This window comes from Rhodococcus sp. WY5, from assembly GCF_018588185.1.
Taxonomy (GTDB): domain Bacteria; phylum Actinomycetota; class Actinomycetes; order Mycobacteriales; family Mycobacteriaceae; genus Rhodococcus_F; species Rhodococcus_F qingshengii.
In genome coordinates, this window is sequence record NZ_JAAMPR010000001.1 from 908,530 (window position 1) to 966,200 (window position 57,671).

Genomic DNA, 57,671 nt, shown 5'->3' on the forward strand with positions numbered 1-57,671 from the left:
AGTCGTCACTACCGCACGCGACAAGCGCGCCACCGGTGGCGAGCGCCAGGGCGCCGACCGCGATCGCGCGTGCACAAGTGTTTCGGTTACCCGAGAAAAGCGACATCAATGTCCGTCCTTGCCTTCAGTCGAAAGTCCATCAACAGGTTACGCAACGCACGCGGGCGGGCACCGATCCGTGATCGGGCCCGCCCGTCGTGCACCACTGTGAGTTAGTGAACTTCTGTCTTGTCACCGATCACCGTGATGTAGCCGAACTGGAAGTTCTGCTGGACACCACCGGGAATGTCGAACTTGTCACTGATCGGGAATCCGAGTCGTCCACCTTCGTATCCGACGCTCTTCCAACCGTCGAACAGCGGACCGTTCTCGACGGACCATGCACCGGTGCCGGGGCTCCAGTAGATGTTGCCGCCCTCGAACTCGGTGAAGCGTCCGTTGTCCTTGATCGGAACCTCGTTCGACTTCGGGAATCCGAGCCAGCCGTTTTCCCAGCCGAGTTCGCCGTACTTGCCCATGATCATTCCGAGAACCGCGTGAGTTCCGTTGGCGCTGCTGTACATTGCGCCGATCTCGAATCCCTGGACCTTGCCCGGCTTGCCGGGGGTCGCGATCTCGTCGGCAGTCGGGTAGCCGAGCGGGCCACCTTCCCAACCCTGTGCGGACCACTCGGCGAGGATGTCGCCGCTGACGGGGTGAGCGCCGGTCTGCGGGGTCCAGTAGATGGAGCCGTTCTGGAAGTGGTTGAAGCGTCCGCGTCCGTCGGGGGTACCGAGTTCGGGGGTACGCGGGAAGCCGAGCGGGCCGGCCGCTGCTCCGGTGTTCATGTACGCGCCGGCGATACGACCGGCGACGGGCTGGGCGCCCGTTCCACTGGTGAAGTAGATGCGACCGTTGCGGAAGTCCTGTGCCAGGCCACCCGCGACGCTGTACTCGGGGGTGATGCAGTCACCGATCCAGCCGTTGGCTGCGGCCGTCGCACCGATCTCACCCGAAGTGCCGCAAGCCGGCTTCTCGACCTCGACGCCGATGGCGTTGGCCAACTGCGGCCACAGCTGATGAAGCTCGAACTGCCAGTACGGCCACGAGTGGGTTCCGGACGGGCGGTAGTTGACCTGCGCGGGGATTCCGAGCTGGTTGAGCTTGGTCGCGAAGGTCTGCGAGGTCAGGCGAGCGAGGATCTCGAGGCCCATGCCTGCGTAGTTGGTGCTCACGCCGGGAATTCCCGACGGCTGGTCGTACGGGCCGGTCGTACCGCTACCACTCGAGACGTACAGGCTGACGCCCTTGAGCTTCTCGGCGAGCGCGTACGGATCGTGTGCAGCCCACTGCGGGTTGGACGGCGGTCCCCACATCGCGGCGGAGTTGTATCCACCGGCGTCGGTCATCGCGAACTGGATTGCCTGAGGCATGCCGAGCGAGGTGGTGGTGAGGATGCCGGAGAGCGAAGCGGCGAACTTGAAGAAGCCGGGGTTGCGCGCCGTGAGGAACATGGCGGACGTGCCGCCCATCGACAGACCGACGACACCGCGTGTCTGCGTGGTCCGCCAGTCCTTTTCGAGGATGGGGGGCAGTTCCTTGGTCAGGAACGTCTCCCACTGGTAGTTCTTGCCGTTGTCGGGCTGGAGCCAGTCGGAGTAGAAGCTGGACTGACCGCCGACCGGGAGGATGACGTTGACGTTCTTGTCCGCGTAGAAGGACTCGGCGTCGGTCTCGTAGGTCCAGGCGTTCTCGTTGTCGGTCGCGCGAAGACCGTCGAGCATCCAGACCGAGGGGAAGCTGGCCGACGGATTGACGTTCCAATCGCGGGCCAAGAGGATCTGCACCTGAATCGGGGTGCCCATCGCGGGAGAGTTCACCCACAGCGCGACGCGACGCTCGCTGAGCCAGTCGACCTTCGTGACCGCTGCTCCGGTGGGGTTCTGGGTGGCGGCCGGTGCGGCCTGAGCAGGTGCCGGCGCGGCTGCCGCGGTTCCGGCCGTCGTCAAGCCCGCGGCGATCGGCAGAACCAGCATCGCTGCCAGTGCGCCGACGACCTTTGTCCGGAAGGTTGCCCGGGACCGGCGACGGTCCTCCGTGGCAAGGCCTACTCGCATGAGCTCACTCTCTTTCCTTACGTTCGGTCCGCGCGTCGATCGTGTGGCCGCCTGAGCAGCCAGACCCCCGTTGAAACTATTTCTACACGCAAACGATCCCCGCTTGGGGTAGCCGCGCTGTTACTGGTGGTGCAATTGTTACTGACATCGGGCGCTTGTGCAGCACCTGAATACACAAGTGCCGTCCCGGTTCTCCTTCGAGGAGTCCGGAACGGCACTGGTGAAGTGACTAGGTCACGGGATCGCGCACGATCACCAAGCGTTCATGGTGTCGAGGATCTGGCCGCGAGCCTTCCACAGCTCTGCCGACCAGTACGGCCACGAGTGCGTGCCGTTGGACGGGAAGCTGTAGGTGGCCGGGATACCCAGCGAGTTCATGCGGATCTGGAATGCACGGGTGTTGACCAGGGCGAGAGCCTCGAGGCCCATGCCGTTAGCCGTGTTGTAGTAGTCGATCGGTGCGCGCGGGTGGTCGTATTCACCAGGCAGGCCGCTTGCCGACGAGATGTACATCGACAGGCCCTGCAGACGCGGTGCGAAGACGAACGGGTCGTTGCGCAGCCAGGACGGGCTCCACGGCGGTCCCCACATGGAGTCGACGTTGAAGCGACCGGCATCGAGCATTGCGACGCGGATTGCCTCGCGCATGCCCGGAGCCGAGATGTTCAGGTAGCCCGACAGCGAGCCGGCGAACTTGAACTGGTCACGGTGGTAAGCAGCCAGCGTCAGAGCAGCGCTGCCACCCATCGAGAGGCCGAGGACCGCGTTGTTGGTGGGCGAGACGCCGTAGTTCGCGAGGAAGTTGGGCAGTTCTTCGGTGAGGAAGGTTTCCCACTTGTACGTGATCTGCTGGCCGTTGAAGTTCGACGGTGCATACCAGTCGCTGTAGAAGCTGGACTCGCCGCCGACGGGCATCACGAGGGTGATGTTGTCGTTGCGGTACTGGTCCATCGCATTGGTCTCGAAGCTCCACGCGTTGGCGTCGTTACGCGCACGCAGGCCGTCGAGGAGGTAAAGGGCAGCGTTTCCGCCGCGAGCGGCCCACTGGACCTGGACCTTGATGTTGCCCATCGAGGAGGGCACCCACAGCTCGTCGTATCCGCCGGAGGGGGCGGTGTGGCTGGGAGCAGTGTGCGCAGGCGCAGCAGAGGCGACAGCACTACCGGCAACTCCTGCAGCAAGGGGGAGCACAAGTGCTGCGGCACCGATGGCCAACGCTCGGTGCTTGAGGCGCTGGGTCAGCCTCTTTCTGGCAAAACGCATGGATACTGCTCTCTCTCTTCGTCTGCGGAACCCACTCGGTGGAGTGGTTCCGGCGGATTCCGTCGGGGAACAGGCTTTTCTGCCAGCCCGAACGAGTTCGGGTCGGCAGCGGACCTCTTCCAAGTCACACTGCGCTCGCTGGACTTTATGTCACAGGTTCAGCTGTGACAAATAGGTGGACCGTTACGTCCCAATCCGCGAGCAACACCGTCATCACCCCTCGGGGGTGATTCAGGTTAGGTGAATCGTCTTCGAGTACATCGTGGCCAATCAATTCGGTGTTACTGAATCGAAATATTCAAACCCTCAACAGTCGGTGATGCTGATCACATCACCTGGGTGACTCCGGTGGAACGAGACCGCAGCGTTCCAATTCGTAGGCCGGAACCCGGTCGAATCGGTACTTCGCGAAGTCGAATGCCTGCTGGAAGTTCTGTTTGAATCTGGCCCAGGTCAGCTCGGAGCGGTACGACGTGAGTAGCTCCTGAGTTTCCGGGCAGGTGATGGCCAGCTTTGCGTCCGCAACCCAGTCTTCGTCGAGGAAGAACGGCAGCCACGGTCGAACGTCGATCATTCCCGTGTCCGCGACCACCCAGTCCGGATAGAGATTCTTGTCGTGCCCGATCCGGCCGTCCTCGAGTCGCTCGGTGTGAGCTGCCAGGGGATACGCCAGCCCCATCTGATCGAGCACCCGAACGTCGAGGCCGACGTTCATGCTCGTCATTCCGAGGTTGAGGAAGAAGACGACGTGCTCGGCCGGCTCTTCGATCGGTCCGGGTGGTGGGACGACGAACCAGGAGTCGTAGCTCGCGGACGGCAGCAGCAGCCCACCCTCCGGAGTCCGCGCGATGGTCTCGACCATGGCACGCATTCGCGGATAGTCGAGGTAGTCCTCGGCCAGGATCGGATGCTTGTGACCGGTGTTGAGTGCGTAGAACGCTCGCTCGTCGACGATTCCCGAGCGACCCACCACGGATCCTTCGGGCATACCCGTCGTGTTCGCGGCGAAGAAGGCCCAGATGATCGTGCCGATCCACAGCACCGCCGAGACTCCGAAGATCGCGGTGTCGCGATTACTTCCGAACGCTGCCCGCGCCGGCACCCGCAACGGAATGACCGCCACCGGGATGAGCAGGCAGAACAGCACCGGCAACAGGACGCGGCCGTGCATGAAGTCGCCGCCGACGCGCAGAGAGTAGATCCCGAGGATCAGCCCACTGCCGAGAATGAAGGTGACAATCGCCCGCGGCGTGCGCAGAAACTGCTGAAAGCGCTGCCACAGCGGGCGTGCGGGTTGATCTGCGGTAGCGGTAGGTGTGTCCGCTCGGCTTCGCCACACGAGCAGCAGCGCACCGATGAGCAGGAACAGCAACGGCAACCAGAGCAGGTACGGCCCGACCAGGTTCCACAGGTACGCAAAACCCTGCGCCCACTTCGCGCCACCGGCGTCCTTCGACACCGCGGTGTTCGGGTACGGCAAGGCGTAATAGCCCATTCGCCAGATCTGATAGCCCACCGGGACAAGTCCGGCGACGACGACGATCAGTGTGCGAATCTTCCAGGTCAGGCCTGCGGAGAGAACGATCATCATCAACGCGGCAGCACCGGGAATCGCCATCTCGGGTCGAACCAGTGGTCCGAGTCCGGCCACGAACGAGAGAGTCAGGATCGACGCCGTGGACGGCGTCGACGCCTGCGCCCACCGAACGAGCAGTACCCACAGGAGCGCGATCCAGAAGATCACCAAGCATGTCTCGAGCCCGGAAGTGGCGAAATCTCGCGCAGGCGGAACCGCGATGTAGACGAGAACACCCGCCGGTACCAGCAGGATCGTTCCGCCCGCCGACGGCCGAACGCCGCGGTACAGACGACCGGTGCCGAGCATCGCCAACACGACGGCAGCAGTCGAGAGTACGAGCGCGATCGTCAGAACAACGTATTCGAGACGGATCTGCGTGAGCCAACTGAACGCGTAGACGATGTACGTCCACGCGGTACTCGTGTTCGCCTCGACACGCTCACCCGCGTTGAAGACCGGGCCGTTCCCCGCGAGCAGGTTGCGGACGGTTCGCAAGACGATGAGTCCGTCGTCGGCGATCCAGCGACGCTCCCACGCACCCCAGAACATGAGGGCAGCAGCAAGCACCACCCCGCCGAGAAAAACTCCTCGACTGAGGGTGGTGCGATTCGCCGCAGTGTCGACGTGCGGGTCGGCCTCGGTGCGTGGCTCAGACGAGGTAGACAGCGACACCCACTACTCCGATCCACGCAATCGCGAGGAGTTGCAGCACCCGGTCACCGAGCGCGATCTCCTCAGGCTCTCCGGCTTCGCCGCCGTCGACGTCCACCGCGTATCGCAGCACCGCGATGGTGAACGGCACCATCGAGATGGCGTACCAGTTGGTGCCCTTGATGGCGTCCTGTTGGAACGCCCACAGTCCGTAGCAGAGGACCAGCGTCGTCGCTGCCATCGTCCACACGAAACGCAGGTACGTCATCGTGTAGCTCTCGAGGGACTTACGGATCTTGGCGCCGGTCTTCTCGGCCAACTGCAGTTCGGCGTAGCGCTTGCCTGCCGCCATGAAGAGTGAGCCGAACGCCATCATCAGCAGGAACCACTGCGAGAGATCGATCTCGGCGGCAACGCCACCGGCGATCGCTCGAAGCAGGAAGCCGGACGAGACGATGCAGATGTCGATGACGGCCTGATGCTTGAGACCGAAGCAGTAGGCGAGCTGGATGACGATGTACACGCCCATGACCACGGCGAGTTGCCAGTTGGCCAGGAAGGACAGCCCGATCGCACCGGCAAGCAGCACGACTGCCATGCCGTAGGCGATGTTGACGGGTAGAACTCCGGCCGCGATGGGACGGAATCGCTTCGTGGGGTGAGCACGGTCGGCTTCGACATCCATCGCGTCGTTGACGAGATAGATGCCTGATGCCGCCATACAGAACACGACGAACGCCAGCGCGACGGGCAACAGCACGTCGGCTTCGGTGGCGGTTCCGGCCGCGATGGGCGCTGCCAGCACAAGGACGTTCTTGACCCACTGACGTGGGCGAAGCGCCTTGACGATGCCGGCGGGCAGGGACTTCGGGGGTCCGCTGACCGTAGCCGGTTCCTCGCTCATTTATCTCCACATTTCTGTTCGGCTCTGGCTTCTTCGACCCGGCGAACTACCGCCGCGGATGCGGCTCCCAGTGCCGCTCCGGCGAGTACGTCGGTCGGGTAGTGAACTCCCAGGACCAGACGCGAGAGCATCATCGGGGGCACCAGCAACGCCGGTAAGGGTAGCCCGGTGAGCCGACCGATCAGCACAGCCGCCGCCGTCGTCGACGTCGCGTGTGATGACGGGAAGCTGAGCTTGCTCGGTGTCGAGACGTTGACCTGCACCGAAGGATCGGAAGGTCGCTTGCGCCTGACCACTCGTTTGATCACCACGGAGGCGGCGTGTGCACCGAATGCTCCGACGGCTGCTCCGGCCCATTCCCGTCGACGCGGCTTGTCCACAGCAGCTCCGACGGCAGCGATCGCGATCCACCCGAGGGAGTGCTCACCGAAGTGAGACATACCGCGGGCGACCTTGACGGCTCCCGGCAGCTGCCCGACGGTCGACTGAATCCCGGCCAGAATCTGTACTTCAGGAGATGCCGAAGACACGTTCCCACCTTTCCGTGCTGGTCAGTGAAGGAACGGCGTCCTGGTACTGCTTCTTGAGCTCGGGGAAACGGGCGGCGAGTTCGCGGCGCAACCGTGTTGCTTCCTTGAGCAGTTCGAGCGCGAGTTTCGGGTTTCGCTTGCGGTAGACGACGCCGCGACCGTCGGCCGTGGTGACGGTGACGCCGTCGACCTGCGAGAGCAGGAACCAACGGGCGTCGATGGTCGGAACGTTGAGCTGAGGGCGCTCGAGGTGTTCCGGCTTGGCCGGCTTCACGTTGTGCACTCCGGCCCTGAGGACCCGGGTGATCTTCGCGACGGTCGACAGCGGCAGGCTCACGTCTCCGACATCCGCACCGGAGGGCAGCGGCAACGCAGTCGACGACGGCAGTACGACCGCGTCGGAGAATTCCTTGCGCTGGGCGTGGACCTCACCGAGTGCCGTCGGCAGCATGTTCGCGACGTGCTCGGGTCCGGCGAGGAAGTCCGCGATGGCCTTGTTCTGGATCGCGACGGTGGAGTACTCGAGACACAGCAGGTGCTTGAGCGTTGCCTTCACCGTGTTGACCACGAGGCCACGGCCGTTGCCCGGCATGTGGAGCGCGGCCACCACCAGACGGTTACGGAGGTGGAAGTACGCCTGCCAGTCGATGGCGTCGTCCTTGTCGCTCCACGCCATGTGCCAGATCGCGGCACCCGGAAGTGTGACGGTCGGGTATCCGGCTTTCTTTGCGCGCAAACCGTATTCGCAGTCGTCCCACTTGATGAAAAGCGGTAGCGGCTGCTTGATTTCTTCGGCGACCTGGCGCGGGATCATGCACATCCACCAGCCGTTGAAGTCGACGTCGATGCGGCGGTGCAGGAGTTTCGATTCGCGCAGCGGCTTCTTCGAGAAATCGTGGTCGTATTCGACGTTCGGTGCCGCGGTCCACATGAAGATGCCGCGGTCGACCACTTCACCCATCACGTGGAGGTGGCTTCGTTCCTGCAGGTTGAGCATCTGCCCACCCACCAGCATCGGCGACTTCGCGAAACGCGAGAACGAAAGCGCACGCAGAATCGAGTCCGGTTCGATCTCGATGTCGTCGTCCATGAACAGGATGTGCTGGCACTGCGTCGTCTTGAGTGCCTCGTACATGATTCGGCTGTATCCGCCCGAGCCGCCGAGGTTGCCCTGATCGTGAATGGCGAGCCGATCACCGAGCGCTGCAGCAGCTTCGGCGAATCCGGGTTCGTCACGCACCTTGCGGGTGCCCTGATCCGGCATGATGACGGCCTTGATCACGTCCGACACCAGCGGATCCGAAGCCAGTGCAGCAAGCGCCTTGACCGCGTCGGTCGGACGGTTGAACGTCGGAATACCAACGGCGACAGTCGCTTCGCCGGGAGCCTCGACGGGCGCGTACCAGCCGCCGCTCTCGACGACCACTGCCGTATCGGTGGTGATGTCGAACCAGATCCAGCCACCGTCCTCGAACGGCGCCAGTTCCACCTCGAACTCGACCGCGGCATCGCCGTCGGCAAATTCCTTGCCTTCCACGTGAATTCGCGAGGAATCCGCCTTGGAACGGTAGATGTCGACGCGGCCGTGGCCGGACAGCTCGAGACGAAGGACCACCGATTTCAGGATGGACCATCGACGCCAGTAGCTGGCAGGGAACGCGTTGAAGTACGTGGCGAACGAGACCTCGGTCTCGGCGCCGAGCGCTACCGACGTGCGCGAGGTCGAGTGCGCCCGCCGACTGTTGGACCAGGACTCTTCCAAGTACAACGTGCGGACGTCGAGCGGCTCACCGGCGCGGGGCAGGATGATCCGCTGGAGCAGGGACTTGCCGAGGTAGGTCACCTCGTCGCCGCTGACGGCATCTTCGCCTTCGAGTAGATGACGTGCGTTCATTCGCTCTCCCCTGCCAATTCCGCACCCGTTTCGAGATGCGGGCGCAGGGTGTTCTCGAACATCGTCAACGCGCTGGCGATCGCCATGTGCATGTCCAGGTACTGGTAGGTACCGAGACGCCCGCCGAAGAGGACCTTGTTCTCCGCGGTCTCCTTCTTGGCGCGTGAGCGGTACGCGGAGAGCTTCTCACGATCCTCCGGAGTGTTGATCGGGTAGTACGGCTCGTCCTTCGCCTCCGCTGCACGTGAGAACTCACGCATGATGACGGTCTTGTCGGTCGGGTACTCGCGCTCCGGATGGAAGTGACGGAACTCGTGGATTCGGGTGAACGGCACGTCGGCGTCGTTGTAGTTCATGACCGGGGTGCCCTGGAAGTCTCCGGTGGGCAGAACCTCGGTCTCGAAATCGAGGGTGCGCCATCCCAGTGCACCTTCGGAGTAGTCGAAGTAGCGGTCGAGCGGGCCCGTGTAGATGACGGGTGCGTCGGGGCTGGCGGTGCGCAGTTCGTCGCGGACGTCGAAGTAATCGGTGTCGAGGCGGACCTCGATCTTCGGATCCTTCGCCATGTTCTCGAGCCACGCCGTGTAGCCGTCGACGGGCAGGCCCTCGTACGTGTCGTTGAAGTAGCGGTTGTCGAAGTTGTAGCGGACCGGCAGGCGGGCGATATTCGCCGCGGGCAGCTCGGTGGGGTCGGTCTGCCACTGCTTAGCCGTGTAGTCACGCACAAATGCTTCGTAGAGCGGGCGCCCGATCAGGGAGATCGCCTTCTCTTCGAGATTGGAGGCGTCCTTCGAATCGATCTCGCTGGACTGCTCGGCGATGAGGGCGCGTGCTTCTTCGGGAGTGAAGTACCGACCGAAGAACTGCGACACGAGACCGAGTCCCAGCGGGAACTGGTACGCCTGTCCCTTGTGCAGCGCGAAGACGCGGTGCTGGTAGTTCGTGAACTCCGTGAACTGGGTGACGTAGTCCCAGACCTTCTTGTTGGAGGTGTGGAACAGGTGGGCACCGTACTTGTGGACCTCGATGCCGGTCTCCGGCTCTGCCTCCGAGTATGCGTTTCCCCCCAGGTGGTGACGGCGATCCAGCACCAGCACGCGCTTACCCAGCTGGGTAGCGGCACGCTCGGCGATGGTCAGCCCGAAGAATCCCGAACCGACGACGATCAGGTCGTACTGGGCACGGGCGGTCTCTGAATTTGCAGCGGTCACGATGAACCAGGGTATCGGACCTGTTCGGAAGCCGAGGGTTGGATGCGTCACCAGGGACTATGGCCCTCGTTTCCTGATTCAGCATCACTGGCGGCTGCCACTCACAAACTGCTTGGCAAAACCAACGATTGTCTTGCCAATCATTGGTCACACTGCTTATATTTTGGGAACAGCAACCATCAAGTGCATTCGAGGGAGATCATCGTGATCCAGGAACTGTCGTATATCGGAGTCGCGTCACCCAGGGCTCAGGACTGGAGAAAGTACGGAACCGGACTTCTGGGCGCGAAACTGTCACCAGACGGGCCGGATGGCGCAATCCGGCTCGCAGTAGACGACGTCAACTATCGAATTGCCGTCCACCCCGGCAAGGTAGACGAATTCCTGTACGCCGGTTGGGCAATGGCCAATGAATCCGATCTTCACTCGTTCGCCGCGCACCTCGACCGGAGCGGCATCACGCTGCACGACGGCAATCCCGACCTGCTCGCCGAGCGGCAAGTCGCCGAACTCGTGTGGTTCACCGACCCATGGGGAACTCGACACGAGATTTCGTGGGGAAAGGCATCGACGCCACTGTCGTTCACACCGGGTCGTGTCATGCGCGGCGGATTCGTGACCGGAGATCAAGGCCTGGGCCACATCGTTTTACAGGTACCGAATATCGAGGAAGCCAACAAGTTTTACGTGGATGTGCTGGGTTTCCGACTATCGGACCGGATCACCAACGACCAATTCACCGTGCGCTTCTATCACGTCAACGGACGTCATCATTCACTTGCACTGGCCGAATATCCCGGCCACGTCGGATTCAACCACCTCATGCTCGAAGTCGAATGCATGGACGATCTCGGACGCCTGATCGATCTTCTCGACAGCCACGACACCGAGGTCATGCAAACGCTGGGGCGCCACACCAATGACCTGATGACGTCGATCTACATCGGCAGCCCGTCCGGTCTGCAGATCGAGTACGGGTTCGGTGGACTCACCGTTGACGATCTGAGTTGGGTGGCAAGAACTTACAACCAACCGAGTTACTGGGGCCACAAGCGTCCAGCCGAGACGAGCAAAAGAGTACCCGGAATCATCAGGCCTCTGACGGCCGCGCCGTCGGCCCCGTGAGCTTGGCGGATACGACCGTCAATGTCTCACGTTCCCGATCGGTCAACGACTCGAAGACCTCTTGCTCGACGCCGTCGAGGGCCGCATCACCCTCGATCAACTTCGCTACTCCGGAGTCCGTGATCGAAACGACCTGCCTACGCCGATCAGATTGATCACGTTCGCGCACAACGTATCCCGACTCCTGCAGACTGTCGAGATAGGCAACGATGTCACCGGGGTCGACCACCACTCGGGAAGCAAGCTCCTTTTGATGGCATGGGCCGAGTTCATCGAGTGTGCTGAGAATGGCGTGATGATTGGGCAGCAGTCCGACGCGAGACAAAGCCTCCGCGTACGACTGCCTCACGCGGAGTGCGGCTTTGACCAAGCCGTATCCGATCCGACTCGAAAGCGGCCTGCCGGAGAGCGATGGCGTCGATTCGGTCGCAGGCATTGGCCCATTCTATGCAGGCCTCGCAACATATATCGAAGGTGCCATCGGGCGATCGTCCTCGTTCAACCGAACCGTGATCGGTTTGTCGACCGGAAAGTGTGCGGGAAGTAGAAGCAGTCCCTCCGACGCGCAGCGTTCGAGAAGTTCGCGGCGGGTGACCCTGGCGATCTCGGGATCCGCGTCGCCGCCCTGACTGAGGTCCGGGTACAGAAACTGGATCGGATGGTGGATCACATCGCCGGAGATGACGGCGCCGCCGTCGGCAGTGCGAATCTCGATCACGATATGGCCCGGCGTGTGGCCGGGCGCGCTGCGAACGACGACGCGTGTGCCTTCGGACTCGACCAGGACGTGGCCGTCGTCGACCGCCTCCCACTTCGCCCCGTCCAGAACGGGACGGACGCTGTCCTCGAAGGTCTGCGCCAGATCCGAGACCACTCCTTCGTGTGGACCGTCGGCAGCGAGTTGTTCGAGCGCGGCCAGTTCGGTGCGATCGAAAATGTAGGTCGCGCGGGGGAAGGTAGGCCGCCAGGTTTCGGCGTCGAGGGCGGTGTTCCAGCCACAGTGGTCGGGGTGCAGATGTGTGCTGACCACCAGATCGACGTCGTCGACGGACACACCGGTGGCTGCGAAGCGTGCGAGGTAGTCGGTACCGAACATGTGATGCGGCAAGAGGTTCGGCCGGTGCTTGCTGTTGCCGTTACCGGTGTCGACGACGACGGCCTTGCCGCCGATCTCCACCAGGTAGGTGTGGATGGCAAGCACGAGGTCACCACTACCCTCGTCGAAGAACTCCGGTGCCAGCCGCGCCGACGCTTCACTGATCTCGGCCTCACTCGCCTGGGGAAAGAGCTCTCGCGGCGGAAACGGCCAGTGCGCCAGCTCTGTCAGTTGGGTGACGCGTGCCGACCCGACGTCGATGGTGAAGCTCATCAGTGTTTGCCTTCCGAACAGCTCGATACCGCTTGTGGGCACACACAAAGGCACCCACCGAAATGCTCGGTGGGTGCCTGGTCGGTGTCAATGGTTTTCGACGCCGGTGATCAAAGACTCTTCGCGATGATGCCCTTCATCACTTCGTTGGCGCCGGCGTAGATCTTCTGGACGCGGGAGTCCTCGTACATGCGCGCGATCGGGTATTCACGCATGTAGCCGTATCCGCCGTAGAGCTGCACGCACCGGTCGACGACGGCGCATTGCTGCTCGGTGAGCCAGTACTTGACCATCGCGGCGTCTGCGCCGTCCAGCTCGCCGTTGAGGTGATCCTCGATGCAGTTGTCGAGGAAGACACGGCAGGTGCGTGCGATCGTCTGGCACTCAGCCAGCTCGAAGGCGGTGTTCTGGAACTCGAAGAGGCTGTGCCCGAACGCTTGACGCGCCTTGGTGTATGCGACGGTCTCCTCGACTGCACGCTCGATGGTGCCGATGGCCTGCGCGCCGATGATGAGGCGTTCCTGCACCAGCTGCGCCATCAACTGACCGAAGCCGAGCCCCTCGGACTCACCGAGGAGGTTCGAGACGGGAACGCGAACGTCGGTGAAGGACAGCTCCGACGTATCGGCGCCGTGCTGACCGACCTTGTCGAGCACGCGGCCGACCGCAAAGCCTTCGCAGTCACGAAGATCCACAATCAGGAGCGAGACACCCTTGGCGCCCGCCTTGGGGTCGGTCTTGACGGCAAGCACGATCATGTCGGCGCTGCCACCATTGGTGATGAAGGTCTTCGACCCGTTCACGACGTAGTGGTCACCGTCACGGATCGCGGACGTGGTGATTGCCTTGAGGTCGGAACCTGTTCCTGGCTCGGTCATTCCGATGGCGCCGAGGATTTCGCCCGTCGCCATACCTGGCAGCCAGGCCTTCTTCTGCTCTTCGCTTCCGTACTCGAGCACGTAGTGGGCGACGATGCCACTGTGCACGGAGTTACCGAGCGCATAGTCACCGCAGTAGCCCTGCGCCTCGAAGACAGCGAGATCGTGCGCGAAAGTTCCACCGCCCCCGCCGTATTCCTCGGGAATCGAGCAGCACAGCAGGCCGAGCTTGCCGGCTTCGAGCCACACGGACCGGTCGACGCGATGCTGAGCGTCCCACTGCTCACGCTTGGCGATCAGTTCACGATCGAAGAAACCACGGGCCAGTTCGGCTACTGCGGTGATCTCGTCGTCGTGCCACGACGGCTTGCGCTTGGTCGCCATGATCAGACCCGCTTCAGCAGGGCAGCGAGTGCCTGACCGCCGCCGATGCACATGGTGACGATGCCGAATTCGAGGTCGCGGCGAACCATGTCGCGCGCGGCACGCAGGGTCAGGATGGCTCCGGTGGCGCCGACCGGGTGTCCGAGGGCGATCGCTCCGCCGTACGGGTTGGTCTTCTCCGGATCCAGGCCACTGTCACGGATGACGGCGATGGCCTGCGAAGCGAACGCCTCGTTGACCTCGGCGGTGCCGATGTCGGAAGGCTTCAATCCTGTTTGCGCAAAGAGCTTTTCGAGAGCGAGCACGGGAGCGTAGCCCATCAGGCCGGGCTCCATGGCTGCCGTCGTGACGGTTTCGAGCGTGACCAGTCCGGTGAGACCGCGCTTGGCTGCCTCGGTGCCCGTCGCGAGGACGAGTGCGCCGGCGCCGTCGTTGATGCCCGACGCGTTACCGGCGGTGACGGATCCGCCCTCTTCGAATGCGGGGCGCAGCTTGGCGAGGGTTTCGACGGTGGTTCCGGGCTTGGGATGCTCGTCCTCGGTGACGGTGACGGAGCGCCGACCACCGGTCTCTACGGGAGTGATTTCCTCGGCGAATGCCGCCTTCGCTGCGTCGGTAGCGGCGCGGCGCTGAGATTCGACGGCGAACTCGTCCTGCTGCTCGCGACTGACGCCGTACTTACGGGCGACGGCTTCGGCAGTGCGGCCCATGTGAGCCTTGCTGAACGGGTCGGTGAGCATCGCGACGGTGCCGTCGACGAGGCTGCGATCGCCGAGCTTGTAGCCCGAGCGGGCGGCGAAGTCGTAGAAGGGCATGCGAGACATGCTCTCGTCACCGCCGGCGAGCGTGATGGCAGCTGCGCCCCATCGCATCTGCATCGCCGCAGACCACACAGCCTGCAGGCCGCTTCCACAGAGGCGGTTGACGGTGTAGGCGGGGACGTTCTCGGGCAGTCCGGCGGCGATGCCGACGCGGCGTGCGTTGTAGGCGTCCGGGCCGACCTGGCCGATGCAGCCCATGACGACCTCGTCGATGTCTTCGGGCGCAACGCCGGCGCGGCTCAGCGCGGCCTTGGCTGCTGCGGCGCCCAGCTCGTGTGCGGGTACGTCCTTGAAGACGCCGCCGAAGCTACCGACGGGGGTCCTGGCCCCGTCGACGATGACGATCGGTTCGGGTGTGGTCATGATTGTCCCCATCTGCTGTGCTCACGTCGATTTCTCTGTCCGTGGCCGATACTAGGACATCGAAGTATCTCGCAGATGGGGACGTTGGTGTCAGGGTGTGGGAGCGCTCTCGGCGACGGGCACGACCTCGGCGTCGGCGTCGGCGTCGGTGTCTTTGTGGTTCCGGTAGCGGTAGAGCCCGATACCCACGAGGATCGCTGCAAGTCCCAGGGACACGATCATCTGGCTGCGCGTCGAGTCCAGGGTGAGCATGCCGATGCAGAGCGCGATGATGGCGGCGATCGTGGCGTAGGTCAGGTACGGGAAGAACCACATCTTGAGTTCCAGCTCCTGGCCCGAAGCTTCGAGCTTGCGGCGGGTGCGCAGCTGGGACACCGAGATGACCAGCCAGACGAACAGCGCGATCGCACCGGAGGAGTTGACCAGGAACAGGAAGACCTTGTCCGGGGAGAGGTAGTTCATGCCGACGGTCAGGAAGCCGACGATCGTCGAGACCAGGACAGCGCGCATCGGGACGCCGGTCTTCTCGATACGTGAGAGCGACTTGGGGGCGTCGCCGCGGCCGGCGAGGGAGAAGATCATGCGGCTCGCGGTGTAGAGACCCGAGTTGAGGCAGGACAGAACCGACGTGAGGACGACGACGTCCATGATGTTGCCCGCGGCCGGAATGCCGTAGGAGTCCATGACGGCGACGTACGGGCTGAGTGCAACCGACGCGCTGTCCCAGGGAAGCAGGGTGACGACCACCGCGATCGAGCCGATGTAGAAGATGAGAATTCGCCAGACGACGGATTTGACGGCTGCGCGAACAGCTTCGAGCGGGTTGGCCGATTCACCGGCGGCGATCGTGGCGATTTCGGCCCCGAAGAACGAGAACACGACCACAAGGACTGCGGCGAGCATCGCTCCTGTTCCGTTCGGCAGGAAGCCGCCGTGACCGGTCAGGTTTGTCATTCCGGGTGCTTCGACGCCGGGCATCCATCCGCAGATCGCCACGATGCCCATGCCGAGGAACGCGATGATGGCGACGACCTTGATGGAGGCGAACCAGAACTCGAACTCGCCGAACGACTTGACCGAGATGATGTTGGTCAGCGTCAGCACGATCATCAGAATCAATGCCCAGGTCCACTGGGGAACGCCGGGGACCCAGCGATTCATGATGAGGGCACCGGCGGTGGCCTCGATACCGAGCACGATGATCCAGAACCACGCGTACAGCCAGCCGATCGAGAAGCCCGCCCAGCGGCCGATGGCCTTGTCGGCGTACGAGGAGAACGAGCCGGTTTCCGGCGACGCTGCCGACATCTCACCGAGCATGCGCATCACGAGGATGACGACGACGCCGGCAAGCGCGTAGGAAATCAGGACACCGGGTCCCGTCTCCTGGATCGCCACACCGGAGCCGACGAACAGTCCGGCGCCGATGACGCCTGCGATCGCAATCATCGACAGATGCCGCTTCTTCAGCGTGTGCTGAAGTGCCGGCTGGTCTGTACTGGACATCAGTACTCCTTGTGGGCTGTTCGGAACGTGGATCTCGGTGGCGCTCTATCCGGAGCGCATTTTCGATAGCGCCAGTGTCGGACCTTCGGCAAGCTCGCGTCAGGCTCCACTTTGTACAAACGTGACCGCAGGCACTACAAAGTGGCAAGTTCGAGGTGTCAGACTGGACTCATGCCCATCACGCTCCGCCAGCTTTGTGCGACCGAACAGTTCGGCCTTCGCGTCCTGGCTGGGCACGACCAGCTCGATCGCACCCTGACCTGGGCACATGTCTCCGAACTTCCCGACCCGACGCCCTTCCTCGACGGCGGTGAACTACTACTCATCACCGGGGTGTCACTACCGACGACGGCCGCGGAAACGACCCGATTCGTACGGACCCTGGTGGCGGCCGGAATTGCCGGAATCGGTTTCGGAACCGGCCTCGGATACGAGCAGGCGCCACAGACTCTGGTGGATGCGGCCACCCGTTTCAGTGTGCCCCTTCTCGACGTCCCATTGCGAACACCTTTCATCGCCCTGACCAAAGCGGTGTCGAAGGCGCAATCCGACGACGACATGAAAGCGCTGCGCAGCAATTACCAGAGCCTGCGGCGACTGCTTCAAGCTGCGGTGACGGTCAACGGCACCCGGGCAGTCGTACGACGGGTGGCGGAATTGATCGGCGGATGGGCGGCTCTGCTGGACTCGGCCGGACATACCGTCGAGATCTCACACACCGCCGCGGCCGCCGGAATCGAGCGAACTGCCCCCGAGCGCGACGCCCGCCCGATGGAAGTCAGTTTCCTCACGAGTGAGAACGAGGACGTCATCTCCCATCCGCTGCTGACGTCGAGGGGAAAGCTGATGGGGTACCTCGTCGCCGGCTGCCCCGGCGCCGTCGGTTCACTGAATCAGGGCATCGTCATCGCAGCCGCGTCTCTGCTCACGTTGATGACGGCTCGAACCCGAGACGCACAGCTGACGATGAACCACCTTCGTACCGTTGCGATGCATCAGCTGTTCGAGGGACAGAATGCGCTCGCCCGCAACATCTCCGGGGAACTGTGGGGAGGATTTCCGGTCGAGCCTTTCCAGGTCTTCCACGTAGCGGGCCCGAGTGGCCTGCTCGAGAGCGTGTCCGTCTCACTGCTCGATGGTCTCAGCCGCGATCTGGCGTTCGGCATCACCGACGGTGCACTGATTGCCGTCGTCTCGGCTACCGACAGCGGGCGAATCCTCGCCCGTGTCAACGAAATCGACGTCACCGTCGGCGTGTCGGACATGCTGTGGTGGGACGATCTCTCGCGCGCCAGACGCCAAGCCGCGCAGGCAGCAGCCGAGGCCGGTGCCCGCAACCTGCCTTCGATGCGGTTCGCCGAACTCTCGGAGAGCGGATTGTCCGCATTTCTCGACCAGGATCGCTCGACGGCATTCGCGGCGGCACACTTGCGCCCGCTTCTGGAAGCGAAGGGCGGTAGCGATCTCTACCGGACCTTGGCCATGTGGTTGGCACACAACGGGGTGGGCGACGCCGCAGCCACAGCGCTGAATATTCATCGGCATACGTTGCGCAGCAGACTCGCTCGGATCGAGAGCCTTCTCCAGCTCGACCTCGGCTCCCCCACGGAACGTGCGGAGTTGTGGCTCGAGTACCGCCTGCTCGGCGACGCCCCGACCATCTGACCGACAACCAACGAACCCTGAACGACCTGAAGGGCCTCCGCCGGGTTACGGCAGAGACCCTTCAGAGTCGATACGTGCGAGTCGCTACCGACCGACCTTCCCCTAGCTTCCGCCCGTCGGTATCCACTCGCGGAGCACGTTGGCATCAACTACCTGCGCGCCCAAAACCTTTGTCCAGATGATGGTTCCGTTTTCGTAGACACGGAAAGTGCCTGCTTCGGAGGGCAACTGCATCTCCGGGCCGGCAGGAGCACCGAGAGAGCCGCTTTCACCGCCGAGCTCCCGATACTTCTTCTCGATCTGCGTCTCCGTAACCGTACCCGATGGATCGTCGGATGGCGAATTGGATTCCGGCACTGTCGATTCCGAATCCGGTGCCACTACCACACCCGCACCGTCACCGATGGTGAACCAGTCGGATTTCAGGCCGAGTTTCTGGCGGAACTGAATTCCGGTGGCGCCAACAGTTGCATCTGTTCCGACTACCTCGACTGCCGTCACTCGCCCGCCGTCGGTACCGAATCCGTTGCGCGAGAGAATCTTGAGCGATTGCAGCTCACCCACATCGAAGGCCTCCGCAATCTGCCCTGCGGTCAGATTCACTGTCCAGTCATGATTCGGAGAAAGGGCATCACCGAGATCCTCGACGGCCGGGAATTCACCGCCGGAGCTGTAACCTCCTGTGGACGAGGAGAATTCGGTGGCAACAATCTTGCCGTCACGCGACAGAACGGCGCCGGCGGTGGACCGGACGGCTTCGGTGGTGCGGGGATCTTCCTTGCCCGCTCCGCCGTAGACCTGGCAGTCCTGAGTGTCGCAGGTGTCGGCGTACGAGCTGCGATGCTCGGTCGCAGCGTACGAGCGTGCTGCCACGGCTTGCGCCCGTAGCGCTTCGGCCCCACCGGAATCGGCCCATTCGGCCTTCGCTTCGACCGGCACCACGCCGAGCAGGTAGTCCTCCATGTCGAGGAGATTGACTGTCCGAGCCGAGCCGTTGTCGAGCACTACGCCGAGGGCGCCTCGATAGGGCGCGTCGTTGTTGCACAGCTTCAGGAACTGGTCGGCGGGTCGATCAGGACCGAGGTCCACCGGGTCCACCCACGGATGGTCGGTGACCGCTTCCCAGACAACCCCGCCACCACACCCGCTGGTGACCACTACCTGCGCACCGCCCCCGGGCAGTGCAGTGAGATGGGCAGCCTCGCCGGGCGCGGTGCGCTGACCGTTGACCACGAGGCCGGCGTCGGAGTAGACGTCGAGCGTCGAGTTGTCCTGGGCCGTGAGCCGCACACTCATCTGGGCAGGCGGCATCGAGTCCAGGACGGTTCCCCCATAGTAGTGACTGAGGATTCGCTCGCCGGACCAGCCGTCGTTCTTGGCGTAGCCGTAAGCGCCCCACTGGCCCATTCCACGGCCATGTCCGTTGCCGTGCCCGGAGAGCGTGAACTGCGTGTCGGCAGCGACGGCGTGCAGGATCGACGGCTCGTCAGCGCGGATTTGCGTGAAACCTCCGATCGCGACGCCGAGCGCAAGAGCCGGAACGAGACCGAGGACCGAGATCCGCATCAGCGAGGTTCGCCTCCCGGGTCCGCCCACCAGAAAGCGACCTGCGCGACCGGACACAGGCTTCTTACCTGCAGTTCCGCTTCTTCCGCTTCTCGCCATCAATGCTCTCCTCATCGCTACCGGCCTCACGAGTCCGCGAAGTCGGTACTTCGCGCGCAGGCCAGTCCACAACGATTTAACTAAAGTCTCACCCTAAGGTTGAGCGTTATGGACTTTTGTGACTAGTGTGGCAAGAGTGTTTGGAGTTAGCAACACCAGTCACACGAGTCACATCAGCATCACGAGTTGCAGACGTACGCGTCCGAAAACTGGAGTTCAACCCCAGAACATGGCATCCGACCTGCTCGGATCCGGTTTTGAAGGATTCCGTTCACGGCCGTCATCGGCCCTGAAGTTCGCTCGCAAGTAACTACAACCGAGGAGTAATCCCTTGCCACACCGTCGACCGAAGCCCTCGCTCGTACTCGGGGCTGTAGCCGCAGTGGCTGTCGCAAGTCCTTTTGCGGTCTACGGCTTCACGAGCACTACGTCCGATGTACGTTCCGCGAACGAGACGACGTCAGTAGCAGTGCCGACCCAGATCGCAGAGGTGCTCCTCGCGTCGGTGCCCGACATCATCATTCCGGTCAAGGAGCTGACCGGTCTCGATCTCCCCGACATCAACCTGGGCGATCTCAGAAACCTCAAGCTCCCGACCGAAATCCCGCTACCTCCCGGGATCACGCTGCCGACCGAGCTGTTCCCGGCACCCGCTGCTCCCGGCGCCCCGACCGAAACCGCTCCGGTTCCTTCCGAGGAAGAGCCAGGTGCCGTGGTCAAGGAAGTCACCCGCGACACTCCGTTCAGCATGGTCGCGTTGACCTCGGACACCATCGCCTCGGCGCAGTCCAAGGTCCGCGCCCTGGCCGAAGACGGCACCTGGGGCCCGTGGTTCACCCCTGACGCCATCGACTCCGCCAGCTCGGATCAGGCCACCAACTCCGGTACCGCCACCGAACCGGTCTTCGTCGGCGCCACCAAGTCCATCCAGATCCTCACGCCGCAGGGTGCCGCTGCTCCCGCAGCCGAGGCTGTGCCGGCCCCGGCTCCGGAAGCTGCCCCCGCGCCCGCTCCGGAAGCTGCCCCCGCTGAAGCACCCGCAGCCACCGGCGAACTCGGGTACACACCCGCTTCGGTGTCCAAGCCGCTTCGCCAGGTGACGACGGCAGCAGATGCCGTCACCGCCGTGTTGATCGACCCGGGTGCCAGCGAGGCAGACAGCAATCTGCAGGCCGTCGCAGCGCCGCTCGGCGGCAGCGGACCGTCCGTCATCACCCGCGCTCAGTGGGGAGCAGACGAGTCACTTCGCTGCGACTCCCCCACCTACGACGACTTCATCGGTGGCGCGACCGTTCACCACACCGCAGGTAGCAACAACTACACGAAGGCCGAATCGGCCGGCATCGTCCGCTCGATCTACGCCTACCACGCACAGACGCTCGGCTGGTGCGACGTCGGATACAACGTCCTCGTCGACAAGTACGGTCAGACCTTCGAAGGCCGCGCAGGCGGACTCGACAAGGCAGTTCAGGGTGCACACGCGGGTGGATTCAACGAGAACACCACCGGTATCGCGATGATGGGCGACTACTCCACCGTCGAGCCTTCGCAGGCGACGCTCAACGCCGTCGGCAAGTTCCTCGGTTGGAAGCTCGGCATGGCCGGACTCGATCCCAAGGGCCGAACGACGATGTACTCCGAGGGCACCGAGTTCACGCCGTACCCGCAGGGCGCAGCAGTCGATCTGCCGATCATCTTCGCCCACCGCGACGTCGGAAACACCGCGTGCCCGGGTGATGCCGCATACGCACACATGAACGACATCCGGAACATCGCGGCCGCGAACATCGGGGGAACGTTGAACCCCTCGAACCCTTCCAATCCGTCGACGCCTGCGCCCAAGCCGACCACTCCGGTCGACACGGTCACCGGTGGCACCGGTTCGTCGATCCCGGATCTGGTCACCCAGATTCTGCAGATCACCGACAATTCACCGCTCGCGCAGAAGTGGATCGCCGAAGGTGGCGAGATCGGACGCCTCGGCCAGGCACTGTCCGGAATTCTGCAGGCGAAGCTCGGCAACCAGGGTGCGCTGTTCCAGAACGGCGCTGTCTACACCTCGCCGAACGGCGGAGTGTTCACCGTGCTCGGCGAGATCTTCAAGTCGTGGCAGAGTTTCGGTTCCGACGCGGGTGAACTGGGATTGCCGATCTCGGACGAGTACTCGATCCCGGACGGCCTGCGCAGTGACTTCGAGAACGGTTCGCTGATCTTCAACCAGATCACCGGCATGGTCACGAAGGTCCTCAAGACCTACAACGAGACCTTTGCCCAGGAAATGGCCAACAGCGCGCCTGTCGGCTGACACTCGAGCAGTACACGTCCTCGGGCGCTGGTGGGTTCTACGACCACCAGCGCTCGAGGACTTTTGCGACCCCGTGTGCCGAATTGGTGTCGGTGACCTCGTCGGCTGCGGCTTTGGCTTCGGGGTGAGCGTTGCCCATGGCGACGCCGAGTCGAGCCATCCCCAGCATCGGGATGTCGTTGGGCATGTCTCCGAAGGCCACCAGACCCGACAGGTCGAAGCCGAACCTCTCCGCGGCAGCAACCAGGCCCGACGCCTTCGTGATGCCCGGCGCCGAGAGTTCGATCAGTCCGTTCTCGGTGGAGTACGTCATGTCGGCGAGCGCACCGACGTGCGGGGCGAGCGTGTCGTACATCGCCGTGCTGGTCATGCCTGGACGGCGAATCAGGAGTTTGACGGCCGGCGCCGCAAGCACTTCGTCCTCGGACATCTCGGTGTTGTCCGGGTTGAGCCAGGCATGTTCGTAGTCCGGTGAGCTGACGAATTGTGGGGTGGCGGCGTCATGTGCGCTCTCCCCTACTCGTTCCGCGGCCAAACCTGCGCCCGGGAGTGCAACCAGTGCCAGCTCGGAGAGTTCGGTGAGTGCGTCGACCGACAAGGTCGCGGCGCTGAGGACGCGGTCGGCGTAGCTGTCGTAGACAACGGCACCGTTTGCGCAGACGGCGAGTGGCGCGTATCCCAAGCCCTCGACGACGGGCGAAATCCATCGCGGAGGACGCCCGGTTGCCAGCAGGAACGGCGTGCCGGATTCGACGACGGCATGCACGGCGGCGCGGGTGCGGGCACTGACCAACTCGTCGTGATCGATGAGGGTGCCGTCGACATCGGTCGCAACCAAGGTTGGGCGGTCAGGGCTGATACGACGGTCTGGGCTCACACCGCCATTGTGCCTGCCCGGTACGACGGTCTCGCTCAGCGCGCCCGCTTCGCGCGTTCCTGTGCGTCCATGGCCGCAGCTTCCTCCGGCGTCGGTGCGCCACCGCCGAGTCGACGAGGCACCCAGTACGCCCCGGGCTCGTGCACGAACCCGTCCTGAACGTGGCGCAGGATTGCATCCATCTCGATGCGCAGGATCTCGCTCAGCGCTTCGGCGGGCTCGACCGGATCGATCGGTGCACCCACCTCCACCGAGATCGGGAAATGATTGCGGCCCAGATTTTTCGGTCCGCCCTTGGTGACGATCCGCTGGGCGCCCCAGACGATCAGCGGAATTATCGGAACGCCGGCGTCGATGGCCATCCGAGCTGCTCCGGATTTCATTTCCTTGATCTCGAAGCTCCGGCTGATAGTCGCCTCCGGGTAGACGCCCACCAGTTCGCCCCGTTTCAGGGCGTCGACTCCGGCTCGATACGCCTGCGCTCCGGCAGAGCGATCGACTTCGATGACGCCGCATCCACGCATGAGGAAGCCGAGGACCTTGTTGTCCGCCAACTCGGCCTTTGCCATCACCCTGAGCTTGCGTTTCGCGGTACCGACCGCCAGGGCCGCCGGTATGAAATCGAGGTAGCTCGTGTGGTTGATCGCGATGACGGCACCGCCGGACACCGGGACGTGCTCCGTCCCGGTGCGGGTGACTTTCACGCCCTGGAAACCGCTCAGACCACGCGCGACTACCTCGACGGCGGTGTAAACGGGTTCGAAGGGCATGGGTCAGCCTTCGGACTTCCGCGCCTCGCGAGCCTTGGCTTTCGCCTCGGCCTCATCGGCATCCATCTTGTCGGCCTGCTCGAGCGTCGGCGCGCTGCCACCGAGGCGGGCCGGCACCCAGTACTCGCCGGCGGGATGGTCGTAGCTCTTCTGCAGATCGAGCAGCAACTCCTGCATCGTCGACCGCAGCTTCGCCGTCAGCTCACTCGCCGGCTCGAAAGGTGCAATCGGCTCGCCGACGGCAATGGAGATGGGAGTGTTGGTGCGGCCCAAACGCTTCGGATAACCCTTCGTCCACACGCGCTGAGCGCCCCAGATGACGACGGGAACGATCGGGACGCCCGCCTCGATCGCCATGCGGGCGGCGCCGGACTTGAATTCCTTGATCTCGAAGCTCCGACTGATCGTGGCTTCGGGGTACACGCCCACCAATTCGCCGCGCTTCAGGAAATCTACGGCCGCCTTGTAGGAGTCGGCGCCCGCGCCGCGGTCGACCGGGATGTGCTTGAGGGCCCGCATGATCGGTCCGGAGATCTTGTTGTCGAAGACCTCTTTCTTGGCCATGAACCGGATGTAGCGCTTCGGGGTCCGTGCCGGCAGTCCCGCATACGTGAAGTCCATGTACCCGGTGTGGTTGATCGCGATCACGGCGCCACCGGACGCCGGGATGTTCTGCTCTCCCTTGACGGAGAACTTCAGGCCCTCGAAAGCGAAGACGGTACGGGCGATGCCGATGACTGTTCTGTAAACGGGATCCACAGTTCGCTAGCGTAGACGGGAATCCGTGATCTGACCCGCAGCAGTTCTGGGGTGGATGTTGGTCAGAATGTCGCAAAAGGGGCGTACGAACGAATGAAGTCGGCAGGACGAGCGGCAGTGGGGGCAGTCGCACTCGCCATGACGTTGGCGATAACCGCATGTGAGGACGACGGACGGACGGGAATCCTGACGGACGAACCGTCTCCGCCGACGACTGAAACCACGACGACAACCACTCTCGCACCCACGACGACAATTGCGCCCGCTGCGCCGGTCGCGCCACCTCCGGTTGGTGACGTGCCCGGCAATCCGGCTGCTGCGCCGGCCTTGGCAGCTTGGGCAACGGACCTGGTGTCCTTGGACGTGGACGCGCTCACGAACGCATGCTGGACGATGCCGCCCACAACGATCGCCGACCGATACTCGGATGTTCCCGCCATCTTGACGGCCATCGCCGCACCAGGCGTCGACGGCCAGTACGCGGTCACCTGGAGCGGCGGCGGACTCTCCGTCGCCGCCAAGCGCTCGGAGATCGCTTCCGGCTATGCGTGCCCGTTCGTCTTCCCTGCGGGGCAATCAAACTTCTACACCGCGGCCGACGCTTCCCACGCCGTCGTCAGGTTTCTCTCACGCGCCACGGGACGGCCGGTCAATACCCGCGACGTCGAGACGTTCTATCCACTGATCTGCCCCGGCAACAGCCCGTGGGATCCGGACGGCACCGGCGCCACCGGCCAGCCGCCTCTCAAGCTCGATCCGAATCAGCTGGCCGGTATCAAGTCTTTCGACGCCGACGCTGCAACAGTCACTCCGGTTCGCGGCGACTACGTCCGTGTCACCCTGCCCGTCAGCGACGGAACCGGTAACTCGCGCTCGATGCAGTTCACCCTGTCGATCGGCCCCGAGGGATATTGCCTCGGGGCCGCGACCTGAACTGCTTCGGTCAGGAACCGAAGGGAAGGAAATCGCTCGAGCCAGCGCTGCCTGAACCGAGGCTGCCCGTGCCACCACCGGTTGCAGCCTTGACCTGAATTGCGTGGGCCGCCGAGGTGGAGCCTGTGAATCCGGCTGCGCCACTGTAGATTGCCGAAATCGAATGCGTGCCAGTTGTGGTGAAGGTGTGGTTCAGCGCCGCGATCCCGTTGACCACTGCCACAGCGTCACCGATCGGAGTATCCCCATCCATGAACTGCACCGTTCCACCGTTCTGCACCGAACTGACAGTCGCCGACAGGGTCACCGACTTGTTCACCACGGCATCACCAGGCACCGTCACCACAGTCTCCGTGGTGACATCCGAAGGCGCAGGGTCCGTTACATTCACCGTCCGCGCCTGGGCCGAGGATCCGACTACACCGGCTCCTCCCGAATAGACCGCAGTGATGCTGTGCGCACCCGCAGAGGTAAACGAATGCGTCAGGCCGGCAGCGCCGGCCGTAACCGCTTCAGGACCGCCGATCGCGACGCCACCGTCGTAGAACTGCACGGTTCCGACGCCGACAGCATCATCCGACGACGTTCGGACGGTTGCCCACAAGTCGGTCGCCACACCAGTTTTGGCGTCGGTCGGGATATTCAGTTCGACGACGGATTCCTGGTCGGCAACACTGACCTGAACTGACTTCGCACTCGCAACCGAGTTCTTGAATCCGGCACCAGCGGTGAAATCCGCGGTAATGCTCTGCGCGCCAGCGGCATCGAAGGAATGTGAGAGGGTCGCGGTACCACCGGACACTGTGACCGGGGAACCGATCGCCGCACCGTTCGACTTGAACTGCACCGAACCCACAGCGTTGTTCGGAGCAACCGTCGCCGTCAGATCAACCGCAGTACCCGTAACCGCCGTCGCCGGAACCGAGAGTGACGTCGTCGTCACCACATCCACCGGAGCCGGATCCGACACCGTCACCGCCTGAGCCGACGCCGAGGAACTCACGAAGCCTGCACCGGCAGTGAAGTCAGCCGTAACACTTTGTGCACCAGCAGTATCGAATGCATGGCTCAATGTCGCAACACCGCCAGTCACCGTCACCGGGGAACCGATCGCCGCACCGTTCGACTTGAACTGCACCGAACCCACAGCGTTGTTCGGAGCAACCGTCGCCGTCAGATCAACCGCAGTACCCGTAACCGCCGTCGCCGGAACCGAGAGTGACGTCGTCGTCACCACATCCACCGGAGCCGGATCCGACACCGTCACCGCCTGAGCCGACGCCGAGGAACTCACGAAGCCTGCACCGGCAGTGAAGTCAGCCGTAACACTTTGTGCACCAGCAGTATCGAATGCATGCGACAGCATCGCGACACCTGACGCAACTGCAACCGGTGAACCGATCGCAGTGCCGTTCGACTTGAACTGCACCGTACCGACAGCGTTGTTCGGAGCAACCGTCGCCGTCAGATCAACCGCAGTACCCGTAACCGCCGTCGCGGGAACCGAGAGTGACGTCGTGGTCACCACATCCACCGGAGCCGGATCCGACACCGTCACCGCCTGAGCCGACGCCGAGGAACTCACGAAGCCTGCACCGGCAGTGAAGTCAGCCGTAACACTTTGTGCACCAGCAGTATCGAATGCATGGCTCAATGTCGCAACACCGCCAGTCACCGTCACCGGGGAACCGATCGCCGCACCGTTCGACTTGAACTGCACCGAACCCACAGCGTTGTTCGGAGCAACCGTCGCCGTCAGATCAACCGCAGTACCCGTAACCGCCGTCGCCGGAACCGAGAGTGACGTCGTCGTCACCACATCCACCGGAGCCGGATCCGACACCGTCACCGTCTGAGCCGACGCCGAGGAACTCACGAAGCCTGCACCGGCAGTGAAGTCAGCCGTAACACTTTGTGCACCAGCAGTATCGAATGCATGCGACAGCATCGCGACACCTGACGCAACTGCAACCGGTGAACCGATCGCAGTGCCGTTCGACTTGAACTGCACCGTACCGACAGCGTTGTTCGGAGCAACCGTCGCGGTCAGATCTACGGCCGTACCCGTGACGGCAGTCGCCGGAATCGACAGCGACGTCGTCGTCACCACATCCACCGGAGCCGGATCCGACACCGTCACCGTCTGAGCCGACGCCGACGAACTCACAAACCCTGCACCGGCAGTGAAGTCAGCCGTAACACTTTGTGCACCAGCAGTATCGAATGCATGCGACAGCATCGCGACACCTGACGCAACTGCAACCGGTGAACCGATCGCAGTGCCGTTCGACTTGAACTGCACCGTACCGACAGCGTTGTTCGGAGCAACCGTCGCGGTCAGATCTACGGCCGTACCCGTGACGGCAGTCGCCGGAATCGACAGCGACGTCGTCGTCACCACATCCACCGGAGCCGGATCCGACACCGTCACCGTCTGAGCCGACGCCGACGAACTCACAAACCCTGCACCGGCAGTGAAGTCAGCCGTAACACTTTGTGCACCAGCAGTATCGAATGCATGCGACAGCATCGCGACACCTGACGCAACTGCAACCGGTGAACCGATCGCAGTGCCGTTCGACTTGAACTGCACCGTACCGACAGCGTTGTTCGGAGCAACCGTCGCGGTCAGATCTACGGCCGTACCCGTGACGGCCGTCGCCGGAACCGAGAGCGACGTCGTCGTCACCACATCCACCGGAGCCGGATCAGACACCGTCACCGTCTGAGCCGACGCCGACGAACTCACAAACCCTGCACCGGCAGTGAAGTCAGCCGTAACACTTTGTGCACCAGCAGTATCGAATGCATGCGACAGCGTCGCAACACCTGACGCAACTGCAACCGGTGAACCGATCGCAGTGCCGTTCGACTTGAACTGCACCGTACCGACAGCATTGTTCGGAGCCACCGTCGCCGTCAGATCAACAGCAGTACCCGCAACCGCCGTAGCCGGAACTTGAAGCGTTGTAGTCGTACTCAGCGCTGAGCTCGAGATCTCGATGGTCTGAGCTTGCGCGGTCGAACCACCAAAACCTGCAGTACCTGAGTAGACCGCAGTGATCGAGTGCGATCCCGTCGTGGTGAACGTGTGATCCAGGGTCGCCGCTCCGCCAGTCACCGCGATGGGTCCGCCGATGTCGATGCCACCGTCCTCGAACTGGACCGTTCCGCCGTTAGCTGCCGGTGAGATGTTTGCGGTCAGCGCGACCGAGGTCTGCTCGACGGCACTACTCGGGACTGTCAACGACGCAGTCGTCTGTACATCGGCAGCGGCCACGCTCACTGTGCGTGCTGGTGACGTGGATGTCAGAAACTCGAGAACACCGTCGTATACAGCGGTGATGGAGTGATCGCCTGCCGCGGTGAATGTATGTGGCAGTGTGGCAACGCCATTGACGACGGCCACCGGGGCGCCGATGTCAGTTCCGCCATCCTTGAACTGAACGGTGCCGCCTGTCGGTGCCGGGGAGACCTGCGCAACCAAATCGGTCGACTGACCGACCGTTGCAGCCGCGCCGGATGTCACTGTGGTCGAGGTCGCCGCCTGCGAGACGACGTTGACGGTGGCCAATGCCTGACCACCCGCATTCAACCCACCACCACTCGAATCGCGCGGAGAGCAGTTGTAGCGCTCCCAGTACCCCGGCCAAAGGGTCTCGTACTGCAAGAACGTGAACGCATTCTTCGGCGAATTGAACGCACCCGAATCACCATCTGTGGCACGCAACTTCGGCTGCACCGTACTACCCGCGGCACCGGCAACCACCGTCACGTCGATCGCGGGCAACCGGAAGGTCTTCCCTGCCCCTACCTCGATTCCACCGTCACTGTTCTTGCTCGTGCTCGGGCCGTTACCGCCCTTGTTGTTCGAGTCAGCAGTCTGATTGTTCCCCGAAATACGCAGATGCGTACCCGCGCCATCCGGCGAACCGCCGTCGTTGATCCGAATCACCGACGGAGTCACACCGGACAAATTCGACGAAGTACCTGCCACGACCTGAGCATCCACCAACGACACCCCTGCAGGTATATCGAAGTCGTACTTGAGCCGCGTCCACTTACCGACACTGCGGCCTGCATGCCCACCCGTCGGCACCGACATCACGTTCGGCTGAACCCGATAGGTGAACGTCGACCCCGCCACCACCTTCTCCGGTGCAGACACCGTCACACCCGTCGAATGAAACACATCCGCGATATCAACAGCCAGATGTTCATAACCATCGCAACCCAGCTTGAACCCGATCGAGTTCTCCACCGCGGAAGATGACGTCGGAGCTGCCGAAGCAACGCCACCTGCCACCAGCACGCCACCGACCAACGCCGCCACCACGACCGCGGAACTTCTTCTCACCAACACGAACTCTCCTCAGCTAGCAACAGACGTGGATCGGGAACCGCACGGAAGGAGGTCACTCGAACAGAGCGGAAATCGGAATGGAGCTGGACGCTCGTACAGTACCCGTCAAAAGTAGTACTTGTATCAGTTATTTCAGACAAATATTCACGAATTGCCAATAGTTCAGCTAACGACCAATCCGCGATTCCCGAAGAGCAATGCCCCCTTGCACCTATGGGCGCAAGGGGGCATCACATCATCGGAGAATCATGAACCGAACGGCAGCGACAGCGAACCGAGCGAACCGGAGCCACCACCCCCGTTACCGACGTTCACAACCGATGCAGTCGACGTGGAACCCGTGACGCCCTGGGCTCCGCTGTAGACCGCGGTGATCGAATGGTTGCCGGTCGTGGTGAAGGTGTGGCTCAGCACGGCCTGCCCACCGACAACATCAACGGCAGTTCCGATCGGAGTCGTTCCGTCGAAGAACTGGACGGTTCCCGACGTCGCGCCGGAAGAACTGACCACAGCCTTCAGCTGCACCGCCGTGCCGACCTTTGCCGAGGACGGAGCCGTCAACGACGTAGAGCTTTCGACATCCGACGGGGTCGGAACCGTGACATTGACGTCGACAGACTCCGCAGTGGACGACGTGAACACACCGGATCCACTGAATACAGCCGAGACTGCAAAGGTGCCTTCTGCTCCGAAGACGTGCGGGAGCTTGGCAACTCCGTCAACAACCGCGACCGGGCCGCCCAGATCGACTCCACCGATCTTGAACTGGACCGTTCCGCCGGAAGGCACCAGGGCGTCCGAGGGATCTTCGGACACTGTCGCGAAGAGATCAACAGGCAGTCCGACCTTGGCTTCACCCTGAACACTCAGCACCGTCTTTGTCGCCTTGTCGACCGGAGCCGGATCCGACACCGTCACCGTCTGAGCAGGCGCCGACGAACTCACGAAGCCAGCACCAGCGGTGAAGTCAGCCGTAACGCTTTGAGCGCCAGCAGCATCGAACGCGTGCGACAGAGTCGCAACACCGGACGTGACTGTCACCGGTGCACCGATTGCCGTGCCGTTCGACTTGAACTGCACCGTACCGACAGCATTCGAGGGAGCCACGGTAGCGGTCAGATCAACCGCCGTACCCGTGATCGCCGTCGCCGGAACCGAGAGCGACGTCGTCGTCACCACATCCACCGGAGCCGGATCAGAAACGGTCACCGTCTGAGCAGGCGCCGACGAACTCACGAAGCCAGCACCCGCGGTGAAGTCAGCCGTAACGCTTTGAGCGCCAGCAGCATCGAACGCGTGCGACAGAGTCGCAACACCGCCACTCACCGTGACCGGGGAACCGATTGCAGTGCCGTTCGACTTGAACTGCACCGTACCGACAGCAGTATTCGGAGCAACCGTCGCCGTCAGATCAACCGCCGTACCCGTGATTGCCGTCGCCGGAACCGAGAGCGACGTCGTCGTCTCCACATCCACGGGAGCCGGATCAGAAACGGTCACCGTCTGAGCAGGCGCCGACGAACTCACAAAGCCAGCACCAGCAGTGAAGTCAGCCGTAACACTCTGTGCACCAGCAGCATCGAACGCGTGCGACAGAGTCGCAACACCGCCACTCACCGTGACCGGGGAACCGATTGCAGTGCCGTTCGACTTGAACTGCACCGTACCGACAGCAGTATTCGGAGCAACCGTCGCCGTCAGATCAACCGCCGTACCTGTGACGGCAGTCGCCGGAACCGAGAGTGACGTCGTCGTCTCCACATCCACGGGAGCCGGATCAGAAACGGTCACCGTCTGAGCAGGCGCCGACGAACTCACAAAGCCAGCACCAGCAGTGAAGTCAGCCGTAACACTCTGTGCACCAGCAGCATCGAACGCGTGCGACAGAGTCGCAACACCGCCACTCACCGTGACCGGGGAACCGATTGCAGTGCCGTTCGACTTGAACTGCACCGTACCGACAGCAGTATTCGGAGCAACCGTCGCCGTCAGATCAACCGCCGTACCTGTGACGGCAGTCGCCGGAACCGAGAGTGACGTCGTCGTCTCCACATCCACGGGAGCCGGATCAGAAACGGTCACCGTCTGAGCAGGCGCCGACGAACTCACAAAGCCAGCACCAGCAGTGAAGTCAGCCGTAACACTCTGCGCACCAGCAACATCGAACGCGTGCGACAGAGTCGCAACACCGCCACTCACCGTCACCGGCGAACCGATCGCAGCGCCATTCGACTTGAACTGCACCGTACCGACAGCATTGTTCGGAGCAACCGTCGCCGTCAGATCAACCGCCGTACCTGTGACGGCAGTCGCCGGAACCGAGAGTGACGTCGTCGTCTCGACATCCACCGGAGCCGGATCAGAAACGGTCACCGTCTGAGCAGGCGCCGACGAACTCACAAACCCTGCACCAGCAGTGAAGTCAGCCGTAACACTCTGCGCACCAGCAACATCGAACGCGTGCGACAGAGTCGCAACACCACCAGTCACCGTCACCGGCGAACCGATCGCAGCGCCATTCGACTTGAACTGCACCGTACCGACAGCATTGTTCGGAGCAACCGTCGCCGTCAGATCAACCGCCGTACCTGTGATGGCAGTAGCCGGAACCGAGAGTGACGTCGTGGTCTCGACATCCACCGGAGCCGAAGCAATGCTGATCGTCGCGAGTGGACCTGCACCAGCGTTGAGAGGCGTGGTGTCCTTGTTCTCGCGAGGCGAGCACCGGGTCGGAGCCCACTGTGTACCAAGGAAACTCGCCTTTGCGAGCTGAGTGCTGAAGTTTTCGCTGGCACCGAGGTTGCCGGCCGCACCCGCGGTCCTCACCTTCGGCTGGATCACTCCCGTCGCACCAGCGACCATTGTTACGTCGACTGCGGGAAGTCGGAACCACGTGTCTCCGTTGCCGTTTGTCGAGCCATCGAGGTTCTTCTTGGACTTCGGTACTCGAATTCCACCCTCCGAGTTCGTGCTCGTCGTCGGACTGTTGCCGATCACCTGGTTGTTTCCTGACAACCGCAGGATCCCGCCGCTGCCGTCGACATTGCCAGAATCGTTGACTCTGAGAACATTCGGTGCGACATTGTCGAGTCCGATGGAGGTACCTGCGACGACGGTAGCGGAAACGTACGTCGCATTGCTCGGGATGGCATAGTCGATTTTCAGACGTGACAAGTTCGTAGTAGTCGCTCCGGAGTCCTTGTCCGGATATGACGTTCCGCTCGGCTGAATTCGGTAGGTGAAAGTCTCGCCGGGCTGGACAGAAGCCGGGGCGTCGACCGTGATGAGGTTGTCGGTGACCTTGTGGACGTCTCCGATAATCGATCCGGCAACGCACGCTGTTTTGAAACCGGTGGTCGAGATAGCAGCTGACGCGGGCGTGCCGACCAGCAGCATTCCGGCGACCATGGCGGTTCCGGTTATGGGCACGGCGAATCGCCGCAACTGAGAGATTTGGGGCATGGGCACTTCCTTCGGAAGGGCAAACATGAGCAGTGGATTCGGACAAAACGTGTGCGCGCCGTCACAACATAACGAAAAAACTAGTACGTGTACTACTTTTGGCAAGACACTTGTCCAATTCACCCCGGACTCACCCTCGTATCACCAGACGCGGGATGGAAAAGCAGGGTATGGAAACTCGATTGAACGCAAAACTATCGACAAAGCGGCCCATCGACAACGCTTTTGGTGGTCACCGCGCCAATCGGCGGGAAAAAGTTGATATTTCGTCAGTTCAGAAAAAGTTCCAAACCTACCAGTACGAAAGTACGAAAAGGGCCGCGACGGAGTCCGTCGCGGCCCTGATTGTGTTGGTTCAGCGTGTCAGCGAAGCACATCCGTGCCGACAAACGGCACCAATGCCTCGGGCACTCGCACCGAACCGTCGGCCTGCTGATGGTTCTCGAGAATCGACACGATCCAGCGCGTCGTAGCCAAGGTGCCGTTGAGAGTGGCGGCCGTCTGCGGCTTGCCGTTCTCGTCGCGGTACCGAACTCCGAGGCGGCGGGCCTGGAACGTCGTGCAGTTGGACGTCGATGTCAGCTCGCGGTAAGTGCCCTGCGTCGGGACCCATGCCTCGCAGTCGAACTTACGCGCAGCCGAAGAACCGAGGTCTCCGCCGGCGACGTCGATCACGCGGTACGGAACGTCGATGGCTGCCAACATGTCTCGCTCCCACCCTAGGAGACGCTGGTGTTCGGCGTCGGCGTCCTCGGGACGGCAGTACGTGAACATCTCGACCTTGTCGAACTGATGGACACGGATGATGCCGCGGGTGTCCTTGCCGTAGCTTCCGGCCTCGCGGCGGAAGCACGAGGACCAACCGGCGTAGCGCTTCGGGCCTTCGTTCAGTTCGAGGATCTCGCCCGAGTGGTAGCCGGCCATGGGTACCTCGGAAGTTCCGACGAGGTACAGGTCGTCATCCTGCAAGTGGTAGATCTCGTCCGAGTGAGCACCGAGGAAGCCGGTACCGGCCATGATTTCCGGGCGTACGAGCACCGGCGGAATCATCATCGTGAATCCGTTGGCGATCGCCTTCTGCGCAGCCAACTGCAGCAGTCCGAGCTGGAGCATGGCCCCGTAGCCGGTCATGAAGTAGAAGCGCGAACCCGAAACCTTGGCGCCGCGTTCCATGTCGATCAGGCCGAGCGACTCGCCCAGCTCGAGGTGATCCTTCGGCTCGAAGTCGAACTTCGGAATCTCACCGACGTGTTCGAGAACGATGTAGTCGTCCTCGCCGCCCGCCGGCGCACCTTCTTGTACGACGTTGGAAATCGCGCGGTGCGCGGCGTCGAGCGCGGCCTGCGCCTCGTGCTGCGCGGCCTCGGCTTCCTTGACCTTTGCCGCCAGTTCCTTGGAACCTTCGAGCAGTGCGGGACGCTCCTCCGGAGATGCCTGTCCGACCTTCTTGCCGAAGGCCTTCTGCTCTGCACGGAGGTTGTCTCCGGTCAGAACGGCAGCGCGTCGGGACGCGTCGGCTTCGAGCAGAGCGTCGACCAGTCCTGGATCTTCTCCACGGGTGCGCTGCGACTCGCGGACGATTTCGGGGTTCTCACGGAGAAACTTGAGGTCAATCACGACTTCGAACTTTACCCACTCACTGCAGCTCTCCGACGGTCACGTCCACGTCGGAGAGGGAGAGATCACGATTCGAGCAGACTCAGGTAGTCCTCGCGTCCGAACATCCGAGCCGCGTCGACCGCCGTCGGGTGTCCACCTTTCGGGTCGGCTCCCCCGCTCACCAGCGCTTTCACCACCGCATCCTCGCCCTTGAAGACCGCCCCGGCAAGGGGCGTCTGGTTCTTGTCGTTGGGTCGGTTGACGTCGGCACCGCGCTCGATCAGGGCAACGACGGCGTCAGCGTGACCGTGGTACGCCGCCAACATGACGAGCGTGTCGCCACTCTCGTTGGTCAGATTGACGGGAACTCCGGCATCGACGTACGACGCCAGCCCGGCTGCGTCACCGGTTCGCGCCATGTCGAAGAGCCGGCCCGCCAGCTCGACAGCCTCGGGATCGAGTGGGGTGTTTTCGCTCATGACTACAAAATACTCACAGACGCGATTGTGAGTTTTGTAGTGAAGGTTCGATATCGCCACGGCAACAGGCATGATGGAATCGATGTCCGAAGACAAGATCGAGAAGTCGCCAGATCCGGCCGATCCCCAGGGGACGCCGGCGAAGAAAACTGTCTCCGCGAGTCGCACCCGTCGGGTCCTGGCTGCTGTGGCGGTAGGTGCGGTGGTCGCCGCGATCGCAACGATCGCGATTTCCGGTGGATTGAACAAGGACGACTCGTCCTCGGTCAGTGTCAGTGGTGGCGGTCCCGCAGCGACGGGATCGACTCGCGACGACGCCTTCACCGCGGCTGCGGCCGGCGACTGCCTCAACTGGACGCCTGCGACCGAGTCGGGCGGAGACCGCACGGACATGTCGAAGGTTCAGTGCGGAACTGAACACCGCTTCGAGGTAGCCGGACCACTCGACCTCTCGGTGTTCCCCGGCGCCGAGTTCGGCCCCGGTTCCCGGTACCCGGGCGCCCTTCGGTTCGCCGAACTCCGCGACGAGCACTGCACACCCATCGTCATGTCCTACCTCGATTCGAAATTCGATCCCAAAGGCAAGTTCAGCGTCGGCTTGATGTTCCCGAGTGAATCGGGTTGGGCTTCGGGTGAACGCGCACTGCGTTGCGGGTTGCAGTTCTCGACCACAACCGGCGAGCTACAACCGTTCGTAGGCCGCGTGGCGGACCAGGACCAGTCGAACGTGTGGGACGTCGGCACGTGCATCGGCATCAACCAGAACCTCCCGACCGATCCGGTCGATTGCGCGAAACCGCATGCATACGAGGTTATTTCGGTGATAGACCTCGGCACTCAATTCCCGGGCGCAATGCCGTCGGTCGAAGATCAGGACCGCTATCTCGAGGGCGTCTGCACTCAGGCGTCCAACGAGTACCTTGGTTCCGCAGACGCGCTTCGCGACAAGACGCTGACACTGTTCTGGGACAACATTTCACTGGAAAGCTGGTTGGCCGGCAGCCGCCGAGTCAATTGTTCGATCGGCAAAGAGGTCGAAACCGGCGGGTTTGCCGCGATCACCGGAAGCGCCAAGGGCGACATCCTGATCAACGGCGCCGCTCCGGTCCCGCCACCCGCTGCACCGGAAGGTCGGTCGTTGCCGACGCCGTTGCCCGGCGCAGCTCCGCCGTCGTAAGCCATGACGGTAACTATGACGCCCGACCGGTTCGAGGAACTGGTCGGCGAGGCGCTCGATCTGATTCCGCCCGAACTTGCCAAGGCAATCGACAATGTCGTGGTGCTTGTCGAAGCACGTGACGAAGAAGAACCGGGGCTGCTCGGTTTGTATCAGGGCGTCGCTCTGACCGAGCGGGATTCTCATTACGGTGGGTACCTGCCGGACACGGTCACTATTTTCCGCGATTCGATACTCGACATCTGCGCATCCGAGGACGAGGTTGTTCACGAGGTTGCCGTGACCGTCATCCACGAGATCGCGCACTACTTCGGCATCGAAGAAGACAGATTGCACGAACTCGGCTGGGGCTGAGGGCAAAGTCGTCCGATTTCGGGGGGAACCAAAAGCGGGCGGTATGCATCAAAGTATGTGCGGGGGGATATCGACGGCTGTGCGCACGGCCTCCCGACCACTTATCCGCCCTGGTCAGGAAGGAGTTCGACACTATGCACGTCGACCCTCAAGCCCTAGTTGCCGCCGCACTGGAACTCGAGTCTGCGGCGACGCGATTGCGCGGAATCGTCTCTACTGCGCAGCCGACGCTACGCGTTCTCCCAGCCGGATCCGAGGAAGTGTCCGGTAGCGCGGCAAATTACTTCAACACCATCTCGGGCAGCCTTGCCTCGTCCACCGATCGGGCAATCGAGGAGCTCACCGCGGCTGCGGCAGCTCTGCGCAAGAATGCAGCTGCCTACGAGCTCGAAGACCAGCTCACCAAGTCCAGCCTGGCAGCCGCACCGATCTGATCGACAGAAATCGAACTCGGTAACTCGGCAACACAGTCACACTTCCTGGGGGGAAGAACAATGGTCGGCATCACCGGCGTCATCTGGTATCCACGGGGCGCAGCACCCAACTCCGCAGCACTGGTCGCCGGAGCCGGGCCGGTCCCTCTCGGCGTGGCGGCCGGAGCCTGGTCCACCGTGTCGTCCGGACTGACCGACACCGCTGCGTCCATCTCTCGCGTGATAGCGGATCTTCGCACCGGGTGGTCCGGTGAAGCAGCGGATGCCGCATTGAGCAAGTTCGCACCGTTTCAGGAATGGGCTGCTGCTGCCGCGTTGCTCGCGGGAGAAACCGCAGGTAAAGCCCAAGTACAGTCCGGTTCCTACACCTTCGCCACCCTGGCCATGCCGTCGCTGGCGGAGATCGCGGCAGTTCAAGCGGCAAAGGTCGCCGCGTACTCCATCGGCGGTGCCCTGGTCGGCGGTGCCGCCGCCGCCGAGGCTGCCGAAGAAGCTCTCAAAATTCGAGCGGCGGTGACAATGGAAACGTACGACGCCGCAACGGCCCATCTGGCCGTGCAGCAGAACTTCGACTCACCACCGTCCATCGCGGAACCCACAGCTGGGGCATCCGCTTCGGCCGAAAGCCCAGGCAGCGCCGCACGACAGTCCGTCGTGCAAGCGGCATCCACGCTCGCTGACGCAATCGCGGATCCCGTGCGCGCCGCCACCGCTGCTGTCGCATCCGTAGTTTCCAACCCGGTATTTGCCGCCGCTGCCTCACAGGCCGGTGCCATCTCCGGTGGAGTTGCCACCGCAGCCAGCGCCACCACCACCGCAGTCACAGGCGCCACCACTGCCGCATCAGCTCTCGCGACGGCAGGAGCAGGACTCACCGGACTGGGCGGCGCGGGACTCGGCGGCGCAAGACTCGGCGCTTCCACACCATCACTGTTCGGCACCCCGTCGGCAAGCCGGGCACCGGCACAGGTCAGCGCAGCTTCCGCGACTACAGGAGCCGGAGCAATCGCGGGCCCGTCGTCGAGCAGCAGCACCGGTCGGCACGCTCTTCCTGATCCCTCCACCGGCCAGAGCGCCACACGCCAGAACCCCGTGACCTCGCCGGTTCAGGGCACCGCGGATACCGTCAAGGTGGATCCGGCCCGAACCGCAGGCGGATCTGCGCCGATCGCCGGCGGCCGTCATGCGGCCCAATCTGAAGACGAGACCGAGCACGACACACCCGATTACCTGAAGCACTTCGAGCACTTCGCCGACGGCCGAACAGTCATCCCGTCCGTGATCGGTGGCGCACTCGAAACTGCAGAGCATTGATGGTGGATCTCGGCACCTCACCTGAGGGGTGGAATTTACCTGTCGTCGCCCTGTCACAGGACGAAATCGACTATGTACGTGAGCGACTCGGACTCGATGGGCTTCCCGTGGTTCTCGGTGGCGCGACGGTTCACGGCAGTGCGAGCGCTCACCGTACGGCGATGCAGTCCGCGGCAGATTCACTCTCCGAGCGCGATCTCCTCCCCGGCGGGGAGATCCATCACGACCTCAGTGCCCGCCTGCGCGTCCTGACCCACCCCAAGTGGGAGTTGGCGCTGCGTCGGCATGTCGGCGGAAGCATTTCACGCCTCTGCGTCGCGCAGGGCGAATTCCTTTGTGTCGAAGCAACTTCAACCGATTCTTCGTTCGCATTACGCAGTGTCACAACCGAACCAGCTGCACCCGTTGTCACCGCGCTCGGCAGCGCCGAAGCAATGCCGATTGCCGTGATCAACGCACCGACCGAGATGCTCAGCCTGGCATTCGGCGCCGGCCCGGATGCAGGCAGCGTAACCTCGGCCTTGATCAACGCCGGAATACCCGAAGACGACGCGCGCCAACTGGGTAGCGCAATCGTCTCATGCACCGCCTTCGCCGAATTGGTTGGAATACCACACAGTTTGGGAGCGACGACGCTCATGACCGGCGCAGTGACTGTGTACGACACCTTGGCCGGCCGGCTCGTGGGTTCGACTACTCGGGCTGCCGACGGCACCGAGTGGACGTCCATCAGTTCCGGAACACCCCATCGCCTCCGACAAGCCGTGAACGCTCTGGTAACGGAACTCGAGGAATCGGCGCCGGAGACTTCCGGGTAACCTCGGGGCGTCCCTTCAACGCCCGGAGCCTTACTTCAGCATGCAGTTCTCGCGTCAACCGTCGTCACCGGGCGAACAAAGCTCGGTCGCCACGATCGACCGGCCGAACGAAGAACGGGCAACAACACCGCACCGACAAGACCTGAACGGACTGCGTGGCCTCGCCATCGGTTTGGTGGTCGTATTCCACGTCTGGTTCGGACGGGTATCGGGCGGGGTGGACGTCTTCCTGGTTCTGTCCGGATACTTCTTCGTCGGCTCACTGGTTCGACGCGCCGAAGCCGGGGGTTCACTCAACCCGGTCCCGGCACTGCGGCGGGTGTTTCTGCGGCTGTTCCCCCTGATCGCGGTGGTCAGCATTTTGACCGCACTGGGGACCGCGTTGCTGCTGCCACGCACACGCTGGGCCGATCTGGGCGATCAACTGATCGCGGTGCTCGGGTTCTTCCAGAACTGGCAGCTCGCCAGCACCGCAAGCGACTACCTGGCCGCCGACGGCTCGGTCACTCCCCTGCAGCACCTGTGGTCGATGGCCGTACAAGGTCAGTTCTATCTCCTGGCCATCGCACTGGTCTCCGTGATCGCTTATGTCGCTTCACGCGTGAATCCCAACTATTTCCGCCCGTCACTCGCGGTCACCCTTCTGGTTCTGACCGCAGGATCTTTTCTCTACGCACTCGCCAAATCTTCACGTCACCAAGCCTGGGCGTACTACGACTCCGGTGCCAGGTTGTGGGAATTGGCACTCGGTGGTCTGCTGGCCGTTCTGATGACCAGCACACGCAGTCGGCAGATCGCATCCCTGCCGTTCTCGGTCAGAGCGACGATCGGCTGGGCGGGTCTTTCGTCGATCCTGTTGTGCGGCATAGTGCTCGACGGCGCCCAGCAGTTCCCCGGCCCGTGGGCGCTGGTGCCGGTGCTGGCCACTCTTGCGCTGATCCTGTCCGGAGTCGGCGACGACACGCCTTGGACGTCGAAGACGCTCGCCCATCCGGCACTGACGTGGCTCGGCTCGTTCGCATTCGCGCTGTACCTGATTCACTGGCCGATTCTGGTGTTTGCACTCGTCATCACCGGACGCCCCGAAGCCGGCCTGCTCGGCGGGGCACTGATCATCGCCCTCTCCGTCGCGGGGGCGCTTGCACTCCGGCGCCTGATCGAGGTTCCGGTGGAACGTGGAGGCCGCTCGCGCCGGTACACCGTCCTGGCATGCGTCGTCACCGCTGCCGTGGTCCTCGCCGCTTCGGTCGCCTGGCAGTCGTACGCGAGCAGCCAGACGACGGGCCAGCGGGCAGTCGACACCCTCGACCTCCCGACCCATCCCGGCGCACTCGCGCTCACCGACGGTGCCGAAGTACCCAAGGCGTCGATGGTTCCCTCGATCTTCGATGCGCCACTGGACCTTCCGGCCAGTACGCTCGACGGCTGTATCGCCGATTTTCTCGAGCGGGACGTCGTCCACTGCACCTACGGCGACGCCGACGCAGACAGAACCATCGCGCTCGCGGGTGGTTCGCACTCCGAGCACTGGCTCACTGCGCTCGACGAACTCGGCAAGAGTCACGGGTTCCGCGTCGACACGTATCTGAAGATGGGCTGCCCGCTCACCGTCGACTCCATGCAGACGTTGTCGGACAACGACTATCCGGATTGCGTCGACTGGTCGCGTGGAGTGCTGACCGAGTTGGCCGACGCCTCACCCGATTTCGTGTTCACGACGGCAACCAGGCCGAGTTCCGACGGCCCTGGCGACGTGACGCCCGAGTCTTACGTACACGTGTGGGAGGAACTGGGGCGCGACGGTATCGACGTGCTCGCCATCCGCGATACCCCGTGGTTGCACCACGACGGCGTCGCCTACCGCGCGATCGACTGTCTGGCGACAACCACGTCACCCGATCACTGCGCGATGCCACGGTCCGAAATGCTCAGCGACGTCAATCCGGCGCCGTCGGCGATCGGCGATCTGACCAACGTCCGTCTACTCGACCTTAGCGACGGCGTCTGCGGACCGGAGTTGTGCCGCGTCGTGGAGGGAAATGTATTGGTGTATCACGATTCCCACCACCTGACAGCCAGCTACGTGAGCACTCTGTCCGCTGAACTCGGGCGCCAACTGAGCGTCCAGACCGGTTGGTGGTGAAGCCGGCCGTCAGCCCATCACGTCGTCGGCACCGGGGATGAGTCGATGCTCGAACGGCGGGTTGACGGTTCCCCAGCGCAGGCACTCCCAACCGCCGTCGACCGAAGGCAACAGTTCGACGGTCTCGGTGTTGGCCAAGTGGTTGTTGGCTGCGAACAGACCGGGGACACCGGCAAGCTGGGCTGCGACAAGACGGATCGCTGCACCATGACTGACCACGACGATGTCGCCGCCGTCTCGTGAGCCTTCGAGAAATTCTTCGCGCAACGAATTGACGACGGGGACGTATCGCTCCAGGACGTCGTATCCCGTTTCACCACCGGGGATGCGAGCGCCGAGGTTGCCGGTGTGCCAGTGATGGAACGTCTCCATGAACAGTCGGTGCGCGGCCTCGTCGGTACGATCTTCGAGGTCACCGGCCTGCACCTCGTGCAATCCGTCCCGCACGTCCAGAGAGACACCGGCGGCCTGCTCCACGAAACCTGCTGTCTGCCGGGCACGCAAAGCCAACGACGATACGAGTGCCAGCGGCGGCGCCGAAGCCAGGCCGATGCCCAAAGTCTCGGCCTGCGCCAACCCTTCCGGCGTGAGCTTTGCTCCGGGTAGTGCGGTGTCGAGACGTTTGGCGACATTCGCCTCCGTCTGACCGTGCCGAACGAGGATGAGCCTTCCGGTCATCGTTCTCCCCCTCCACGCTTGAGTTCGTCGATCCACCGAATCGCTTCTTCGTCCGAAGGAGGTTGTGGCCCGGTCGAATTCGCTGTCGCCCACGACCCCAGGAAGCGGACTCCGGATTTACGATGCAGGGCACGCATCGCCTCGGCCACCAGCGAGTCCTCGACGTGTCCGACGCAGTCCACGAAGAACCGGTACGTGCCCAATTCCGTTCGCATCGGCCGTGATTCGATCCGAGTCAGGTCGATACCGCGAGCGGCGAATTCGGAGAGTGCACGCACCAGGGAGCCGGGAGCGTTGTCGAGGTGAAGCACCAGCGCGGTGCGATCGGCACCGGTCCGCGCCGGAACCGGGGCCGGCTTGGTGACCAACACGAAACGTGTGCGGGCGCCGCCTACATCGGCGACGTTGTCCGCCAGGCTGTCGAGTCCGAGCATCTGACCCGCCAAAGCCGTGGACACACCGGCGTCGACGGTTCCGGCCTGCACATCCAGGGCCGCACCGGCATTGGACGAGGCCAACACCACCTCGGCCTGGGGCAGGTTCTCGGCAATCCAACCGCGGACCTGCGCGCCCGCATGCGGGTACGCGCCGATCGTTCGGACCTGATCGGCGGTGGTCCCGGCCCGAACCAGGATGGAGAAACTCACGTCCAGATCGGTTTCGGCGACGATCTGCAGCGGCGAACCGAGAGCGAGTGAATCGAGCGTCGGAGCTACGCCGCCTTCCACCGAGTTCTCGAAGGGAACCACGGCTCCGTCCACGGAACCGTCGCGAACCATGTCGAGAGTCGCCGGCGGACTGCCGGCCGGTACTCGCTCGACGGTTTCGCCGAACGCGCCCTCAGCCTCCAACTGGGCGAGAGCTATCTCCGTGAAGGTTCCCGACGGACCGAAATACGCGATTCTTGGCACGCCTAAAAGATTACGCACCGACCCACGCCGGTCACTGCAAACCCGCGGCACGCAAAGCCGTTTCCACTGCAGGCAGATCCGCGACCTCGATCGTGAGCAGCACCTCACGCATGGCCGACGCGGCTTCGGGGATCAGCGCGGCAAGTTTTTCCGGCTTCGGATCGACCATCGCGGCGCGCACGTCGTCGCCGCGCAGTGCAGCGACGGTGCCACACAGCAGGGCGATCACCTCGTCGCCGTCGGCCGCGCGGGCTACGAAACCGACGGACTCGTGCGCGAGTACCGCCAGGAAATCAGCCACTTCGGTGGGCGTAAGACCGGCGGCGAGTCCGGGGATCCGGCCACCTTCGCACAGACGCAGCGCCGCTTCGGCGGGTGTCAGATCCTCTTCGCCGCCGTCGACATACACAGCGAGTGGAGCGGGCAGGCGCAGCGCGATCGCGTCGTCGATCTGGTCGGTGGTGACGTCGACGTCGAAACGGACGGCCTCGTACGACGCTTCCGTGTCCGCACGCAGTTCTTCCGGATCGATATCGAGACGGACGACAACCCGGCCTGCTGCTTCGCCACCGATCAGAACCGACGCCGGAACAACCGGGAGAAAGAGTGCTTCGAGGAGTCCGCGCGAGTTTCTCGGGGCGGGCAGCCCGAGTGAGAGAGGAATAGCCACAGACAAACCGTAACCCCGGCGCAGGCGGCGGATTCCACGCGAGTTGCGCAAAAGTCTTGCGATTCACACCGAAGCGCCTTAGGTTAGGGTTACCTCATCATCCGATGGAGTTCGAGAGAACACCCGCCAAGGGGGCAGCATGGCAACGAAGACCAGCACCGGCCCGTCCACCGCCGAACGCGTCCGCAGCGCCTGTGTGCGCGCACAAGACGCAGTTCTCGCCATCGAAGGCAGCGATCCCACCGCCACGTCGGTGCATCACCTGCGTTCGAACGGTGACGTCGTCGTTGCAGTCCCACATGCCTCCGCAGCTGCGGCCCTGGCCTGGAACTCCGGCGGCGGCGGCCTGCCTGCCGTCCTCGAGATCACCGATCACGCACCACTGCGGCTGCGTGAGCCCGTGCGCTCCCTCGTGTGGCTTCGCGGCTCGTTACACGCCGTGCCCGACTACGAGGCACGCGTTCTCGCCGACGACGTCGCATCCGAACATCCCCACCCGGGGCTCCTCGACATCGGCCACACCTCGGTCCTCCTTCGCTTGAGCCTGGCCTCGGCTGTAGTCGCTGATTCAACGGGGGCAGAACCCGTCGCCGTGGACGAACTGCTGAACGCCAGCCCCGATCCGTTCTGGGAAATGGAGACCGCATGGCTGCAGCATCTCGACGAAGACCACCGCGACCTCGTGGACCTGCTCGTACGCAAGCTTCCCCCGTACATGCGCACCGGACGCGTTCGCCCACTCGGCATCGACCGCTACGGACTTCGCCTGCGGGTCGAGGATCACACCGGTGACCGCGACGTGTGGATGCCGTTCGCCAACCCCGTCGACGACGCTCCCGCGCTGAGCCGCGCCATCCGCATGCTGGTCGGGTGCCCTTTCCTCAACGGCCTCCGATCGGGCGGCGCATCAAACGGCTAGCGTTGCGCGGGTGAATGCCCGCGAAACCGTCCGCACCTGGTTACAGCCGCCGACTCCCGTCCCGGCCGGCCCGGCCCTCGATCCGGCCGCCAGACGCGGAGTCTGGATCGAGATCACGATCGTCCTGCTGGTCACCTTCGGACTCAGCGGATTGTCCGGGATCCTCTCGCTCGCCGAATCCTTGGCGACGCCGGTTGCGCTCTCGGATCAGACGGTTGCACTCAACCCGTCGCGGGCCGCCATCGACTGGATCGACCTGGCGCGCCAATTGCTGGGCGTCGCAAAGCTTCTCGCGTGGGCAGCGCTGGGACTCTATCTACTGTGGCGTTCGGGGATCGGTCCACGTGCTGCGGGACTGACCCCCAAGCCTCGATTCGGGCGCGACATAGCACCGGGATTCGGCCTCGCCGCTGTGATCGGTCTCCCCGGTCTGCTGTTCTATCTCGTGGCTCAGGCACTGAGCATCAACCTCACCGTCCAGGCCAGTGCGCTCGACGATCACTGGTGGCGGGTGCCGATCCTCGTACTGTCCGCGATCGCGAACTCCGGTGCCGAAGAGGTGCTGGTCGTCGCCTACCTGATCACTCGCCTCCGAACGCTGGGTTGGAGCGAGAACAAATCACTGCTCGCGTCGTCACTCCTGCGCGGCAGTTACCACCTCTATCAGGGATTCGGTGGCGGCGTCGGAAACGTGATCATGGGGCTCGTGTTCGGCCGGTACTGGCAGCGCACCGGGAAACTCTGGCCGCTGGTCATCGCCCACGCTCTCATCGACATGGTGGCGTTCATCGGTTACGCCCTCCTGCGCGATCACGTCTCCTGGCTGCCGTGACCGGTACCGTGAACTGGTGACCGGCGACTCCGAATATCCTCAGCGCCCTCCGCGGCGCCAGCCGCCAGGGCCACCTCCGCGTGGACCGATGCCTCCGAGGCAGAACCCTCCACGCCAGAATCCACCCCGTCAGGGCCCACCCCCGCAGCGGCGTCCACCGATGCCGCCGGAAGGGCCGACGGTCATTCGCCGCGACGGACGCCCGCAGCAGCAGAATCCGGCCAATCAGGCCTGGTCACAGGTCCCACCACAAGCGCCGCAGCAGCCCAGGCGTGAGGACTGGGCGCCGACCCAGCGCCCGCAACCGTTTCAGGACGACCCGCGCAGGCAGGGGCCGCCGCGTCAGGATCCGCAGCGCCAGGCGAAGTACGCGCCCGCACCGCCGCGCCGAACCCCGCCGAACGCCCCGCCGCGCCCTCCAGAACCTCCGAAGCAGCGACGCCCCCGCAAGCGTCGTAGCTGGGGTAAACGTATCGGCATCACGTTGTTGGTCTTGCTGCTCGCGCTGGCCGGCGCGATCTACTACGTCGACAGTTCGCTCAATCGAATCGACGCGCTGCCCGACTACGCGGGACGCGTCGCCGATACTCCGGGCACGAACTGGCTGATCGTCGGCTCCGACAGTCGTGAGGGGCTCACCCCCGAGCAGGAGCAAGCCCTTGCGACGGGCGGTGACACCGGCCCCAAGCGCACTGACACGGTCATCTTGGTCCACGTCCCCAAAAGTGGGAAGACGACCATGGTCAGCATCCCTCGCGATTCGTACGTTCCGATTCCCGGCTACGGGTCGGACAAGATCAACGCCGCCTTCGCCTTCGGTGGCGCTCCATTGCTGGTGCAGACCGTCGAAGAGGCAACGGGGCTTCGCATCGACCACTACGCCGAGATCGGATTCAGCGGGTTCGCCGGCATCGTCGACGCCGTCGGTGGCGTCAACGTGTGCCTGGCACAGCCGATCGACGATCCGCTGGCCGGGATCAACCTCCCCGCCGGATGCCAGGACTTGAAGGGTTCGGACGCACTCGGGTTCGTGCGAACTCGCGCGACGGCGCTCGCCGACCTCGACCGCATGAACAACCAGCGCCAGTTCATGTCGGCGTTGCTGTCGAAGGCGACGAGTCCGACCACGTTCCTCAATCCGTTCCGGTTGTGGCCACTCGTCTCCGATACCGCCAAATCTCTACAGGTCGACGAAGGCGATCACATCTGGAATCTGGCCTCACTCGCCTGGGCGCTTCGCGGCGGGATGACCACCACGACGGTTCCGGTCGCCGGTTTCGAGGACGTGGACGGTTCGGGCAACGTGTTGTTGTGGGACAAGGCGCGCGCTTCGCAGTTCTTCGACGCCCTGGCCAACGATCAGCAGATTCCACAGGATCTGATCACCACGGGGTAATCGCCCTGAGTTCCGGTAGTACCGCGGGAGGACAAGCCCGGCGAACAAATCGCTTTCCGGCAGGACGCGGAATCGGCGGCCGAAAAATACCGTGAAGGTATGAACACAACACACCGCCGATTCCGCACTCTCGCCGTCGTTGCCGCCGCCGTCGGAGCTGCTGCACTCGTGACGTCCTGCTCCGGAACCTTCGAGAAGTTCGACGACTCCAAGGCGTACAAGAAAACCGAAACCTTCTCTTTTGCACAAGCATCCAACGGAATCGACACACTGCCGAGTTGGGTTCCCGCCGGCGCAACGGGTATCGACGAGGTCATCCGCACCACCGGCAACGAACGCATCCTGCGAATGACTGCGAACATCGCGGAGATAGATCACAACAGCTGCATCGCACGACCCACCGTCGAAACTCGTCCCGCATCGTTGTCCGCACAGTGGTGGCCGACGGGGGTCGAGAAGGGCAGTTCTTTTCAGTGCGGCGATTGGTACGTCGGCGAAAAGGACTCGTTCGTCTACGGGTACCGACCGGAAACTGTGGGCTTCGTCATCGATCAGCTCGACAAGAAGTAGCTCCCTCTCAGCGGCGACGACCCAGTAACCTGTTGGGATGACACAGGCGAAGAACTCGAGCGAATTCACCACTCTGCTGCGTCAGCAGATCCGTAACGAGTTCACTGCATCGCAGCAGTACATCGCGGTAGCGGTGTACTTCGATGCACACGATCTTCCGCAGATGGCCGCGCGCTTCTACAGCCAGGCCACCGAGGAACGCGGTCACGCGATGATGATGATCCAGTACCTGCTCGACAACGACCTCGACGTGGACGTTCCGGGCATCGACGACGTCGTGACGAAGTTCGACAGTGTCCGGGCTCCGGTCGAGTTGGCACTCGAGCAGGAGAAGACGGTCACGGAGCAGATCACGCAGCTGGCACGCACCGCGCGCGATACCGGCGACTACCTGGGCGAGCAGTTCATGCAGTGGTTCCTCAAGGAACAGGTCGAGGAAGTGGCAAGCATGACAACACTTCTCACCATCGTCGACCGCGCCGGCGACAACCTGTTCCACCTCGAAACGTTTGTCGCACGCGAGATGAACACCCCGGCCGCTGCCGACGCAATGGCGCCGACGCCCGCCGGCGGCGGCGTCTGAGGGCCACCGGCCTACCGAGTCTCAGGCCGCTCGGCGGCGTTCAGTGATCTGAGGAAATTGTTGTACGCCTCAAGATCACTGTCGCCGTCGATCTCGGCGCGGCGGTCCAGGTCGGCATTCATCCGTTTGTCGTCGCGGTTCCAGCGCATCGCGAAGATCACGACCACCACCAGCGCGACGGGCTCTCCGTACGACCACGCGAGGGCGCCCGCCAGCTGCTGATCCTGCATCACGTCCACGCCCCACTCGGGAGGCGGATCCACGAACGTGGTCAGCAGCGGCTTTGTCGCCATCATGAGTACGACGCCGATGAACACGTGCAGCGGCATCTCCACGAACAGGTCGAAACACCGGCCGAGGTAGCTCTGTCGCACCGGCAGTGGGCCGGTGGCGAGCACCGGCATGATGAATAGCAGACCGCTGGCGAGAAAGAAGATCTCGAGAAAGACGTGTCCAGCCGGTAACGCCGAGACGGTGTCGAAGATCGGCGACAGGTAGATCCCGTAGTAGCTGAACAGAAATACCGGGATCGTGAACCCGGGGTGCAGCATCCACCGCCCCGGCGGGCTGCGCAATGCCGAGAGGGCAAGCGCGAGAATGCCTTTTCCTATTCCTCGGTGCGGCGTCGAACGTAGTAGCAGCAGTCCCGGCGAGCCCAGTACCCAGAGCGGCGGGATCGCCATCGAGAGCGTCAGGTGTTGGAACATCCAGACGCTGAAGAGTTCGTAGCCGTAGCTCTCGACCTTCAGTCCGGTCACCGCGATCAGCAGCAGGCACCCACCGAGGAAACATGCTGTCCGATGCCACGGCCAAGGTCGCCCACTCGCGCGAACTCGCTGAGCGCCAGTCCAATACCAGAGTGCAAGAACAACTCCCAGGGCAGGAAGAAGCGGGAGGGATGAGGTATCCCACTCCAGCACCTGCCCGATCGACGGCGGCGGCGTGTCATTCACGAACGCTTCACCGGCGGGTCCTCCTTCGTCTCCATGCGGGTACCGTCGACTCTACACCTAACTACTATGTTGGATAGTATTTAGGAATTCGACGGAAGGTACAGGTGCACAGCAGTGTCCAGAAGCATGAAGATATCCGCCGCCCTGATCGCGGTGTTCGCGGTAGCACTGATCACGTTCATCACCGTCGATCCGATTCGGGCAGACAACGAGAACGCCGATCGGGCAGCACAATCCACCGCCGTCCTCACCGACGACGCGTACCGATTGACCTCGGCCGCCGACGGCAAGGTGAACCTGGTCGAGTTCCTCGACTTCGAATGCGAAGCCTGTTTCGCGCTGTACCCGACGATGGAGCGGATCAGAGCGGAGTACGAGGGTCGAATCACGTTCGGCATCAGATACTTTCCGATTCCGAGTCACACCAACAGCACTCTCGCGGCGCAGGTCGTCGAATCCGCATCTCGCCAGGGCAAATTCGTCGAGATGTACAAGCAAATGTACGAGACGCAGTCGCAATGGGGTGAATCCGCCGAATCACAGGAGGCGCTGTTCCGTTCCTACGCACAAGATCTCGGACTTGACATGGCCCGATTCGAATCCGACCTCGGCAGCCGCGGCGTCCGCGAGCGGGTCGAGCGCGACTTCGAAGAAGGCCGACGCCTCGGCGTCCAAGGTACTCCGACGCTGTTCCTCAACGACGTGAAGCTGGACCAGATGCCGAGCTACGAGCAGTTGAAAGCCCAGATCGATTCGGCCTTGGGAGAATGATCAGGTCAGAACAGCGCAGATCCCCGCGGAGACGGCCACCGTCACGGCTGCGGCAACGGCCGTCGTGACAGCGGCCGGCGCACAGGCCGCCACCGCGCAGGTCAGTCGCCGAGGCGACGCCACGTCGCCGTCGACCAGGGAACTCAATCGCACCGCGGTCGCGCTGCCGCGATCGCTCAAGCTCCAGTCCGGCTGAGGAAGCGGCGATTTCGACACCACGGCAAGGGCGGAACGCACCGCAGCCGGGCTGGTGACGCGAGCGGCGTGTCTGTCCGCCGACAGTTCGACGATCGCGCCGACGGCAGCGGGTGCCGCCGCGAACAACGGCACTCGCGGAAGAACAGCGGCCAAGACTTCGCACGCACCGACAATTCGGTGATGACCGCCGCTCAGGTGTGCACGCTCGTGCGCGAGGACAGCATCACGCTCGCCTCCACTGAGAGCGGATGACAAGCCTTGCGTCGCAACAACAAATCCAGGCTTTCCGGCGACGCTGTACGCCATAGGCAGCGGATGATCCAACCACAACACGTCGGACTCCGAGTTGTCGCGGCGCGCGACGATCGAGAGAACATCACGATGGAAATCTCGGACCCTCGCGTGCTCACGTGCCTGCTTGCGGCCGGCCAGCACGATCCGAACGGCGATCACACCCACCACAGCAACGGCTGTGCCGGTGATCAGTTCACCCACCCATGAACTCGTGCCGTGCGCGAAGGCGCTGAAACACCGAGCGATACCGTCGACCAGCCCCTCGACCGGCGCGTGGCTCGGCCACACCAGAACCAAGACCGCGGAGAGAGCGAGATACAGAGCCGACGCCATGCTGCCGAGCCACGCCGCGAGCAGCACCGCCGGTGACAACGCCGAGGAAACGGCTCGCAACACTCTCGGAACCAGGAATCCCACGAGCATCGCACCGAGAAACATCGGCAACGCCAATGTCATTGCACACCTTCCCCGGAAAGACCCCGGCGCAGGGCCTCGTTCTCGGCATCTGTCATGGTCTTGGCGAAGTGCAACAGCACGGCAGCGGAATCGGAACTGCTGTCCAACAATTCGCGCAGCGCTCTGGATGTGGCCTCTTCACGGCTGCGACTCGGCCGATAGAAGTAGGCGCGACTCTTCTTCTCACGACTCACCCAGCCCTTGTCGAAGAGATGCGTCACGACGGTCAGGATCGTGGTGTACGCAAGTTGTCGACGCTCACCCAGGATCTCGACCAGATCCTTGACCGAGAGCGCGTCGTCGGACTGCCAGAGCACATCCATGACCTCGGCTTCGAGTCCGCCCAGCCCCTGCATTGCTCCTCCATCGCGTCGTGACAGAACTTCAGTCGCCCGTGGTCTTCTCCCCGAACGACACGCCCCGGGAATTCAGGTACACGAGCGGATCGGTCTTCTGTCCGTCAGATTGCCACACCTCGTAGTGCAGGTGTGGTCCTGTCGATTGTCCACGATTGCCCACGGTCGCGATCAACTCACCCGCCCGCACCTTCTGACCCGCAACCACGAGCGCCTCGTTGATGTGTCCGTAGACGCCGACGGTCCCGTCGTCCTGCTGGATGCGGACCCAGAGCCCGAATCCCGCGGCGGGACCGGATTCGAGCACCACACCGTCGGTCGCCGACACGATGGGCGTTCCGATCGCGTTCGCGATGTCGAGACCGTAGTGGGTGGTTCCCCACCGTGGACCGAAGTTGGACGTCATCGTCCCGCTGACGGGGGCCATCACCTGTGGCTTTTCGGCCTCGTACGCCAGCGCCGCTCGCTCGGATTCGAGCTGTCGCGTCTTGCCGAGTTGTTCGGCTATTCCGGCAAGATCCGTCGACCGGACAAGGTCGAGGATCTCCGGCGCCGACACCGCAGATGCATCCTCGACTACAACCGACGGCGGCGACGCGTGCCCGATGGAAGTGCCGGACGCGAGGATTGCACCCGTCGCCACGGAAACCGCGGCCATGCGCCCACCGGGTCTGATCGGCTCGGATTTTCGATGTCTTCCCACTTCTCGGTCCTCGCGTCGATGACAAATGAAGGTCTACGCCGCCACCTTACAACTATGTTGCATAGTTTTTAAAACATGCACTATTGCGCATATATGCATATGTGTCTAGGCTGGCGTCGACGAAAGGACCTTCGATGTCACACGGACACGGGCACGGAATCTCCCCCGCCGAGGCTGCGACCAGCAACAGCGGCAAGCATGTCAACAAACTGTGGATCGCCGCCGGCCTCGGGTTGGTGACCTTCGTGCTGCAGGTGACGGTCGGCCTCTTCACCTCGTCACTGGCCCTGCTCTCGGACTCGGCGCACGTGTTCACAGACATCTTCGGCATCTTCATGGCGCTCGCCGCGATCCTCGTCGCACAGCGTGCCGCCCGGCGCCCCGACCGTACTTTCGGCATGTACCGCACGGAAGTGTTTGCGGCACTGGCCAATGCGATCCTGCTCTTCGCAGTCGCCGGGTGGGTGCTTTACGAGGCCGCCAGCCGCTTCACGGATCCGCCCGAGGTTCCCGGCCTTCCCGTCGCGACAGTCGCCGTCGTCGGTCTGGCGATGAACGTCATCGCCTTCCTCATGCTGCGCAGCGGCGCGAAGGAAAGCATCAACATCCGCGGCGCCTACCTCGAAGTCATGGCGGACATGGTCGGGTCCATCGGCGTCCTGGTCAGCGGCTTGGTCACGCTCGCGTTCGGTTGGCGCTACGCCGACCCCGTCATCGGCGTCGCGATCGGCCTCTTCGTCTTGCCACGTGCCTTCAACCTGGGCCGCCACGCCGTTCGCATCCTCCTCCAGCAGGCTCCCGACCGCATCGACGTCACCTCGATCATCGAGAAGATCAACGCTCTGCCGGGAGTCGTCGACGCGCACGATCTGCACGTCTGGACACTCACCTCGGGGATGGAAGTTGCTTCCGTTCACGTCACCGCGGTCAGTGACGCCGATCCCACAACGGTGCTCGCAGCAACCCGAACCTTGCTTGCCGAGGTATTCGAACTGGGGCACGCCACCGTACAGGTGGAACTACAGGGAAGCGACGGTAAATGCGCGGAACTCGCCTGGTGAAATGGACATTCCTAAATGAAACATTCGAATTCACCGGGCTCGATAACCTCACCGAATTCGAAGAAAAATTAGGTCTTCTTTAGTTTGGGAACGCTTACCACAATAAGGTCATACTGGGATGACAGGGCCTCTGACCTGCACTATCTTGGAATTCATGACTTCTGGGGAGACTCACATGACCAAATTCCACGCACTACTCCGAGACCAGATTCGCAACGAGTTCAACGCTTCGCATCAGTACATCGCGACAGCGGTTTACTTCGACAATGCGGATCTGCCACAGCTGGCAAAGCACTTCTACAAGCAGGCTGTGGAAGAGCGTAACCACGCCATGATGATCGTTCAGTATTTCCTCGATCGCGACATCAATGTCGAACTCACCGGCGTCGACGCCGCGAAGGCCGACTTCAAGGATGCCCGCGAGCCCATCGCTCTCGCGCTGACGCAGGAGAAGACGGTCACCGAGCAAATCGTCCAGCTCGCGAGCACTGCCCGCGAAGAAGGCGACTACCTCGGCGAGCAGTTCATGCAGTGGTTCCTCAAGGAGCAGGTCGAGGAAGTTGCAAGCATGACAACACTTCTCACCATCGCGGACCGCGCAGGCGCCAACCTGTTCGACCTCGAAGACTTCGTGTCCCGCGAGATGAGCACCGTCGGTGACACCACCGGTGCACCGAGCGCAGCCGGCGGAACCATCTAGCCTGCAGCACTCACGGATTTTGCCCTCGAGCCGAACGGTTCGCTTCCTGCCAGCAGGATCGAACTGATCAGCTCGGGGGCATCTGTCATCGGTACGTGCCCAAGGCCGGGCAGAACCATCAACTTTGCCTGCGGGAACGGCTTTTTCACGCGCTGCGCCTGATACACGGGCAGGATGAGATCGCGTCGACCCCACGCAACCGTCACCGGCACAGTGGGATCCACGATGGGCGGCAGCACGAAGTCCATCTCGAGACCGAGATCGACGAGTTCGTTCGACACGAGCGAACGGCAGTCGGCCAACGCCGCTGCATAACCGACATGACTCGGGTGAGCGAAGAACGCGGCGAGCGCCGGATAGCGAATCAGCTTGTACCGCAATGCGCGTGGCAATCCGTCACCCATGAGCTTGGCCGTGCCACGCAGTGCACGGAACGTGTTGATCGCTCGCACCTGATCGAGGTGATTGACAAAGAACCCGGCCGGCGAAAGAGCTGTCGCCGACGCGACATCTCCGCGCGCTGCCAGCGAGAGGGCAATCCAGCCGCCGAGGGAGTTTCCCGCGACGTGGGCACGCTCCCCCGCCGGCGTCACTTCCTTGACGAACTCACTGACATCGTCGATCAGCTGTCCCATGACGTCCGGACCGAGTTCGGGCAGCAGCGACTCTCCGTGACCCGGCAGGTCGACGGTGACGACGCGGCGGTACGGCGTCAGCTGGTCCAAAAGCGAATCCCACGCCTGCCGTCGATGGACGATGCCATGGACGAGCACAAGCGTGGGACCACTACCGGAGATGTCATGCGACAAGGTCATGTCACCAACATTAACCGTAACTTCGCGTAACGCCTATAGTTCGGGCGAAAAAATCAGCGCAGCGTGACCTGACGACCACGAAGTCCGTCGCGCGAGCGAAGCTCGGCCGAGGTCAGCGGAGCATCGACGGCCAGAGCCTCGGCAAGACGCTCACCGAGCTCGACGGTTGCCGCTACCCACTCGTTTGCATGCTTTTCGCGGTCGAGGTCGAAGACGGGAACCAACAGGCCGTGGGTGCGGAACGAGCCTGCGTAGCGCGAGCCCTCACCCAGATGCAGTCCACCGGTCGCGTGCACGCGCGCCAGCGCGAGCATCAGGTCGTCTTCGCTCTCGGGACGAACCCAACGCAGGTGCGCCTTCTCGCCGGCGTCGACCCACCACGCGGCAACGAGGCCGTCGCCTTCGAGGCGTGCAGAGGGCATGATCGCCGAGTTGGCGTGCTGCACGGTGGCGGCAACCTCGGGATCGGTTTCGACGCCCTCGGGGATCCACCAGTTGAAGTTCTGGTGCACGGTGATGTCGAGCAGTGCCGAGGGATCGACGACAGCGGTGACAGCGGGGGTCTCGGAATCGGGGTTCGCGGCAGAAAGCGCGTCGCCGGGGGCCGCGTCCTTGATCCAGTTCACCGAAGCGGCGAGGTCTGCGCCGAGGTCGGCCGAGTGCGCCTGAACCTGGACACCGACAAATCCGGTGGCCGTCTCGCCCTCGTCGCGGACGAGTGCGGCAACAGCGCCGGGGAGGACCGTTGCCAACGTGACGGGACGGTCGGAGCCGATGACCGGCAACGGAGCCGTGGCGGACGGAACGAATTCACGCAGCGCGACCAGATCGCACTCGGCGGCAAGGCCCTCGAACGGGCGGCTGACTACGCCGGCAGCGGCTTCACGCTCTGCTTGGCGTGCCGCCAGCTTCTCTGCGCGTGCGCTGCCCTGCTTCGGTCCACTGTTTCTTTTGCTCTTCTTGGCCACGAGGGCAAAATCTACACGCTGCCCAGCCATTGCTTCGTGCGCCCGGGATGGTTGGTGGCAACCCAACTGACCCCGAGCTCACGACACAGGTCCACATCCGCCTTGTCGTCGACGGTCCAGCAGTACGTCGCGCGACCCGCAGCGGCGGCCCGATCGACCAGATCGGGATGTTCGCGCAGCGCCTTGATCGACGGCCCGATCGCCGTAGCGCCCACAGCCGTCGACGCACCGCCGCCGAGGTACCGCGACGCGTCACCGAGCAGGACCGTCGGCAGCAGCGGCGCCGAACGACGCACTCGCCAGACCGCACTCGCCGAGAAAGACATGACGACAGCGCGCGAGTGATCGGCCGACGGCGGTGACGCGATCCCGAAGCGGTGCAGTTCCGCCAGGAGTTTGGCTTCGACCAATCCGCCGAACCTCACGGGGTGCTTGGTCTCGATGAACAGCTTCACCGGGCGCGCAAAATCCAGAGCGAGGGTGATGAGATCGGAGAGAGTCAGCAGTTCGGCCGGTTCGCTCGTCGACCCGTAGTCCAGAGCGGTCAGCGAATCGAGCGTCATCTCGCTGACGATCCCCGTCCCGCTGGAGGTGCGGTCGACCTTGCGGTCGTGAACGCAGACCAGGTGTCCGTCGCGGGTGAGCCGGACGTCGCATTCGAGCCCGTCGGCACCCTCCTCGAGGGCCAGTTCGTAGGCGGCGAGGGTGTGCTCCGGCCGCGCAGCCGACGCACCTCGGTGCGCAACGACGAGTGGACCTCGACGATCTGGGCTCACAGGGCAGCGGTCTCCTTCTCTTCCAGCACCGTCTTCTCTTCCAGCACCGTCTTCTCTTCCAGCACCGAGCGCGGCACTGGCACCCACCGGGTTTCCGATTCCGGTTCACCGCGCCAGCTCTTGCGCTCGATCCGGCGGATCACGACGAGTGTCAACGCCGCGGTGACGGCAGCGATCAGTGCGATGAAAGCGTTCAGCAGAACCCCGTCGGCCATTGCCTGAATCCCCGGGCGTGATCGCCAGTACGCGTTGACCACCAGCAGCAGAGCGCTGAATGCCCAGAAGCCCCACCAGATCTTGACCAGCAGGGTTCCGCGCGGATCGCGGCGGACCAACTCGAAGAGATAAACGGCCGGCATCACCAGGTTGAGGATCGGCACAGCGCAGCCGACGACAACTTCCGACGCTGTGCGTGGATCGGATTCCCGGGCACCTGCGAAGTGTTCACGACGCCGACGAAGCAGCCAGCACACAGCGGCGATTGCCGCGAAGACCGAGATCAGCAGTCCACCCAACTGAGTGAAGTACACGGCGGCGTCGGAGACCGTGAGCAGCGGCTGCGGGATCAGCCTGGTGCGGTTGCGGACCAGGATCGCGTATCTGCCCAGTTCGGCGAACACCGCCAGTCCGTAGAGGATCGTTGCGAGCGTCAGCAACGGCCCGACTCGGTCGGCCATCCGGTCCGCTCGCGAGGGCGGCACCGGTGAGGTGTCGACGACGTCCTGGAGTCCCCACTGCGGGACAGCGTCGTAGCGCGGAGTGGAGAAGCTACGACGCACTGGTGCGTCCCCCACGCCGCGGGGGTCGGACGGGGAGCGCGCGATCCAGCGGAAGCCACGGCGGTTGGGCGGTTGGTAGATCTCGGTGCGGGTGGGGATCAGCAGGACGCCGCTGCAGCGCGGGCACCACTGCGTCGGGCCGCCGACGACAGGCCAGCGTGCGGCGCACCGGGCGCAGACCTGAACGACACTCACAACTTCGATTCTGTCACGCCGGATCGGTAACGGCAGCAAATGGATTCACTCCCGATTTGTGATCGAACCTCCACCGCGTTCACCTGCATTGTTCGAATAATGTGACCTCCGCCACTTAAAAACTCGAGTTATCCACAGTTTCCACAGGTTCATCCACAGTTCTGGATGAATGAATCGGGCTTTATCCACAGGTCACGGGCAAGACCCTGAGAATTTGCTGACAGGTGTTAGCGAACGATGCACAGGCTCGAGGATGAATTTGACACCGCAGGTCAGTGAACTTTCGGGCGTCGACGTCATTTATCCCGGCAAAGTTCACAATCCATTCAGAAATTGCTCCCGAAAAGACAGAAAAGACCGGTATCCCCTTTTTATGAGAAGTCGGTTTTTGACACA

The 57,671-nt window shown here is 63.3% G+C and carries 50 protein-coding genes (1 of these 50 running past the window's edge); 18 read left to right on the top strand and 32 right to left on the bottom strand.

Going from position 1 to position 57,671, the window contains the following annotated elements; translation table 11 throughout:
- The 8 genes from G4D79_RS04145 to glf all read right to left on the bottom strand — a co-directional run.
- On the bottom strand, window positions 1-106 hold the beginning of the coding sequence (locus tag G4D79_RS04145; RefSeq protein WP_003943980.1) for a DUF732 domain-containing protein. Its footprint begins 446 nt before the window's first position; only the first 106 of its 552 coding nucleotides appear in the window; it begins with the start codon at window positions 104-106; its stop codon lies off the left edge, out of view.
- Between the two features lie 106 nt (window positions 107-212).
- On the bottom strand, window positions 213-2,096 hold the full coding sequence (locus G4D79_RS04150; RefSeq protein ID WP_003943922.1) for an alpha/beta hydrolase-fold protein: 1,884 nt from the start codon (window positions 2,094-2,096) through the stop codon (window positions 213-215).
- A gap of 252 nt (window positions 2,097-2,348) precedes the next feature.
- Window positions 2,349-3,359, bottom strand: a complete 1,011-nt coding sequence (locus tag G4D79_RS04155; RefSeq protein ID WP_007731818.1) for an alpha/beta hydrolase family protein — start codon at window positions 3,357-3,359, stop codon at window positions 2,349-2,351.
- 331 nt (window positions 3,360-3,690) lie between these two features.
- Complete coding sequence (zomB, locus tag G4D79_RS04160; protein WP_042921227.1) at window positions 3,691-5,610, bottom strand: flagellar motor control protein ZomB; 1,920 nt, start codon at window positions 5,608-5,610, stop codon at window positions 3,691-3,693.
- Entirely contained in the window at window positions 5,588-6,493 is a 906-nt protein-coding gene (locus tag G4D79_RS04165; RefSeq protein WP_003943808.1) for a decaprenyl-phosphate phosphoribosyltransferase, read from the bottom strand. Before G4D79_RS04165 ends, zomB begins: the two co-directional genes overlap by 23 nt.
- Entirely contained in the window at window positions 6,490-7,023 is a 534-nt protein-coding gene (locus G4D79_RS04170) for a phosphatase PAP2 family protein (RefSeq protein WP_003943893.1), read from the bottom strand. The genes G4D79_RS04165 and G4D79_RS04170 overlap by 4 nt, the downstream gene beginning before the upstream one ends.
- Window positions 7,004-8,917 carry a glycosyltransferase gene (locus tag G4D79_RS04175; protein WP_007731821.1) on the bottom strand — a complete coding sequence of 638 codons (1,914 nt, stop codon included), beginning with the start codon at window positions 8,915-8,917 and terminating at the stop codon, window positions 7,004-7,006. Before G4D79_RS04175 ends, G4D79_RS04170 begins: the two co-directional genes overlap by 20 nt.
- Window positions 8,914-10,128, bottom strand: a complete 1,215-nt coding sequence (gene glf / locus G4D79_RS04180; protein WP_064113799.1) for a UDP-galactopyranose mutase — start codon at window positions 10,126-10,128, stop codon at window positions 8,914-8,916. The genes G4D79_RS04175 and glf overlap by 4 nt, the downstream gene beginning before the upstream one ends.
- Before the next feature lie 204 nt (window positions 10,129-10,332).
- Between glf and G4D79_RS04185 the strand changes: the two genes are divergently transcribed.
- Entirely contained in the window at window positions 10,333-11,253 is a 921-nt protein-coding gene (locus G4D79_RS04185; protein WP_180279543.1) for a VOC family protein, read from the top strand.
- Here G4D79_RS04185 and G4D79_RS04190 read toward each other — a convergent pair.
- The 5 genes from G4D79_RS04190 to G4D79_RS04210 all read right to left on the bottom strand — a co-directional run bounded on the left by G4D79_RS04190 (window position 11,219) and on the right by G4D79_RS04210 (window position 16,574).
- Window positions 11,219-11,689: a MarR family winged helix-turn-helix transcriptional regulator gene (locus G4D79_RS04190; protein WP_073513727.1), complete on the bottom strand. Its 471-nt coding sequence runs from the start codon at window positions 11,687-11,689 to the stop codon at window positions 11,219-11,221. The genes G4D79_RS04185 and G4D79_RS04190 overlap by 35 nt on opposite strands.
- A 9-nt stretch (window positions 11,690-11,698) precedes the next feature.
- Window positions 11,699-12,622: an MBL fold metallo-hydrolase gene (locus tag G4D79_RS04195; RefSeq protein WP_099696941.1), complete on the bottom strand. Its 924-nt coding sequence runs from the start codon at window positions 12,620-12,622 to the stop codon at window positions 11,699-11,701.
- 110 nt (window positions 12,623-12,732) lie between these two features.
- A complete protein-coding gene (locus tag G4D79_RS04200) occupies window positions 12,733-13,884 on the bottom strand; it encodes an acyl-CoA dehydrogenase family protein (protein WP_007731824.1) in 1,152 nt (383 codons plus the stop codon).
- A 2-nt stretch (window positions 13,885-13,886) separates the two neighbouring features.
- Window positions 13,887-15,068 carry a thiolase family protein gene (locus tag G4D79_RS04205; protein ID WP_007731825.1) on the bottom strand — a complete coding sequence of 394 codons (1,182 nt, stop codon included), beginning with the start codon at window positions 15,066-15,068 and terminating at the stop codon, window positions 13,887-13,889.
- A gap of 90 nt (window positions 15,069-15,158) precedes the next feature.
- The gene (locus G4D79_RS04210) at window positions 15,159-16,574 is read right to left on the bottom strand and encodes an amino acid permease (RefSeq protein ID WP_099696822.1); all 1,416 of its coding nucleotides are present in this window, start codon (window positions 16,572-16,574) and stop codon (window positions 15,159-15,161) included.
- 171 nt (window positions 16,575-16,745) lie between these two features.
- On the opposite strand from G4D79_RS04210, the gene G4D79_RS04215 reads away from it, so the two are divergent.
- Complete coding sequence (locus G4D79_RS04215) at window positions 16,746-18,239, top strand: PucR family transcriptional regulator (protein ID WP_003943944.1); 1,494 nt, start codon at window positions 16,746-16,748, stop codon at window positions 18,237-18,239.
- A 102-nt stretch (window positions 18,240-18,341) separates the two neighbouring features.
- Here G4D79_RS04215 and G4D79_RS04220 read toward each other — a convergent pair whose 3' ends face one another.
- The gene (locus G4D79_RS04220; RefSeq protein ID WP_099696823.1) at window positions 18,342-19,904 is read right to left on the bottom strand and encodes a SpoIID/LytB domain-containing protein; all 1,563 of its coding nucleotides are present in this window, start codon (window positions 19,902-19,904) and stop codon (window positions 18,342-18,344) included.
- A 331-nt stretch (window positions 19,905-20,235) separates the two neighbouring features.
- Here G4D79_RS04220 and G4D79_RS04225 point away from each other — a divergent pair, with 331 nt between their 5' ends.
- Window positions 20,236-22,209 (top strand): N-acetylmuramoyl-L-alanine amidase, encoded by a 1,974-nt coding sequence (locus G4D79_RS04225; RefSeq protein ID WP_047272750.1) that lies wholly within the window; start codon window positions 20,236-20,238, stop codon window positions 22,207-22,209.
- Window positions 22,210-22,246: 37 nt separating this feature from the next.
- Here the strand turns inward: G4D79_RS04225 and G4D79_RS04230 are convergent, their stop codons facing one another.
- The 3 genes from G4D79_RS04230 to G4D79_RS04240 are packed head-to-tail and all read right to left on the bottom strand — an operon-like array spanning window position 22,247 to window position 24,615.
- Window positions 22,247-23,068: a Cof-type HAD-IIB family hydrolase gene (locus G4D79_RS04230; RefSeq protein ID WP_037131235.1), complete on the bottom strand. Its 822-nt coding sequence runs from the start codon at window positions 23,066-23,068 to the stop codon at window positions 22,247-22,249.
- Between the two features lie 53 nt (window positions 23,069-23,121).
- Window positions 23,122-23,856, bottom strand: a complete 735-nt coding sequence (locus tag G4D79_RS04235) for a 1-acyl-sn-glycerol-3-phosphate acyltransferase (RefSeq protein ID WP_054188660.1) — start codon at window positions 23,854-23,856, stop codon at window positions 23,122-23,124.
- 3 nt (window positions 23,857-23,859) lie between these two features.
- Window positions 23,860-24,615: a 1-acyl-sn-glycerol-3-phosphate acyltransferase gene (locus tag G4D79_RS04240; protein ID WP_042921233.1), complete on the bottom strand. Its 756-nt coding sequence runs from the start codon at window positions 24,613-24,615 to the stop codon at window positions 23,860-23,862.
- A 93-nt stretch (window positions 24,616-24,708) separates the two neighbouring features.
- Here G4D79_RS04240 and G4D79_RS04245 point away from each other — a divergent pair, with 93 nt between their 5' ends.
- Window positions 24,709-25,548, top strand: coding sequence for a hypothetical protein (locus G4D79_RS04245; protein WP_042921235.1), 840 nt, complete (start codon window positions 24,709-24,711; stop codon window positions 25,546-25,548).
- Between the two features lie 10 nt (window positions 25,549-25,558).
- Here G4D79_RS04245 and G4D79_RS04250 read toward each other — a convergent pair whose 3' ends face one another.
- The 4 genes from G4D79_RS04250 to G4D79_RS04265 all read right to left on the bottom strand — a co-directional run bounded on the left by G4D79_RS04250 (window position 25,559) and on the right by G4D79_RS04265 (window position 35,451).
- Window positions 25,559-29,905 (bottom strand): Ig-like domain-containing protein, encoded by a 4,347-nt coding sequence (locus G4D79_RS04250; protein WP_214514221.1) that lies wholly within the window; start codon window positions 29,903-29,905, stop codon window positions 25,559-25,561.
- A gap of 252 nt (window positions 29,906-30,157) precedes the next feature.
- Window positions 30,158-33,373, bottom strand: a complete 3,216-nt coding sequence (locus tag G4D79_RS04255; protein WP_214514222.1) for an Ig-like domain-containing protein — start codon at window positions 33,371-33,373, stop codon at window positions 30,158-30,160.
- A 363-nt stretch (window positions 33,374-33,736) separates the two neighbouring features.
- Complete coding sequence (gene serS, locus G4D79_RS04260) at window positions 33,737-34,990, bottom strand: serine--tRNA ligase (RefSeq protein ID WP_007736032.1); 1,254 nt, start codon at window positions 34,988-34,990, stop codon at window positions 33,737-33,739.
- 65 nt (window positions 34,991-35,055) lie between these two features.
- Complete coding sequence (locus tag G4D79_RS04265) at window positions 35,056-35,451, bottom strand: ankyrin repeat domain-containing protein (protein ID WP_003945404.1); 396 nt, start codon at window positions 35,449-35,451, stop codon at window positions 35,056-35,058.
- A gap of 70 nt (window positions 35,452-35,521) precedes the next feature.
- Between G4D79_RS04265 and G4D79_RS04270 the strand changes: the two genes are divergently transcribed.
- From G4D79_RS04270 to G4D79_RS04295, 6 genes are all read left to right on the top strand, one after another.
- Window positions 35,522-36,628 (top strand): septum formation family protein, encoded by a 1,107-nt coding sequence (locus G4D79_RS04270; RefSeq protein ID WP_003945397.1) that lies wholly within the window; start codon window positions 35,522-35,524, stop codon window positions 36,626-36,628.
- A gap of 3 nt (window positions 36,629-36,631) precedes the next feature.
- Window positions 36,632-36,982 carry a metallopeptidase family protein gene (locus G4D79_RS04275; protein WP_007736028.1) on the top strand — a complete coding sequence of 117 codons (351 nt, stop codon included), beginning with the start codon at window positions 36,632-36,634 and terminating at the stop codon, window positions 36,980-36,982.
- Window positions 36,983-37,116: 134 nt separating this feature from the next.
- Window positions 37,117-37,416, top strand: coding sequence for a PE domain-containing protein (locus G4D79_RS04280; RefSeq protein ID WP_063315263.1), 300 nt, complete (start codon window positions 37,117-37,119; stop codon window positions 37,414-37,416).
- Window positions 37,417-37,476: 60 nt separating this feature from the next.
- Entirely contained in the window at window positions 37,477-38,730 is a 1,254-nt protein-coding gene (locus tag G4D79_RS04285) for a PPE domain-containing protein (RefSeq protein WP_099696827.1), read from the top strand.
- On the top strand, window positions 38,730-39,548 hold the full coding sequence (locus G4D79_RS04290) for an ESX secretion-associated protein EspG (RefSeq protein ID WP_050657020.1): 819 nt from the start codon (window positions 38,730-38,732) through the stop codon (window positions 39,546-39,548). Before G4D79_RS04285 ends, G4D79_RS04290 begins: the two co-directional genes overlap by 1 nt.
- A gap of 40 nt (window positions 39,549-39,588) precedes the next feature.
- Entirely contained in the window at window positions 39,589-41,691 is a 2,103-nt protein-coding gene (locus tag G4D79_RS04295; protein WP_099696828.1) for an acyltransferase family protein, read from the top strand.
- A 9-nt stretch (window positions 41,692-41,700) separates the two neighbouring features.
- Here G4D79_RS04295 and G4D79_RS04300 read toward each other — a convergent pair whose 3' ends face one another.
- The 3 genes from G4D79_RS04300 to G4D79_RS04310 are packed head-to-tail and all read right to left on the bottom strand — an operon-like array spanning window position 41,701 to window position 43,950.
- Window positions 41,701-42,369, bottom strand: coding sequence for a histidine phosphatase family protein (locus tag G4D79_RS04300; protein WP_007736019.1), 669 nt, complete (start codon window positions 42,367-42,369; stop codon window positions 41,701-41,703).
- Window positions 42,366-43,280: a prephenate dehydratase gene (gene pheA, locus G4D79_RS04305; protein ID WP_042920580.1), complete on the bottom strand. Its 915-nt coding sequence runs from the start codon at window positions 43,278-43,280 to the stop codon at window positions 42,366-42,368. Before pheA ends, G4D79_RS04300 begins: the two co-directional genes overlap by 4 nt.
- A 31-nt stretch (window positions 43,281-43,311) precedes the next feature.
- Complete coding sequence (locus G4D79_RS04310; RefSeq protein ID WP_007736015.1) at window positions 43,312-43,950, bottom strand: hypothetical protein; 639 nt, start codon at window positions 43,948-43,950, stop codon at window positions 43,312-43,314.
- A gap of 139 nt (window positions 43,951-44,089) precedes the next feature.
- On the opposite strand from G4D79_RS04310, the gene G4D79_RS04315 reads away from it, so the two are divergent.
- From G4D79_RS04315 to G4D79_RS04335, 5 genes are all read left to right on the top strand, one after another.
- A complete protein-coding gene (locus G4D79_RS04315; protein ID WP_007736014.1) occupies window positions 44,090-44,869 on the top strand; it encodes a DUF2470 domain-containing protein in 780 nt (259 codons plus the stop codon).
- A 10-nt stretch (window positions 44,870-44,879) separates the two neighbouring features.
- The gene (locus G4D79_RS04320) at window positions 44,880-45,701 is read left to right on the top strand and encodes a CPBP family intramembrane glutamic endopeptidase (RefSeq protein ID WP_099696829.1); all 822 of its coding nucleotides are present in this window, start codon (window positions 44,880-44,882) and stop codon (window positions 45,699-45,701) included.
- Window positions 45,702-45,861: 160 nt separating this feature from the next.
- Complete coding sequence (locus G4D79_RS04325; protein WP_007736010.1) at window positions 45,862-47,097, top strand: LCP family protein; 1,236 nt, start codon at window positions 45,862-45,864, stop codon at window positions 47,095-47,097.
- A gap of 99 nt (window positions 47,098-47,196) precedes the next feature.
- Window positions 47,197-47,667: a hypothetical protein gene (locus tag G4D79_RS04330; RefSeq protein WP_042453189.1), complete on the top strand. Its 471-nt coding sequence runs from the start codon at window positions 47,197-47,199 to the stop codon at window positions 47,665-47,667.
- A gap of 37 nt (window positions 47,668-47,704) precedes the next feature.
- Window positions 47,705-48,250 (top strand): ferritin, encoded by a 546-nt coding sequence (locus G4D79_RS04335; protein ID WP_003944176.1) that lies wholly within the window; start codon window positions 47,705-47,707, stop codon window positions 48,248-48,250.
- Between the two features lie 11 nt (window positions 48,251-48,261).
- Here the strand turns inward: G4D79_RS04335 and G4D79_RS04340 are convergent, their stop codons facing one another.
- On the bottom strand, window positions 48,262-49,203 hold the full coding sequence (locus G4D79_RS04340; RefSeq protein WP_099696830.1) for a cytochrome c oxidase assembly protein: 942 nt from the start codon (window positions 49,201-49,203) through the stop codon (window positions 48,262-48,264).
- A gap of 126 nt (window positions 49,204-49,329) precedes the next feature.
- Here G4D79_RS04340 and G4D79_RS04345 point away from each other — a divergent pair, with 126 nt between their 5' ends.
- Window positions 49,330-49,974, top strand: a complete 645-nt coding sequence (locus G4D79_RS04345; RefSeq protein WP_064113813.1) for a thioredoxin domain-containing protein — start codon at window positions 49,330-49,332, stop codon at window positions 49,972-49,974.
- On the opposite strand, the gene G4D79_RS04350 is transcribed toward G4D79_RS04345, so the two are convergent.
- From G4D79_RS04350 to G4D79_RS04360, 3 genes are read right to left on the bottom strand one after another with little or no spacing between them, the layout of a single operon-like run.
- Complete coding sequence (locus G4D79_RS04350) at window positions 49,975-50,922, bottom strand: M56 family metallopeptidase (protein WP_003944128.1); 948 nt, start codon at window positions 50,920-50,922, stop codon at window positions 49,975-49,977. It lies immediately after the preceding gene.
- Window positions 50,919-51,278 (bottom strand): BlaI/MecI/CopY family transcriptional regulator, encoded by a 360-nt coding sequence (locus tag G4D79_RS04355; protein ID WP_063315268.1) that lies wholly within the window; start codon window positions 51,276-51,278, stop codon window positions 50,919-50,921. The genes G4D79_RS04350 and G4D79_RS04355 overlap by 4 nt, the downstream gene beginning before the upstream one ends.
- A 28-nt stretch (window positions 51,279-51,306) precedes the next feature.
- Window positions 51,307-51,936, bottom strand: coding sequence for a M23 family metallopeptidase (locus G4D79_RS04360; protein WP_064113814.1), 630 nt, complete (start codon window positions 51,934-51,936; stop codon window positions 51,307-51,309).
- A 179-nt stretch (window positions 51,937-52,115) separates the two neighbouring features.
- On the opposite strand from G4D79_RS04360, the gene G4D79_RS04365 reads away from it, so the two are divergent.
- Together G4D79_RS04365 and G4D79_RS04370 are read left to right on the top strand one after the other, a co-directional pair.
- Window positions 52,116-53,042: a cation diffusion facilitator family transporter gene (locus tag G4D79_RS04365; protein WP_007735998.1), complete on the top strand. Its 927-nt coding sequence runs from the start codon at window positions 52,116-52,118 to the stop codon at window positions 53,040-53,042.
- A 154-nt stretch (window positions 53,043-53,196) separates the two neighbouring features.
- Window positions 53,197-53,742, top strand: coding sequence for a ferritin (locus tag G4D79_RS04370; protein WP_030535839.1), 546 nt, complete (start codon window positions 53,197-53,199; stop codon window positions 53,740-53,742).
- On the opposite strand, the gene G4D79_RS04375 is transcribed toward G4D79_RS04370, so the two are convergent.
- Genes G4D79_RS04375 through G4D79_RS04390 form a run of 4 tightly spaced genes read right to left on the bottom strand, consistent with a single transcriptional unit; the run spans window position 53,739 to window position 57,275 of the window.
- Window positions 53,739-54,557, bottom strand: coding sequence for an alpha/beta fold hydrolase (locus tag G4D79_RS04375; protein ID WP_003944129.1), 819 nt, complete (start codon window positions 54,555-54,557; stop codon window positions 53,739-53,741). The two genes, G4D79_RS04370 and G4D79_RS04375, sit on opposite strands and share 4 nt — an antisense overlap.
- Window positions 54,558-54,610: 53 nt before the next feature.
- Window positions 54,611-55,525, bottom strand: coding sequence for a DUF5926 family protein (locus G4D79_RS04380; RefSeq protein ID WP_003944127.1), 915 nt, complete (start codon window positions 55,523-55,525; stop codon window positions 54,611-54,613).
- Between the two features lie 11 nt (window positions 55,526-55,536).
- Window positions 55,537-56,301 carry a glycerophosphodiester phosphodiesterase gene (locus G4D79_RS04385; protein WP_042920594.1) on the bottom strand — a complete coding sequence of 255 codons (765 nt, stop codon included), beginning with the start codon at window positions 56,299-56,301 and terminating at the stop codon, window positions 55,537-55,539.
- The gene (locus G4D79_RS04390) at window positions 56,298-57,275 is read right to left on the bottom strand and encodes a DUF4328 domain-containing protein (RefSeq protein WP_058227347.1); all 978 of its coding nucleotides are present in this window, start codon (window positions 57,273-57,275) and stop codon (window positions 56,298-56,300) included. The genes G4D79_RS04385 and G4D79_RS04390 overlap by 4 nt, the downstream gene beginning before the upstream one ends.
- Window positions 57,276-57,671 lie beyond the last annotated feature (396 nt).

What these genes read in the sequence shown, in the direction of transcription:
- G4D79_RS04375 (WP_003944129.1), bottom strand. Translation starts at nt 54,557, where the DNA reads ATGACCTTGTCGCATGACATCTCCGGTAGTGGTCCCACGCTTGTGCTC.
- G4D79_RS04275 (WP_007736028.1), top strand. Translation starts at nt 36,632, where the DNA reads ATGACGGTAACTATGACGCCCGACCGGTTCGAGGAACTGGTCGGCGAG.
- G4D79_RS04245 (WP_042921235.1), top strand. Translation starts at nt 24,709, where the DNA reads ATGAAGTCGGCAGGACGAGCGGCAGTGGGGGCAGTCGCACTCGCCATG.
- G4D79_RS04335 (WP_003944176.1), top strand. Translation starts at nt 47,705, where the DNA reads ATGACACAGGCGAAGAACTCGAGCGAATTCACCACTCTGCTGCGTCAG.
- G4D79_RS04190 (WP_073513727.1), bottom strand. Translation starts at nt 11,689, where the DNA reads ATGCCTGCGACCGAATCGACGCCATCGCTCTCCGGCAGGCCGCTTTCG.
- G4D79_RS04290 (WP_050657020.1), top strand. Translation starts at nt 38,730, where the DNA reads ATGGTGGATCTCGGCACCTCACCTGAGGGGTGGAATTTACCTGTCGTC.
- G4D79_RS04285 (WP_099696827.1), top strand. Translation starts at nt 37,477, where the DNA reads ATGGTCGGCATCACCGGCGTCATCTGGTATCCACGGGGCGCAGCACCC.
- G4D79_RS04215 (WP_003943944.1), top strand. Translation starts at nt 16,746, where the DNA reads ATGCCCATCACGCTCCGCCAGCTTTGTGCGACCGAACAGTTCGGCCTT.
- G4D79_RS04315 (WP_007736014.1), top strand. Translation starts at nt 44,090, where the DNA reads ATGGCAACGAAGACCAGCACCGGCCCGTCCACCGCCGAACGCGTCCGC.
- G4D79_RS04280 (WP_063315263.1), top strand. Translation starts at nt 37,117, where the DNA reads ATGCACGTCGACCCTCAAGCCCTAGTTGCCGCCGCACTGGAACTCGAG.
- G4D79_RS04150 (WP_003943922.1), bottom strand. Translation starts at nt 2,096, where the DNA reads ATGCGAGTAGGCCTTGCCACGGAGGACCGTCGCCGGTCCCGGGCAACC.
- G4D79_RS04330 (WP_042453189.1), top strand. Translation starts at nt 47,197, where the DNA reads ATGAACACAACACACCGCCGATTCCGCACTCTCGCCGTCGTTGCCGCC.
- G4D79_RS04210 (WP_099696822.1), bottom strand. Translation starts at nt 16,574, where the DNA reads ATGTCCAGTACAGACCAGCCGGCACTTCAGCACACGCTGAAGAAGCGG.
- G4D79_RS04295 (WP_099696828.1), top strand. Translation starts at nt 39,589, where the DNA reads ATGCAGTTCTCGCGTCAACCGTCGTCACCGGGCGAACAAAGCTCGGTC.
- G4D79_RS04220 (WP_099696823.1), bottom strand. Translation starts at nt 19,904, where the DNA reads ATGGCGAGAAGCGGAAGAAGCGGAACTGCAGGTAAGAAGCCTGTGTCC.
- G4D79_RS04325 (WP_007736010.1), top strand. Translation starts at nt 45,862, where the DNA reads ATGCCGCCGGAAGGGCCGACGGTCATTCGCCGCGACGGACGCCCGCAG.
- G4D79_RS04235 (WP_054188660.1), bottom strand. Translation starts at nt 23,856, where the DNA reads ATGCCCTTCGAACCCGTTTACACCGCCGTCGAGGTAGTCGCGCGTGGT.
- G4D79_RS04345 (WP_064113813.1), top strand. Translation starts at nt 49,330, where the DNA reads ATGAAGATATCCGCCGCCCTGATCGCGGTGTTCGCGGTAGCACTGATC.
- G4D79_RS04350 (WP_003944128.1), bottom strand. Translation starts at nt 50,922, where the DNA reads ATGACATTGGCGTTGCCGATGTTTCTCGGTGCGATGCTCGTGGGATTC.
- G4D79_RS04360 (WP_064113814.1), bottom strand. Translation starts at nt 51,936, where the DNA reads ATGGCCGCGGTTTCCGTGGCGACGGGTGCAATCCTCGCGTCCGGCACT.
- G4D79_RS04355 (WP_063315268.1), bottom strand. Translation starts at nt 51,278, where the DNA reads ATGCAGGGGCTGGGCGGACTCGAAGCCGAGGTCATGGATGTGCTCTGG.
- G4D79_RS04300 (WP_007736019.1), bottom strand. Translation starts at nt 42,369, where the DNA reads ATGACCGGAAGGCTCATCCTCGTTCGGCACGGTCAGACGGAGGCGAAT.
- G4D79_RS04205 (WP_007731825.1), bottom strand. Translation starts at nt 15,068, where the DNA reads ATGACCACACCCGAACCGATCGTCATCGTCGACGGGGCCAGGACCCCC.
- G4D79_RS04270 (WP_003945397.1), top strand. Translation starts at nt 35,522, where the DNA reads ATGATGGAATCGATGTCCGAAGACAAGATCGAGAAGTCGCCAGATCCG.
- G4D79_RS04175 (WP_007731821.1), bottom strand. Translation starts at nt 8,917, where the DNA reads ATGAACGCACGTCATCTACTCGAAGGCGAAGATGCCGTCAGCGGCGAC.
- G4D79_RS04195 (WP_099696941.1), bottom strand. Translation starts at nt 12,622, where the DNA reads ATGAGCTTCACCATCGACGTCGGGTCGGCACGCGTCACCCAACTGACA.
- G4D79_RS04365 (WP_007735998.1), top strand. Translation starts at nt 52,116, where the DNA reads ATGTCACACGGACACGGGCACGGAATCTCCCCCGCCGAGGCTGCGACC.
- G4D79_RS04255 (WP_214514222.1), bottom strand. Translation starts at nt 33,373, where the DNA reads ATGCCCCAAATCTCTCAGTTGCGGCGATTCGCCGTGCCCATAACCGGA.
- G4D79_RS04155 (WP_007731818.1), bottom strand. Translation starts at nt 3,359, where the DNA reads ATGCGTTTTGCCAGAAAGAGGCTGACCCAGCGCCTCAAGCACCGAGCG.
- G4D79_RS04370 (WP_030535839.1), top strand. Translation starts at nt 53,197, where the DNA reads ATGACTTCTGGGGAGACTCACATGACCAAATTCCACGCACTACTCCGA.
- G4D79_RS04200 (WP_007731824.1), bottom strand. Translation starts at nt 13,884, where the DNA reads ATGGCGACCAAGCGCAAGCCGTCGTGGCACGACGACGAGATCACCGCA.
- G4D79_RS04265 (WP_003945404.1), bottom strand. Translation starts at nt 35,451, where the DNA reads ATGAGCGAAAACACCCCACTCGATCCCGAGGCTGTCGAGCTGGCGGGC.
- G4D79_RS04165 (WP_003943808.1), bottom strand. Translation starts at nt 6,493, where the DNA reads ATGAGCGAGGAACCGGCTACGGTCAGCGGACCCCCGAAGTCCCTGCCC.